Source organism: Streptomyces sp. NPDC056224 (genome assembly GCF_042267665.1).
GTDB lineage: Bacteria > Actinomycetota > Actinomycetes > Streptomycetales > Streptomycetaceae > Streptomyces.
Genome location: NZ_JBHJTK010000033.1, coordinates 1 through 55,961 on the forward strand (window position 1 = coordinate 1; position 55,961 = coordinate 55,961).

Consider the following 55,961-nt stretch of genomic DNA (forward strand, 5'->3'; position numbering starts at 1 on the left):
CATCCCCGACGGAGGCAGGCGCAGCGGCCTGAGCAACCTTGAGGAACGGGCTCACCGCATGGGCGGCACGCTGACGATCGAGCGCCCCGACGCGGTTGTGCAGCTGGAGTTTGCCCAGGGTGTTCTGCACGTGGTTCTGCACGGTGCGGTGGGAGATGACCAGCCGTTCCGCGATCTGCTTGTACGAGAGCCCCTTGGCCACCAGGCGCAGCACCTCGGTCTCCCGGTCGGTCAGCTGGGGCGCCTTCGGCTCGTCGGAGGCGGCCGGCGCCGGGTCGGTGGCGAGCCGCCGGTACTCGCCGAGCACCAGCCCGGCCAGGCCCGGGGTGAACACCGGGTCGCCGGCCGCCGTGCGGCGGACGGCGTCGATCAGTTCCTGGGCCCCCGCGGACTTGAGCAGGTAGCCGGTCGCGCCGGACTTCACGGCCTCCAGGACGTCCGCGTGCTCGCCGCTGGCCGACAGGACCAGGACCCGCAGCGACGGGTGGGCGCCGACGAGTTCCTTGCAGACCTGCACGCCCGGCATGCCGGGCAGGTTGAGGTCGAGGACCAGGACGTGAGGGGTGACCGCGCGGGCCCGGCGGACCGCCTCGGGGCCGTCGCCGGCGGTGGCCACCACGTCGAAGCCCGCCGCGGCCAGGTCGCGGGCGACCGCGTCCCGCCACATCGGATGGTCGTCGACGACCATGACCTTGATCTCGTGCGGCTCGCTCACTGGGTCCTCCCCCTCGGTACTTTCAGTTCCACTTCGGTGCCCTGCCCGGGGACGGACACCAGCTCGGCGCTGCCGCCGAGATCACGCAGCCGGCCGCGGATGGACAGGGCCACCCCCATCCGGCCCTCGCCCTCCGCCTGGTCGAGCCGGCCCGCGGGAATGCCCGGGCCGTCGTCCCGGACGGTGACGATCACCTCGTCGCCCCAGTCCTCGACCAGGATCCAGGCGCTGGCCGCCTCCCCGGCGTGCTTGCGCACGTTGTCCAGGGCGGCGCCGACCGCGGCGGCCAGCTCCCTCGCCGCGGGCACCGGCAGCGGCACCGGGGTGCCCGGCTCGGCGAAACTCACCCTGCTCCCGGCGTGCGGGGCGAGGAGCGTCCGGAGATCCAGCTCGCCGTCGTCCTCCGCGTCCTCGTCCACCTCGTACGCGTCCACCAGCGCGCCGCGCGACCCGTCGCGGGAGACACGGGAGGGGTGCACCAGCCCGCTGGAGACCAGCGTGCGCAGCGCCACCTCCTGCTCGCCCGCCATCCGGCCCAGCTCGGCGGCCTCGCCGCCCAGCTCGGTGCCGCGCCGCTGGACCATGGCGAGGACCTGGAGGACCCCGTCGTGGATGTCGCGGGCAAGGCGCTCGCGCTCGCGGGTGGCGGCCTCGATCTCCAGCGCGCGGGCGAGGGTGGCCTCACTGGCCCGGGCGACCTCGACGACGTAGCCGATGGCGATGGAGGCGACCCAGACCAGCAGGACGTTGTGCAGGGTGTCCCGCGTGGGGCTGCCGCCGTGGACGGCGATGTTGGCCGCCGCCACGAAGGTGGAGGCGAATCCGGCCCAGCGCCAGCCGCCCTTGAGGGCGAAGGCGAGGACCGATCCGCCGGTCCAGATGCTGGGGAGGGTGGGGCCGCCGCCGGCGATCCGCTCGGCGGTGTCGGCGACCGGCGTGAGCAGGATCCCGACGAGGGCGACGGTGAGGTCGGCGCAGAGGAACCGCTTGGTGCAGCTGGCCGCGTTCGCCACCTTGTGGTGGGTGGCGAACGTCCAGACCGCCAGGACGGCGAGGTAGCCGGCCGCGATCCAGGGGCGGTCGAACCTCTTGTACGCGGAGACGAACAGCCCGACCGCGTAGAGCGTGGTCAGCAGCCGGTAGCCGGTCAGGGCGCGCCACAGCGGCTGCTCGACCGACATGCGCACGACGCGTTCGCGCTTCGCCATCTTCCCCACCCCCGCGGGCGCTGCGCCCGTCGCTACTCCGCCTTGCCCTCGGCCTTCTCGGCCTTCTCCGCCGCGGCCTTCTCCGCCTTTTCGGCCTTCTCGGCGTCGGCGATCTGGCGCTTGGCGGCCGTCGCGTAGATGTCGACGTACTCCTGGCCGGACAGCTTCATGATCTCGTACATGACCTCGTCGGTCACCGAGCGGAGGATGAAGCGGTCGCCGTCCATGCCGTGGTAGCGGCTGAAGTCGAGCGGCTTGCCGATCCGGATGCCCGGGCGCATCAGCTTGGGGACCACCTTGCCGGGCGGCTGGATCTTCTCCGTGTCGATCATGGCCACGGGGATCACGGGCGCGCCGGTGGCCAGCGCCACGCGGGCCAGGCCGCCGGGCTTGCCGCGGTAGAGGCGCCCGTCGGGCGACCGCGTGCCCTCGGGGTAGATGCCGAACAGTTCCCCGCGCTCGATGACCTCGATACCGCTCTTGATCGCGGCCTCACCGGCCCCGCGCGCGCCGGAACGGTCCACCGGGAGCTGGCCGACGCCCTTGAAGAAGGCGGCCGTCAGCTTGCCCTTGACCCCGGGGGAGGTGAAGTACTCGGCCTTCGCGATGAAGGTGACCTTGCGGTCCAGCACCGCGGGAAGGAAGAAGGAGTCGGAGAAGGACAGGTGGTTGCTCGCGAGGATCGCCGGCCCCTCCGCGGGAATGTTCTCGAGGCCCTCCACCCACGGCCTGAAGGCGAGCTTCAGCGAACCGCCGATGGAGAACTTCATTGCGCCGTAGATCAACTCGAAAGCCTTCCTGTGTCTGTCGAACAGACCTTAACGCCTGGCCGCACCGGTAGCGGCCCGACGACCCTGGTCGGTGTCACCCCGGTCGCGTACGGTGAAGTCACACAGAGCAACGCCCCCACCCGACGTACATCATGACCAAGGAGACCCTGGTGCCCGTCCTCCCTGGAGCCGAGCCGTTCCGCCACGAGGGTGGAGAGGTCGGCGTCCTCCTCTGCCACGGCTTCACCGGTTCCCCGCAGTCGCTGCGCCCCTGGGCCGAGTACCTGGCCGCGCGGGGGCTCACGGTGTCGCTCCCGCTGCTGCCCGGACACGGCACGCGCTGGCAGGACATGCAGCTCACGGGCTGGCAGGACTGGTACGCCGAGGTGGACCGCGCGCTGCGCGAGCTGCTGGACCGCTGCGAGCAGGTGTTCGTCTTCGGTCTGTCGATGGGTGGCGCGCTGACCCTGCGGCTGGCGGCCAAGCACGGGGACGCCATCAGCGGCATCGTCCTCGTCAACCCGGCCAACAAGGTGCACGACCCGCTCGCCGTGGCCCTGCCGGTGGCCAAGCACTTCATCCGGTCGACGCCCGGCATCGCCAGCGACATCGCCAAGAAGGGCTCGGAGGAGGTCGGCTACGACCGGGTCCCGACCCGGGCCGCGCATTCGCTGCGCAAGTTCCTGCAGCTCGTGGACGCGGAGCTGCCGCAGGTGACGCAGCCCGTGCTGCTGCTGCACAGCCCGCAGGACCACGTCGTCCCGCCGGCCGACTCGGCCCGGGTGCTGGCGCGGATCTCGTCGACCGATGTCACCGAGACCCTGCTGGAACAGAGCTACCACGTCGCGACGTTGGACCATGACGCGGAGCGGATCTTCGCGGACAGCCATGCGTTCATCGGCCGGCTGGTGGAGAGCGTGGGCAGGGAGGGGGCGCAGGCGAGTGGCTGAGCACGAGGAGCAGTCGGGCGGGGTTCCGCCGCTGGACGAGGAGGCGGCCTGGGCGGCGATCGTCGCCGGGTACGGGCAGGAGCCGCCGGACCCGCCGGGGTCGCGGCCGTTCAAGCCGATCGAAGACCTCCTGCTTCCCGAGGAGGACGTCAAGTCGCTGCCCCCGGAGCCCGAGCCGGAATCGGAACCCGGGCCGGAGCCTCCCGCCGCGCTGGGCAGCTCGGTGGTCTTCGCCCCGGGCGTGGGCCTCTCGGGCCCGCGCGACCACTCGCTCGCGGAGCCCGAGGACGACGACCTGACCGCGGCCGACCGGGCCGACGAGGGCCATTTCGTCCCGCCGGAGCCGGAACTCCCGCCGGCGGACACCACGGCGAAGTTCGCGTGGCTCGCGGTGGTCGGGGGGCCGGTGCTGTTGCTGCTGGCGGTGCTCCTGCAGTGGGAGATGACGTGGTGGCTGACGACGCTGGGCATCGGCGGCTTCCTGGGCGGGTTCGCGACGCTCGTGGCGCGGATGTCGCACGACGACGACGATGACGACGACTACCCGGGCCGCGGGGCCGTGGTCTGACCGGGGCCCCGCGCGGGGCCCCGTCGGGCTCCGCCCGAACCCGCGCCTCTGACCCCCGGGCCGGATCCGGCCCCGGCCGCGTGTGAGGCGCGGGGGCCGGGACGGAGCCCCCGGCAGCGGCGCCTCGGCCGGACCGGCGGGCTACGCCGCGGCCGGGAGGTGGAGGGCCGCCAGGACCGGGAGGTGGTCGGTGGCGGACCGGAGGTCGGTGGGCGAGACGCCCGCCAGACCCGCCGGGACACCGCAGCCCAGCACGCGCACGCCCCCGGTCGCGAACACCGCGTCGATCCGCCGGTCCGGCGCCCCTGCCGGAAACGTCGGCCCCTCCCCCCACGGCGCCACCGCCCGGCAGTCCTGAAGCTCGGCGGCCAGCCGGCCGAAGGCCGGGCCCTGCGGTCCCTCGTTCACATCGAGCGCCGCGATCCCGTGCGGCGCGTCCAGGCCGGCGAGGTGCTCCAGCAGCATCCCGGCCTGCGCCCGGCGCTCCTCCGGCTGGAGCGACAGGTGCGCGCAGACCAGGCCCGCGCGCACACCTCCGATCCGGACCACGGCGGTGGCGAAGCCCCGCTGGTGCAGGCCGGGCGTGCGCGGCAGCAGCACGTCCTGCGTCCGCTCCACGAAGACCCGTAGCGAGCACATCAGCAGCGGACCGGCCGCCGTCGCGCCCCCGCCCAGCACCACCAGGTCGGATTTCGCGGCCAGTCTCGCCGCGTGCTTGCGCCACCGGAAGAACCGCGGCGCCTCCTGCACGAAGACGAGGTCCGGCGCGCACGCCCGGATGACCCGGGCCAGCGCCTCCTCGTCGTCGCGCATCGAGCGGATGTTGTAGCTGAGCACCCGGATCACGGCCGAACCGTCGGGCTCCGTACGAGACTTCGGCAGCGAGGGCAGCAACTGGTCCATGCCCGCAACATACGCAGCTGCCCGCCGCTCCCCCAAGGGGCGCGGCGGGCAGTCACGTACGAAGGGGTACGGAGCAGGGGCGGTCAGCCCTGACGGGCCAGGTCCGCCGCACCCACGAGTCCGGCCTTCCCGCCCAGCTGGGCGGCGAGGACCTGCGCGTGCGGACGCCACGCGCCGCCGATCAGCCAACGCTTGAAGGACTTGCGGATCGGGTCGAGGACCAGGTCGCCCTCGTCCGAGACCCCGCCGCCGACGATGAACGCCGACGGGTCGAACAGCGAGGCCAGGTCGGCCAGGCCCGCGCCGGCCCAGCGGGCCAGCTCGCGGAAGGAGTCGATGGCCACCAGGTCACCGGCCCGGGCCGCCTCGCTGATGTGCTTGCCCTCGATGCCGTCGGCGGTGCCGTCGCCGAGGGACAGCAGGATCGCCGCGTTCTCGGGGGTGGCGTTGGCACGCTGCTTCGCGTACCGGACGAGCGCGCGCCCGGAGGCGTACTGCTCCCAGCAGCCCTGGCTGCCGCAGCCGCACAGCAGGCCGTCCGGAACGACCCGGATGTGGCCGAATTCGGCGGCGACGCCGAAGCGTCCCCGGCGCAGCTTGTTGCCGATGATGATGCCGCCGCCCAGGCCGGTGCCGAGCGTGATGCAGATGACGTCCTCGTGGCCCTGCCCGGCGCCGAAGCGGTACTCGCCCCAGGCCGCGCAGTTCGCGTCGTTCTCGACGACGACGGGCAGCCCGATGCGCTGCTCGACCTTGTCCTTCAGCGGCTCGTGGCGCCAGTTGATGTTCGGCGCGAAGAGCACGGTGGCGCGCTTGTCGTCCACGTAGCCGGCGGCGCCGATGCCGACGGCCTCGATGGTGTGGTTGCTGCTGACTGCGGAGACGGCGGTGCAGATCGCCTCCGTCACTCCGTCCGCGGTCGGCGGGGTGGGCACCTTGTACGTCTCAAGGATGGTGCCCTCTTCGTCGACCACGCCGGCCGCGATCTTCGTGCCGCCGATGTCGACGCCGATGGTGAGTCCCATTAGTCCCTCGGTTTCCGGTCAAACCCCGCCACGGCCAACGGTACCCGAGGGTGGGCGGGGTTCAGTCGAGATCGATCCGCTCGGTGGGGCCTTCCCCGGGGCCGTCGTCGCGGGGGTCGCGCTCCTGGGCCCGGCGGGGAGCCGGGGGCTCGTCGCGCGTCCAGCGGCGCTCGTGGCCCTCGACGGCCGAGCGGTAGGCGGCGAGCAGCTCGGAGCCCGCGGCCGCGAGGTGGTCGAAGACCTCCGGGTTGCGCTCGATGACGGGCTTGGCGGCGGTCTTCGCCTGGTTGACGAACTGGCGTACGGCGCCCTGGGCGGCGCCGCCGATGAGCGGGTTGTTCATCCCGGCGACCTTGTCGGCGACGGCCTCGAAGAGCCTGAACAGCTCCTCGGCGGCGGTCCCGGTGGCCGCGCCGCCGCTCGCGCCCTGCCCGCGCAGGCGCTCCTTCTCGGCGGCGAGGTCCTCCGCGCAGGCCTTGGCCCAGGCGTCGTCGTCGGTGGGGCGGTCGGTGGCCTCGCTCATGGCGGACTCTCCTGCGGCGGCTGCTGTGCGTGCGGTACGGGCTACCTTCGACGGTACCCGAACGGGGGTACGTCGATCGGGGCGCGCGGGTCGGGGCGCGCGGGTTCCGGCCGCGCGGGTGTTCAGGACGTGCGGGTGTTCAGGACGTGCGGGCGCCGAACGCACGGGGCCACAGGCCCGGGTCCGGGGTGAAGCGGATGCGGAGCACGTCCTCGGCCAGGGCGGCGCCGGAGACGGCGCAGCGGCGCAGTGCCGACGGCAGCGGCGCGATCCTGCGGTACGGGCCCGCGGTGAGCAGGAGCTCGTCCCCCCGGCGGATCAGGTCGAGGTCCCGCTTGCGGGCGCCGGGCAGCGGTACCACCCAGACGAGCACGCCGTCCTCGGCGAGCCGGTCCTCGACCGCCCAGGCCCGGCGGGGCGCCGGCGGCTGTGGGACGAGCCCGTCGGCGGCGGCGAGCAGCTCCAGGTCCCGCGGGCCGCGCGGGTCCCGGCCGAGGTGGGCGAGCCGGGTCACCGGGAGCTCCCCGGCCCATCCGGCGGTGCACTTCTCCTGCTGGGCGGCGAGGCCGGCGAGCCAGGGGTCGGCGGAGCCCTGCGGGAGGAGCCGGTTGGCGACGACGGCGGAGAGGGGCAGCTGCTGGAGGGCGAGCCCGAGCCGCCCCAGCCGGATCGCCTCGGCGGCGGCCGGTCCCGGCTCGGCGACCAGCCGCACCTCGGTGGTGTCGGCCTCGATGACGGCCTGGACCGCTGCGAGCTCCTCGTCCCAGCGGGCGGCGGCCTCGTAGAGCCACTGCGCGGGCATGGGCACACCGGCCAGCTGGGCCAGTACGGGCCGCAGGGCACGGGCGGCCTGCCGCTCGGCGGGGAGCAGCCGGGCGAGGTAGCGGCGCAGCTGGGCGGGAAGGGCGAGGGCGGCCAGGGCCTGGTGGAGCGGGGGCATGTCGACGACGACGAGGTCGGACCCCGGCGCCGCGGCGGCCCGCCGCAGGGCGCGCAGCAGCGCGAACTGCTCGGCGCCGGGCAGCTCGGTGAGCTCCTCGGCCCCCAGCGGCCGGGCCCCGACCATGCCGAGGAGGGTGGACCCGCGCTCCTGGAGGGCGACGAGTTCGTCGCGGAACTCCTCGCCGGAGTCCACCCGGGCCACCCGGACCCCGCCGGCCGTGGTGGCGGCCCGCAGGCCGGGGACGACCTCGGCGGACTCCCCCGCCGGTTCCCCGGTCAGGGCGGCGAGCGGGTCCGCGACGTCTCCGGACAGCAGCAGCACGCGTCGCCCCTGCCGGGCCGCCGCGAGGGCGGTGGCCGCGGCCACCGTGGTCCGTCCGGCGCCGCCGGGGCCGGTGATCAACAGGGTGTGCACAGGGTTCAGCCGGTCGATTCCACGCGCTTCTTCAGGCCCGCGAGCGCGCGGTCGATGATGACCTTCTCGGCCTTGCGCTTGATCATGCCGAGCATGGGGATCTTGACGTCGACGGTCAGCTGGTAGGTGACCTCGGTGCGCTTGCCGCCGTCCACCGGGGCCAGCCGGTACGAGCCGTCCAGCTGGCGCAGCATCTGCGACTTGTCCAGGGTCCAGCTGACCTCGTCCGCGCCCTTCCAGGTGTAGGCGAGGGTGTGGTCGTCCTTGATCGCGCCCGCGTCGAGCAGCAGCCGGACCTTTTCGGCCCGCCCTTCGGCGTCGGCGGCCAGCACCTCGGCCTCCTTCACCTCGCCGGTCCACTCGGGGTAACGGGAGAAGTCGGCGATCACGGCCATCACGTCGGCCGGTGAGGCGTCGATCGTGATGCTTGAGCTGGTGTGTTCCGCCATCGCGGTCGCTCCTCCGGTCGGGGGCACCCCCAGCGGCAGCTGGGGGAATTCGAGGAAGTGTGCGGCCTCCGGCCGCCGCTCGAAGGCTACCGTGCGTGCGGAGCTCACCACTCCAGGGCCCAGGGCCTTCCGGTCGCGGCGAAGTGCCCGACGTTCACGCACTCCGTGCTCCCGACGCGCATCCGCCGCGCGAGCGGCTGGTGGACGTGCCCGAAGAGGGCGTACCGGGGGCGGGTGCGCCTGATGGCGGCGAGCAGGGCCTCGCTGCCCCGTTCGAACCGCCGGGCGACCGTGTCGTAGCAGAGCTCCGGCACCTCCGGCGGGATGTGGGAGCACAGTACGTCCACCTCGCCCAGCGCCTCCACCTTGGCGGCGTACTCCTCGACGTCGACCTCGTACGGGGTCCTCATCGGCGAGGGCAGTCCGCCCCCCACGAAGCCGAAGACCCTGCCGCCGATCTCCACGCGCTGCCCGTCGAGCACGGTGATGCCGGGGCGGTCGGCGTACTCCGGCCACAGGGCGGGCATGTCGACGTTGCCGTAGGTGGCGTACGTAGGGGCGGGGAAGGCGGCGAACATCTGCTCGTACTGGCGGCGTACCGCACCCTCGATGAGCCGTTCCCGGTCCAGCCCGGCCCACAGCTCCCGTCCGAAGGCGCGGGCCTCGGCGAAGCGGCGCGCGGTGCGCAGCTCCACGATCCGGTCGGCGTTCTCGACGCCGAACAGGTCGGGGAAGATCCCGCGCGAGTGGTCGGCGTAGTCGAGGAAGAGGACGAGGTCACCGAGGCAGATCAGCGCGTCGGCGCCGTCTCCCGCCCGGGCGAGGGCCTCGGCGTTGCCGTGCACATCGCTCACGACGTGAACCCGGGTACGGCTCGATCCGCTCGTGCCGTTCTTCCCGCCCCGCATGCTGCCACCCATGCGGCCACCCTAGGGCGGCCCGCCGACGGCGGGTAGACAGGGGTGGCAGAGGCGGCCGGACCTGCGGTTACTTCCGGGTCTCGGACGGGGTCGACTAGTGTCGCCGTGTTAGTGCCGCGTTTTGTGACGCACGGAACATCTGGCCGGTTCCCTCTATCGGGAACCCACTACCGGTGGGTAACGTCCGGTCGGTCCACACGGTGGCGATGGCGCCCAGAGGAGCAGCAGTCTTGCGCGAGTTCAGCCTTCCGGCCCTGTACGAGGTCCCGTCGGACGGGAACCTGACGGATCTCATCCGCCGCAACGCCGCTCAGCATCCCGACACGGCCGTCATGGGCCGCAAGGTCGACGGCCAGTGGCAGGACGTGACCGCGACCGAGTTCCTGGCCGAGGTCCGTGCCGCGGCCAAGGGTCTGATCGCGGCGGGTGTCCGTCCGGGCGACCGCGTCGCCCTGATCTCCCGTACCCGCTACGAGTGGGTGCTGATCGACTTCGCGATCTGGACGGCGGGCGGCGTGACCGTCCCCGTGTACGAGACCAGCTCCCCCGAGCAGATCCAGTGGATCCTCGGCGACTCCGGCGCGGTCGCCGCGGTCGTCGAGAGCCCCGGGCACGCTGCGGCCGTGGCCTCGCTGCGCGACCGGCTGCCGGAACTGCGCGAGGTCTGGGAGATCGAGCAGGGCGCCCTCGAAGCGCTGAAGAGCGCGGGCGCCGCGATCACCGACGAAGAGGTCGACGAGCGCAGCAGCCTGGCGGGCGCCGACGACCCGGCGACCATCGTCTACACCTCGGGCACCACCGGCCGCCCCAAGGGCTGCGTGCTGAGCCACCGCAACTTCTTCGCGGAGTGCGGGAACGCGGTGGAGCGCCTGAAGCCGCTCTTCAAGACCGGCGAGTGCTCGGTCCTGCTGTTCCTCCCGGCGGCCCACGTCTTCGGCCGCCTGGTCGAGGTGGCCGCGGTGCTGGCGCCGATCCGGCTGGGCTGCGTGCCGGACATCAAGAACCTCACCGACGAGCTGCAGTCCTTCCGCCCCACCCTGATCCTCGGTGTGCCGCGCGTCTTCGAGAAGGTCTACAACTCGGCGCGCGCCAAGGCGCAGGCCGAGGGCAAGGGCAAGATCTTCGACGCGGCGGCCGAGACGGCGATCGCGTACAGCCGGGCGCTGGACACCCCGCGGGGCCCGTCCTTCGGGCTGAAGCTCAAGCACAAGGTCTTCACCAAGCTGGTCTACAGCAAGCTGCACGCGGTCCTCGGCGGGCGCGGCGAGTACGCGATCTCCGGCGGCGCGCCGCTCGGCGAGCGGCTCGGGCACTTCTTCCGCGGCATCGGCTTCACGGTGCTGGAGGGCTACGGCCTGACCGAGTCCTGCGCGGCCACGACCTTCAACCCGTGGGACAAGCAGAAGATCGGTACGGTCGGCCAGCCCATGCCGGGCTCCGTGGTGCGCATCGCGGACGACGGCGAGGTGCTGCTGCACGGCGAGCAGATCTTCACCGGGTACTGGAAGAACGAGACGGCGACCGCCGAGGCGCTCACGGACGGCTGGTTCCACACCGGTGACGTCGGCACCCTCGACGAGGACGGCTACCTCACGATCACCGGGCGCAAGAAGGAACTCATCGTCACCGCCGGCGGCAAGAACGTCGCCCCGGCCGTGATCGAGGACCGGATCCGCGCGCACGCGCTGGTCGCGGAGTGCATGGTCGTGGGCGACGGGCGGCCGTTCGTGGCCGCGCTGGTCACCATCGACGAGGAGTTCCTCGGCCGCTGGGCCGCCGAGCACGGCAAGCCGGCCGGTGTGACGGCGGCGGAACTGCGCGAGGACGCGGAGCTCATCGCCGCCGTCCAGAAGGCCGTCGACGACGGCAACGCGGCGGTTTCCAAGGCGGAATCGGTGCGGAAATTCCGCATTCTGCCCTCCCAGTTCACGGAGGAGTCGGGCCACATCACGCCGTCGCTGAAGCTGAAGCGCAACGTGGTGGCGAAGGACTTCGCGGACGAGATCGAGGCCCTGTACCGGGGTTAGCCGGGAGCCGGCCGGGATCGGCCGGGGTGGGGCGCGGCTTTCACACCACGCCCGGGCGCGGGTCCTCGGCGAGGATCCGCGCCATGTTCCGCTCGGCGAGGGCCGTGATCGTCACGAACGGGTTCACGCCGAGCGAGCCGGGGACCAGGGAGCCGTCGACCACGTACAGACCCTGGTAGCCCTTGGCCCGTCCGTAGAGGTCGGTCGCGTCGCCGAGCACGCAGCCGCCGAGCGGGTGGTAGGTGAAGTCGTCGGCGAAGGCCTTGTTGTCGCCGAAGAGGTCGTACCGGTAGATGGTGACGTTCCGCCGGTTGATGCGGTCGAAGAGGTTCTTCGCCGCGTTGACCGAGGGGGTGTTCTGGTCCCGCCGCCAGATGAGCCGGGCCGAGTCGGTGGCCGCGTCGTAGGCGAAGCGGCCGCGCTCGGGGTTCTTGGTGATGGCCAGGTACATCGAGATCCAGTGCTCGAACCCCATCGGGAGCGGGGCGATCTCGGCGAAGACCGGGTTCGGGGCGTTGTCCCAGTCGTCGATGCCCAGGGCGGGCATGGTGGCCTGGTTGCAGCCGACGGTGTCCCACAGGTGGTTGGCGCGGGCGGTCATGACGTTGCCGTTGTGGCCCCAGCCGAGCCCGACCCGGTCGCTGAGCGCGGGCAGCGTGCCGGTCTCGCGGGCCCGCAGCAGGATCTCGGTGGTCCCGAGGCTCCCCGCCCCCAGGAACAGCTGCCGGCAGCCGAGCTCGCGGGTCCGGGTGACCCGCCCGGTGAGGTCGCTGGTCCGCACGGTCAGCACGTACCCCCCGGCGGGATCCTGGCGTACGCCGACCACGCGCTGCATGGTCTCGATGGTGACGTTGCCGGTCCCGAGGGCGGCGGCGAGGTAGGTCTTGTCGAGGCTCTTCTTCCCGTGGTTGTTGCCGTAGATGACCTCGCCCGCGAGCGCTGACCTGGTGGCGGTGCCGGCCGCTTCGCGCTGCATGTGGCCGAAGTCGTAGACGTTGGGGACGAAGACGGTCTTCAGGCCGGTGTTCTGGGCGTGCTTGCGGGAGATCCGGGCGAAGCGGTACCACTCGGTGGACTCGAACCAGCCCGGGTCGATGTCGTTCACGCCGAGCATGGCGCGGGCGCGGGGGAAGTACGTGCCGTACATCTCGTCGGCGTTCACCCCGGGCAGCACCTCGGTGAAGTACGAGCGCCGGGGCGTGGGCGCCATCCCGCCGTTCACCAGGGATCCGCCGCCCACCCCCCGGCCCACGTACACGGACATGTCGCCGTAGTTCACGCGGTCCAGGACACCGGGGTACGGGCTGATGTCGCGGTTGACCACGTCGAGCCAGAGGAACTGGGCGAGCGGGGCCTCGGTGCGGGTGCGGAACCACATGGACCGGTGGTCGGGGGCGGATGTGGAGGGGAAGACCTTGCCGTCGGGGCCCGGGGTGTCCCAGAGCCGGCCCATTTCGAGGACGACGGTGCGTACGCCGGCCTGCCCGAGGCGCAGCGCGGCGACGGCGGAGCCGTAGCCGGAGCCGACGACGACGGCGGGTGCGTACTGCGCGGCCTGCGGCTCGGCCGCGGCCGCGGAGGACGGCCCGATCCGCGTGAAGCCGAGCGCGGAGGCGGTCTGGAGAGCGGCCAGTCCGAGGACGTGACGGCGTGTCAGATGTGGTGTCATGGCCGCATGATGGGCGGAATCCGGCGATCCGGCCATACGCCGTCTTGACAGGCATCTGAGAGACAGTCAGGCGTGGCTGCGGGACCCGGACCCGCGGGCCCCGGACACCGGCGGGCGGTACGGGCCCTCCGGCCCGGATCCGGCCCCGTCGGCGTCCGGGGCGCGCGGGTCGGGGCCGCGGCCCCCGCGCGGCCCGGCGCTACAGCAGCTCGCGGAGGCGGTCCGCCAGGAGGTCCCAGCGCCACTTCTCCTCGACCCAGGCACGGCCGGCCCCGCCCATGCGCGCCCGCAGGGCCGGGTCCTGCAGCAGGGTGACGACCCGGTCCGCCGCCTCGTCCGGCTCGCCGCCCCGGACGACCCAGCCCGTCTCCCCGTCCAGCACCGCGTCGGGGGCTCCGCCGGAGTCGCCCGCGACCACCGGCAGGCCCGTCGCCGAAGCCTCCAGGTAGACGATCCCGAGCCCCTCCACGTCCAGCCCGCCCCGCCGGGTCCGGCACGGCATGGCGAAGACGTCCCCGGCCCCGAAGTGCGCGGGCAGTTCGCCCCACGGGACCGCTCCGGTGAAGACCACCGAGTCCGTGACGCCCACGGACTGCGCCAGTTCCCGCAGGTCCGCCTCGTACGGCCCGCCGCCCACGATCAGCAGTACCGCGTCCGGCACCGCCGCCAGGATCCGCGGCATCGCCTCGATCATCGTGTCCTGGCCCTTGCGGGGGACCAGCCGGGAGACGCACACCACGACCGGGCGGTCGGTCAGCCCCAGCCGGTCGCGGACCTCGGCGCCACCCGACTCCGGGTGGAAGGTCTTCTCGTCCACCCCCGGCGGGAGTTGCACCATGCGGGCCGCCGCCCGGTCCGTCACCGCCGAGGCGATCCGCGAGCGCGTGTACTCCCCCAGGTAGGTCAGCGTGTCCGTGCCCTCGCCGATCCGCCGCAGCAGCTGCCGCGCGGCCGGCAGCTGGGCCCAGCCCGCCTCGTGCCCGTGCGTGGTCGCCACGATCCGCCGGGCCCCGGCCCGCCGCAGCGCCGGGCCCATCAGGCCGAGCGGGGCAGCCGCCCCGAACCACACCGACTCGCAGCCGTGTTCGCGCAGCAGGCCCACGGCCCGCCGCGTCACGCGCGGCGTCGGCAGCAGCATCGTCGTGCGGTCGCGCACGACCTGGAAGGGCTGCTCGGCGTCGAAGGCCGCGGTGGCCTCGCGGCCCTCCGCGCCGTGCTTCCACGTGGAGGCGTACACGACGACCCGGTCGGGATCCAGCCGTAGCGCCATGTTGTGCAGGAAGGCCTGGATACCGCCCGGTCGCGGCGGGAAGTCATTGGTCACGATCAGCGTCTTGTGCATCGTCTGCCAACGTACCGGACGTCGTCAGCGGAGCTCCTCCCGCAGTGCCTGCTGCCAGGCCCGCGTCAGCTCGGGCAGGTCCACGCCCAGCGCCTCGTCCAGCGCCACCGCGAGCGGCTCGCGCCCCGCCCGCTCGTAGAGACCCGTGAGGGCCGCCTCGCCCCACCGGTCCGCGATCAGCCGGCAGGCCAGCCACGCGCCCTCGTAGGCCCGGGCCACCGCTTCCGGGTCGCCGCCGAAGGCGAAGGCCTCCGCCGGGGGCAGCGCGCCGGGCACCTCGCCCCGCCGCACCGCCCGGCCGAGCGCGGGGGCGCCCTGCCGGGGCGTGACGGTGCCGCCCCGGTACGCCGCCCAGTCCGCGAAGCCCTCGGAGAGCCACAGCGGGGTGGAGGCGGTGGTCGCCGCCCGGGTGGCCACGTGGGTGACCTCGTGGGTCAGCACGATCCGCCGGCCCGACTCGCCCAGCTCCGCCCACCCCTGCGGGTTGACCACGACGCGGTCCGCCGGAGCGGGTCCCGCGCCCACCCGGCCGGTGGTGACGGCGCCCAGCCCCCGGTAGGCGTCGGCCGTCCCGCCCAGCAGCTCCGCCATCCGGTCCAGGGAGCCGGGGACCAGCACCACCACCCGCCCCGCCCACGGCCCGGGCCACGCGGAGCTCGCCGCGGGCACCGCCCGGTCGGCCTCGGCGGCGATGCCCGCCGGGTCGGGGGCGCCCGGGCCGGCCAGGACCAGGGAGCGCTCGCCGCGGACCACCGACACCGGGCCCTGGTCCCACAGCTGCGGCAGCGCGCCGGGGGCGGGCCGGTCCCCGCGGATCCGCCAGCTCCCGCCGTCCACGGCCAGGTCGAGTTCGCGCGCCGAGGCCGCCGGAGCCGCGTCGTAGCCGGCCAGCCGGTAGCGCAGCTCCGCCCGTACGAGGGCCCGCACCCCGTCGCGCCGCACCGAGGTGACCTCGTACGCCCAGTCCTCGACGGGGATCCCGGCCGGCCGCCCGGGCGCGGACCGCGACCAGTCGGCGACGGCCCGGCGGACGTCCCGCTCGGCCGTGCCGGCCGGCCGCGTCGCGCACCCGGCCAGCAGGAGGCACAGCAGGAGCGGCAGTACGCGTACGAGACGACGACCCGGAAACATCAGCCGATCGTACGCACGGCCCGGATCAGGGGCGCGTCACCGCGGACACCGGCATCATCCCGACCGGGTCGTAGCGGACCCTGGCACCGGGGTAGGGGGCGTGCACCACCTGGCCGTTGCCGACGTACATGCCCACGTGGCTGGCGTCCGAGCGGTACGTCACCAGATCGCCGGGGCGCGCCTGCGAGAGCGGGACCCGGCGGCCCGCGTACCGCTGGGCCTGCGAGGTGCGCGGCAGCGAGACGCCCGCCTGGCGGTACGACCAGACCATCAGCCCGGAGCAGTCGAAGGCGGAGGGGCCGGTGGAACCCCACACGTACGGGCGGCCGACCGCCGACCGGGCCGCCATCACGGCGGCCCCGGCGCGGCCGGAGGAGGGACCGAAGGAGGACGGGTCGGGCTGACCGTCGGGGCGGCCGCCCGTGCGCGAGGCGCGCTCGAAGTCGGCCCGTTCCGCTGAGGGCATGGCGCCCAGCAGCCGCCGGGCGGCCGCGAGCTTCGCCGTGACGGAGCGCTTGTGCCGGGCCACGTCGGCGCGCAGTGCGTCGAGTTCGGCGAGTTTGGCGGAGGCCTCCCGGCGCTCCTGGCCGAGCCGGCGCTGCTCCTCGCGCAGTTCGTCGAGCTGGCGGGCCTGCCGGCCGCTGAGCCGGTCCAGGGCGGCGGCCTGCTCCAGGTACGCGTCGGGGTCCTCGGAGAAGATCAGGGCGACGGTGGGGTCGATGCCGCCGCTGCGGTACTGGGCCCCGGCGAAGCTGCCGAGGATGCCCCGCATCGTGTTGATGCGGTCCTGGCCGCGGGCGACGGCGTCTTGGGCCCGGTCGACCTCGGCGCGCAGCCGCTCGGCCTTCTCGCCCGCCTCGTTGAAGCGCTCGGTGGCCTGTTCGGCCTCCTCGAAGAGGCGCTCGACCTGGGTGCGGACACCGCCCGGGGGCTCCTGGGGCAGGCTCGGGGCCGCGCCCGCGGGTGCGCCCGCCATGACGGCCGCGGCGCCGGCCGCGGCGGCGGCGGTGAGGACGGCGGCCCTCGCGTTCCGGTCGGGGCCGCCGAGCCCGGGCCGGCGATGGGATGCCACGTGAAACCGCTCCCTTCCGCTGTGCGGGGCCCGGGTCCGCCCTCCGTGGACGGTCGTGTGCCGGGTTCCGCGCTGGCAGACAGTAGCGGCGCGATCGGACCCCGGCGAACGACCGCCGGGGGGCGCGGACGCCGACGCCCCGCCGGAGACGCAGGTCACCGGCGGGGCGTGTGGTCAGAGCGGGTCCGCGCAATTCGCCCGGATGGGCGGTGTACGGCGCGTCAGCCGATGCGGACGCCGAACTGGAAGGGCATGTTGTCCATCGACTCGTACTTGATGCCGCTGCGCGGGTTGGAGGCGTGCAGCGTCATGTTGTTGCCGGCGTAGAGGCCGACGTGGTGCAGGTCGTCGTAGAAGAAGACCAGGTCACCGGGCTGGAGCTGGCTGCGGCTGATGCGCGTGCCGTCGTTGGCCTGGGTGTAGGTGACGCGGCTGATGTTGACGCCGGCCTGCTTGTAGGCCCACTGGGTCAGGCCCGAGCAGTCGTAGACGTTGGGGCCGGTGCCGCCGGACTGGTAGGTGAAGCCCAGCTTGGTCTTGGCGGCGGCGAGGGCGGCGCCGGCTCGGCCGGAGGCGCTCACGTTGCCGAGGTCGACCCGCTGGCTGTCGCTGCGGCTGGCGCGGGCCTCGTCGTCCTTGAGCGCCGCGCGCTCCTGCGCGGTCAGGGTGTTGAGCAGGGCCTGGGCCTCGGCGAGCTTCTCCTGCGAGACCTTCTTCTTCTCGCCGAGCTCCTTGCGGGTGGCGTCGAGGTCGGCGAGCTTGCCGGCGGCCTCCTGGCGCTGCTGCGCGAGGGTGCGCTGCTTGGCCTGGATCTTCTGGACCGCCTCGACCTGCTTGCCGCTCAGGTGCTCCAGCGTGGAGGCCTTGTCGAGGTAGCTGTCGGGGTCCTCGGAGAGGAGGAGGGCGAGCGAGGGGTCGATGCCGCCGTTGCGGTACTGGGCGCTGGCCATCGAACCGAGCGTGCTGCGCAGCTCGTTGAGGTCGGCCTGGCCGCGCGCGACCTGGTCCTGGAGCTGCCCGATCTCCTTTTCGAGCTGCTCCTGGCGCTCCTTGGCCCCGTTGAACTTCTCGGTGGCCTGCTCCGCCTCTTCGTAGAGCGCGTCGACCTGGGACTTGACCTCGTCCTTGCCCGGCTTCGCCGGAGCGGCGGAGGCGCTCTGGGAGGTGAGGGCGACGACTGCGGCCGCAGCGGCGCCAAGTACGGTCACACGGGCGCGGTTCGGCTGCTTGGGTCGACGGTGGGACGCCACGGAGGCGAGCTCCTTCTTCCTAGAGCCGCCGAAGAACGCAACTCGGCAGCACCTCCGCCGTCACCCCGAATGAGTGATCCACCGCACGAAGGTTTGAGCAGACCCTAGTGACCCATCTGTGATCAGTTCAAATCCTGCCGGAAAAAAACTTGCTCCCCGACCAGCTTCTTTACCTACAGCGCACGCTGTGTGCCGGGCACTTGACGGTGTGTCCCCCGAACACCCTGCCAATTCCGGCATTAGGGCGAGGAGTTACGAAACGCGCGAAAGCCGCTTCAGCAACAAAGCGGACGTTACGGGCCGCGCACCCGCGGCGGCCACACCGTCGGCGACCTCCCGGTCCGTGGAGACCACGACCACCGGGCGGCCGGGCGGCTCCGCGCGCACCAGCTGGCGGATCAGCTCGTCCGCCGTCACCCCGGCCTTGGAGAACAGCACCCGCACACCGCGCGGCGGCGCGAGCAGCACCGGGGCCGCCAGCTCCGCCCCGTCGAAGACACAGGTCATCTCCGCGCCCGTCTGCGCGGCCAGCATCGACAGCCCGCCCAGCAGCCGCAGCCGCTGCTTCTCCAGCGGCATCGTCGGATAGCCCGTCTTGGTCACGTTGTAGCCGTCGACGACCAGATGGGCCTGGGGCAGCGCCAACAGCTGGTCCAGCAGCGCCGGATCGGTCTCCGACAGGGCGCGCGCCGCGATGTCCTTGGGGGTCATCCGGCCCGGCTCCACCGCCTCCACCGTGTCCGCCGGGCGGGTGGACACCGGCGGCAGCGCCAGCTCTCGGCGCAGTCCCGCCGCCGCGTCCAGCACGGTGTCCAGCAGCAGCCGCAGCCGCATGTCCTCGATGCTGCGTCCCTCCCGGGTGGCCCGGCGCGAGGTCTCCAGCGCCGACTCGACCTCCGTCAGCCGGGACTTGAGCCGACGGCTCTCGCTCTCGGCGGCGGCCACCCGCGCGGCCGCCTCGCCGCGGATCCCGTCGATCTCGGCGATCAGCTTGCGCAGGGCCGCGTCACCGCGCTTGACGTCGCTGAGGGCGCTGCGCAGCTTGCGGTGAAGCGATTCCGCTTCCTTCCGCGAGGCCTCCAGCTCGATCCGCACCTGCTCACCGCCGGTGCGCTGCAGTTCCCGCACCTGGGCCAGCTCCTCGCGGAGCCGGTCCAGCTCGCGCCGGGTCTCCTCGCCGACCCGCTCGGCGTCGGCGCGCTGCGCCTCCTCGCCCGCGGCGGCCACCAGCTTGACCCAGCCGACCGGCCGCAGGACGTACGCGGCGGCCGCCACGTCCAGCGGATCGGCGGCGGCGGGCGGGGCACCGGACTCCAGGGCGCCGGTCAGCTCCGACTGTGCCTCGCGCAGCTTCTCGGCCACCCGGCCGCGGAACACCGGGTCGGTCTCGACCGCCGCGGCCATGGCGTTGCCCGCGAACTTGGCGCGCCGGCTCGGGGTGAACCGGGCGTACTGACGCAATTGCGCGGGAAGGTCCGCGACCGTCAGTCCGCCGAAGGCGTCCGAGACGAGCGCGACGACCCGGCGCCGCACGCCTTCCGGCAGCGGGCGGTCGAGCACCTCGGCGGCGTCGCCGGCCGCGTCGGCCGGCTCAGCGCCGCTTGCTGGCTCCACAATCCGTCACCCCTACCGTGATCTACCTGTGGGCTCGGCTCCCTCAGGAGTCCGTGCCCGGCCTGTCCACGAGCTCGATCTGGTCCACCGCGTTGCACCAGCGGCAGCGGACCGACTCGATGGTCTCATTGACCACCTCGCGCTCCTCGACCTTCGGCTCCCCGGCGAGGTCCAGGTGGACGTACTCCACGACCTTCGACGAACGGGTGACATCGAAACGCGTGAGGTTGCCGCACAGGGTGCAGCGCCACCGGGTGGTGTCGGTCGGCAGGGGAACCGTCATCAGGCCGCTCTCTCCTTCGTCGTGTTCGTAGCTGATTCAATTAAAGCGGTCTGCTGAGCCGTCCGCGCCGTTTGGGCGGACCGCGGCTCGTAACCCTACGGCCTGCCACCGCTTCAGGTGGGCGTGGTTGCGTCATGCTCTGTCACATGATCGTAAGGTGGCAGGCCGTTCGCGAGGCCGCCCGGGGACCGGTGGTCACCCACGCGCTGATCGCGGGCTGCGCGGTGGTGTTCGTACTGGGTCCGGCCTCGGGGCTGAACCCGGCCTACGGGACGGGCGACGGGCTGCTCACCGCCGGGACCGACTACTTCCGGCGCTGGGGCGTGGTCCCGGACGTGCTCTTCACCGGCACCCCGCGGGCCTGGCTCACTCCCCTGACCGCGCTGTTCGTACACGGCAGTTGGCTCCACCTGCTCGGGAACATGCTCTTCCTGTACGTCTTCGGCGCGATGGCGGAGGAGCGGATGGGCCGCCCGGCGTTCCTCGTCTTCTACGTCTGTACGGGCTACCTGGCCCTGGCGGCGTACGCGGCGGCCAACGCGGGCTCCTCACAGACCCTGGTCGGGGCGTCCGGGGCCATCTCGGCGGTGCTGGGCGCCTTCCTGTACCTGCTGCCGCGGGCCAGGGTGACGAGCCTGTTCCCCTTCCTGTTCTTCCTGCCGCTGCGCTTCCCGGCGTGGATGGTGCTGCTGTTCTGGTTCGCCCTCCAGGGGGTGGCCGCGCACCGGGCGGGGAGCGGGCCGGGGGTCGCCTATCTGGCCCACCTCGTGGGCTTCTCGGTCGGCTTCCTGTACGCGTGGGCGCGCTATCGGCGTGCGACTAGAGTGGAGCGACCAGCGACGGCCACCGAGGGAGACAGTCAGCCGTGATCACCGCGATCGTGCTCATCAAGACCAGTGTGGACCGCATCCCCGAGATCGCCGAGTCCATCGCCGCGCTGGACAGCGTCAGCGAGGTCTACTCCGTCACGGGGACGTACGACCTGATCGCGCTGGTCCGCGTGGCCCGCCACGAGAACCTGGCGGACATCATCCCGGGCCGCATCAGCAAGATCCCGGGCGTCGAGGCGACGGACACCCACGTGGCGTTCCGTACGTACTCCCAGCACGACCTGGAAGCCGCCTTCGCCATCGGCCTGGACGCCTAGGTCCCGTCGTCTGCGGCCCGGGCCCGGCCGACCCGGGCGGACGCGGCCCGGACGGACCCCGGCACCCGGCAGGGGCGTCAGAGCCCCGGCGGACCCTCACCGGCCACGGGCGGGCGGTCTTCGGCGAGCCGGAACGGGCACCCGCGCGGGTGGTCGCCGGGGCCGTGGTCGCCGGGGCCGCGCAGCCGGGTGCCGCAGCCTCGCACTCGCCTCCCGCTTCGACACCGACCGGGTGAGGCCGGGCGCAACGGCCCGCCCCCGTACGCGGCCCCGCCCCCGCCACCGCTCCCGGACCCTCCCGGGTCCGGTGCGCGTCACCGTCGCGGAGCACGTCGGCCGTCCCGTCCGGCGGGGTCCGTCCCGGCGCCGCGGAACGGTCCGGGCACATTGCGCCAGTTGAGCCGCTCCCACCGGTCGGGGCGGCGTGTCCTCCACCCGCCGTACCGCAGAGCGTCAGACGGCGGGGACGCAGCGGCCCTCTTCCGTGCGGTACCGCCACTTCGCGCCGTCCGCGACGAGTTCCCTCACCGCGCGGACGAAGCGCTCCACGTGCTCGTCGGGGGTGCCGGCGCCGAAACTGACGCGGATCGCGTTGAGGGACCGCTCCCCCGGGGCCGCCTCCGGGGCGCCGCATTCGCCCTGGGCCTGCGGCTCGCTGCCCAGCAGGGTGCGGACCAGCGGGTGGGCGCAGAAGAGGCCGTCGCGGACGCCGATGCCGTACTCGGCGGACAGCGCCGCCGCGAAGTGGGAGCTGTTCCAGCCGTCCACCACGAAGGAGATGACGCCGACGCGCGGCGCATCGTCCCCGAAGAGGGACAGGACGCGGACCGCCGGGACGCCGGCCAGGCCCTCCCGGACCTTCGCGATGAGGTGGCGCTCGCGGGCGACGAGGCTCTCGAAGCCCGCCTCGGTCAGGGCCTTGCAGGCGGATGCGATGGAGTAGACGCCGATGACGTTCGGGGAGCCGGCCTCGTGACGGGCGGCGGTGGTGTGCCACTCGACGTCCACGCCGCCGTCCTCGCGCCGGGAGACCTTGCGGGAGGCGCCGCCGCCTGCGAGGTACGGCTCTGCCTCCTGGAGCCAGTCCGCGCGGCCGGCCAGCACGCCCGAGCCGAAGGGGGCGTAGAGCTTGTGCCCCGAGAAGGCGACCCAGTCCACGTCGAGGTCCTGCACGGAGACGGGGTGGTGCGGGGCGAGCTGGGCGGCGTCCAGGACGATCCGCGCGCCGTGGGCGTGCGCGGCGGCGGCGAGCTCCTTCACCGGCCACAGCTCGCCGGTGACGTTGGAGGCGCCGGTGACGCAGACCAGGGCCGGACCGTAGCCCTCTTCACCTGTTGCCGTGCGGTCGGCCAGGGCGCGCTCCAGGGTGGCGACGGCCTCGTCCGGGGTGCGGGGGGCGTTGAGGTAGGTGACCTGCGCGTCCGACCACGGCAGCAGCGAGGCGTGGTGCTCGGTCTCGAAGACGAAGACCTGGCAGCCGGCCGGGAGCGCGGCGGCGAGCAGGTTCAGGGAGTCGGTGGTGGACCGGGTGAAGACCACCTGGTCCGAGGGGCGGCAGTCGAGGAACCGCGCGACCGTGACGCGGCTCTGCTCGAAGAGGTCGGTGGAGAGCTGCGAGAGGTAGCCGGCGCCGCGGTGCACGCTGCCGTAGTACGGGGCGTACGCGGCCACGTCGTCCCAGACCCGCTGGAGCGCCGGGGCGCTGGCCGCGTAGTCGAGGGCCGCGTAGGTGACCTCGCCGCCGGTGACGAGCGGGACGGTGACGTCCCGGCCGAGGACCGGCAGCGGCTCGGCACAGGCGGGGTTGACGGCGGGGGCGGCGGAGGCGGGGGCGGGGGCGACGGCGGGGGCGGCGTTCACGGAAACGGACATGACGGAATCTCCCGGCAGGCAGGGGTGAATGGCTTCGGTGTGCCCGTACGCGGGTACGGCTCGGCGGCCGACCTGGGGGTCCCCCGGACGGAGTCCGGGGAAGGTACGGGAAGTCCCCGGATCGAAGGCGGGTACGCGGAAGTGACCCTGATCCCGGGGTGAAGAAGGGGCGGAGTCGCCCTATCGCATTCGCTTGCTCACGGAAAAACGCTCCTCGAGAGACCAGGACCCCTGGTGTCGAGGGATCCGCGCTTGCCGTAGACCTCGCTGCCTACGGCCTGGTCATCACCCGGGGCACCCCGCCACGGAAGGAGGGTTGCCGGACAGCAAGCCGGGGCCTAAACGCTGTCACTCGTGACCTGTCCAGCATCCTGCCACATGATCCCCCGTGCGCAAGGCCCCGGTCCGAATGGCGGACCGGGGCCTTGACCGAAAGCGATCAATCGGAGTCAGGCGTTGCTGGCCGCCACCCAGCGCTGCAGCGCCGCCCGGGCCGCACCCGAGTCGATCGACTCCGCCGCCCGGGTGATGCCGGCCGCGAGCTGCTCCTCCAGCGGGCCCGTGCCCGGGTCCAGGGCCACCAGGGCCGCGGCCGAGTTCAGCAGGACGGCGTCGCGGACCGGGCCCGTCTCGCCGGAGAACAGGCGGCGGGCGACGTCCGCGTTGTACGAGGCGTCCGCGCCGCGCAGCTCCGACACGTCGACGAGGGTGATGCCGACGTCCCGCGGGTCGAAGGGCTGCTCCGCGACCTTGCCGTCCCGCACCCACCACACCCGCGAGGTCGCGGTCGTGGTCAGCTCGTCCAGGCCGTCGTCGCCCCGGAAGACCAGCGCGGAGGAGCCCCGCTCGGCGAGCACGCCCGCCACGATCGGGGCCATCCGGGCGTCGGCCACGCCCGTCGCCTGGGCCCGTACCTTCGCCGGATTGGTCAGCGGGCCGAGGAAGTTGAAGGTGGTCCGGATGCCCAGCTCCTTGCGGGCCGCGGCCACGTGCCGCAGCGCGGGGTGGAACTTCACCGCGAAGCAGAAGGTGATCCCGGCCTCCTCCGCGACCTCGGCGACGCGCGCCGGGGTGAGGTCGAGGTTGACGCCGAGCTTCTCCAGGACGTCCGAGGCCCCGCTCGCGGAGGACGCGGCCCGGTTGCCGTGCTTGACCACCTTGGCGCCCGTACCGGCCACCACGACCGCCGACATCGTCGAGATGTTGACCGTCTTCGCGCCGTCGCCGCCCGTGCCGACGATGTCCACCGTCCGGCCGGGCACCTCGATCAGGTTGGCGTGCTCGTACATGGTCCGCACGAGGCCGTTGATCTCCGCGACCGTCTCCCCCTTGGCCCGCAGCGCGACCACGAAGCCGGCGATCTGGGCGTCCGTGGCCTCCCCGCGCATGATCTTGTCCATGGCCCAGGCGGTGTCGTCGGCACGCAGGTCCCGGCCGGTCAGCAGCGCGTCGAGAACGCCCGGCCAGGTGGGGGCCGCCACGCTGTCGCCGCCTGCCGGGGTCACAACGTTCATGGTCCACTCCTGCTGCTCGTAGAGGATTCCACAATGGATGGGAAGGCCTTCAGCCTATCCAGCCGGGGAGACGGCAAAGAGCCCCGTCCAGACACTGGACGGGGCTCTCGCCGTGGCGACACCAGGACTGACCGAAATCAGTCCCTCATGCGGTCAAGCGGTCGTACGGGAGGTCAGTGGTGGCCGTGGCCGCTCTGGATCTCCTTGTACTCCTCCACCGTGGGCTTCGGAATCTGGTTGCCCTCGGCGTAGAAGCCCTTGCTGAGCTTCGCGCGCAGCTTCTCGCCGCGCTTCACCTTGCGCTCGACACCGTTCTCGTCGACCGTCGGGCCGATCTCGATCGGCTCGTACGTGGTGTACGAGGTGAGCGTGTGCAGCTTGTCCTGCGAGAGCGGCTCGTGGACCTCGACGAACTCACCGTGCGGCAGGCGCTTGATGATGCCGGTCTCGCGACCGTGCAGCACCTTGTCCCGGTCCCGGCGCTGGAGGCCGAGGCAGATCCGCTTGGTGACGATGAAGGCGAGGACCGGGACGACGAAGAAGCCGATCCGGACGAACCAGGTGATCGCGTTGATCGAGAGGTGGAAGTACTGGGCGAACATGTCGTTGCCACCGCCGATCAGGAGCACGATGTACTCCGCGATCCAGGCGACACCGAAGCCCGTACGGGTCGGGACGTTGCGCGGGCGGTCCAGGATGTGGTGCTCGCGCTTGTCCCCGGTGACCCAGGACTCGATGAAGGGCCAGGCGGCGATCGAGCCCAGCACCAGCGGGAAGAGCAGCAGCGGGATGAACACGCCCAGGACGAGCGTGTGGCCCCACAGGTTGATCTCCCAGCCGGGCATGGCCCGGATCAGGCCTTCCGGCATACCCATGTACCAGTCGGGCTGCGCACCGGTGGACACGTGGTCCGGGCGGTACGGGCCGAGCGCCCAGATCGGGTTGATCGAGGCGATGGCCGCGATGGCCGCGATGACACCGAAGACCAGGAAGAAGAAGCCTCCGGCCTTGGCCATGTAGACCGGCAGCAGCGGCATGCCGACGACGTTGTTGTTCGTCTTGCCGGGACCCGCGAACTGGGTGTGCTTGTGGTAGAAGACCAGGATCAGGTGGGCCACCAGCAGGCCCATCATGATGCCGGGCAGCAGCAGGATGTGGATCGAGTAGAACCGCGCGACGAAGTCGCCGCCCGGGAACTCCCCGCCGAAGAGGAAGAACGACAGGTACGTGCCGATGACCGGCACGGACAGGATCGCGCCCTCCATGAAGCGGACACCGGTGCCCGACAGCAGGTCGTCCGGCAGCGAGTAACCGGTGAAACCGGTGAACATGCCGAGGACCAGCAGCAGGAAGCCGAAGATCCAGTTGACCTCACGCGGCTTGCGGAACGCGCCGGTGAAGAAGACGCGCATCATGTGCACGACCATGCCCGCGACGAAGATCAGCGCGGCCCAGTGGTGGATCTGCCGGATCAGCAGACCACCGCGGACGTCGAAGCTGATGTCCAGCGTCGAGGCGAAGGCCTCGGACATCAGGACGCCCTGCATCGGCACGTACGAGCCGTGGTACACGACCTCGTTCATGCTCGGGTGGAAGAACAGCGTCAGGTACACACCCGTGAGGATGATGATGATGAAGCTGTAGAGGCAGATCTCACCCAGCATGAAGGACCAGTGGTCCGGGAAGATCTTGCGCATGTTGGACTTGGCCAGGCTGTAGATGCCCAGGCGGCCGTCCGCCCAGTCCGCTACACGCTCGCCGGCAGGCGCTTTGCGCGCCGTCTTGGATTCAGTGGCAGTGCTCATCCGCGCTCCCAGAAGGCAGGACCGACGGGCTCTTCGAAGTCGCCGAGCGCTTCGAGGAAGCCTTCGTCATTCACACCGATCCGCAGCTGCGGAAGCGCGTGACCGGCCGGGCCGAAGATGACTCGGGCGCCGTCGGAGAGGTCGAAGGTGGACTGGTGGCACGGGCAGAGCACGTGGTGCGTCTGCTGCTCGTACAGGCTGATCGGGCAGCCGACGTGGGTGCAGATCTTGGAGTAGGCCACGATGCCCTCGTGGGACCACTCCAGCTCCTGCTTGTCCTTGATGTCCTCCGGCTTGATGCGGACGATCATCAGGGCGGCCTTGGCGATCTGGACCTGGAAGTCGTGCTGCTCCTCCTCCAGGCCTTCCGGCATGGCGAAGGTCAGCGAACCGACGACCACGTCCTCGGGACGCAGCGGCTCCATCGTGTTCTGGTTGATGAGCAGCTTGCCCTTGGCCCACAGCGTCTTGCGCAGCTTGTCCTCGGGCAGCGGACCGGTGTCACGCATGAGCATCACGGCGGACAGCGGCAGCAGGGCCAGCGCGCCCAGCAGCGTGTTGCGGATCAGCGGACGCCGGCCGATGCCGGACTCGTTCGCGCCGTCCGCGAAGTCCTGCATGACCTTCGCCTTGACGTCCGGCGAAGCGGCGATCGGGTGGCGCTCGTCGGCGACCTCGACGTCGGACATCAGGGTGCGGGCCCAGTGGACCGCGCCCGCGCCGATGCAGAAGAGGGCCGTGCCCAGGGTCATGCCCAGGGCGAAGTTGAGCGCGCTCACCTTCCCGATGGGGAAGATGTACACGATCTTGCTGACCGGGATGGCCACGTAGGCGACGATGAACGCGACCGTCGCCAGCATCGACACCGTGAAGAGCATCGCGACGGTGCGCTCGGAGCGCCTCGCCGCCCGCTCGTCGATGTCCTGGATGCGCGGCTTGTGGACCGGAAGGCCCGGGTCGGCGAACGGATCGTCCGCGACCGCTACGGCACCGTGGTGCGCGTCGCCCTGCTCGCTCGGCAGGTGCTTCTCTTCGGGAATCTCTTGGCTACTCATGACTTCTTGGCCTTAGCGGTGTGGGCCGCGACCCAGACGGCGACAGCGATCAGCGCACCCAGACCGAAGATCCAGCCGAACAGACCCTCGGAGACGGGGCCGAGGCCACCGAGCTTCAGGCCGCCGGGGCTGACCGACTTCTCGCCGTTCACGTTCTGGATGTACGCGATGATGTCCTTCTTCTGCTTCTCCGGCATGGTGCTGTCCGGGAAGGAGGGCATGTTCTGCGGGCCGGTGATCATGGCCTCGTAGACGTGCTTCGGCTCGACGCCCTCGAGGTTGGGGGCGTACTTGCCGTTCGTCAGCGCGCCGCCCTCGCCGGTGAAGTTGTGACACTGCGCGCAGTTGTTGCGGAACAGCTCACCACCGTTGGCGATGTCGGCGCCCGCCGGGTCGTACTGCTTCTCGGTCGGCACGATCGGGCCGGCGCCGAGGGACGCGATGTACGCGGCCAGCTGGTCGATCTGCGCCTGGTTGTAGACGACCGGCTTCTTCGGCACCTGGGCGCCGGGCTGCTGGGCGGGCATGCGGCCCGTGCTCACCTGGAAGTCGACGGCTGCGGAGCCGACGCCGACCAGGCTGGGGCCGTCAGTGGAACCCTGACCGCCGGTTCCGTGGCAGCTTGCGCAACCCACGGCGTAGAGCTTGGCGCCCTCCTCGATGGCGAGGGACTGGGCGGTTTCGTCGGCCTGCGCCTTGCCCGCGGGGGCGAAGGCGGCGTACAGCCCCCCAGTGGCCGCCAGCGCGAGGAGTAGAACGACGACCGCCGCCAGCGGATGGCGTCGTCGTGCGGAGAGCTTTTTCACGGATTACCCCGGTGTCAGGATCTTCTGCGTCGGTGTTTCTGGATGGAGTGCCGGGTCGGGCCCGGTGACGTGTTCGCTACTTGATCAGGTAGATCGTCGCGAAGAGGCCGATCCAGACGACATCGACGAAGTGCCAGTAGTAGGACACGACGATGGCCGACGTGGCCTGTTCGTGGGTGAACCTCTTGGCCGCGTACGTCCGGCCGAGGACCAGCAGGAAGGCGATGAGACCGCCCGTCACGTGCAGACCGTGGAAGCCGGTGGTCAGGTAGAACACCGAGCCGTACGGTCCGGACGAGAGGCTCAGGCCCTCGTGCTTGACCAGCTCGGTGTACTCGAACACCTGGCCGCCAATGAAGATCGCACCCATGACGAACGTGATGATGAACCACGTCCTGAGCTTCTTCACGTCACCGCGCTCGGCGGCGAATACGCCGAGCTGGCAGGTGAGCGAGGAGAGCACCAGGATCGTCGTGTTCGTCGCCGAGAAGGGCAGATTCAGGAAGTCAGCCTGTTCTGTCCAGTACTCGGTTCCTGTCACGGATCGCAGGGTGAAGTACATCGCGAAGAGGGCCGCGAAGAACATCAGCTCGGAACTCAACCAGATGATGGTTCCGACGCTGACGAGGTTCGGCCGGTTGACCGTCGGGTGCGCGTGCCCGGTATCTACTGTCGTTGCTGTCGCCACGACCGACATTATGTCGGTCGCTTATCCCGCCCTCACCCCGGGGGGTGCCGTTCGGAGTGTCCGGGGCGTGTGCAAGGCCCGAACGGCCCATCAGATGTCCCCATGAGCGTCTCGTACGAGGCTGCGCGAACCGATGTTGACAGCGCATCGGGAGGAGTAGCATCCCGCGCAACATCAACGTGATTCACGTGACACGTGGAGGAACGAAATGCGGGCGACTGCGCGGGTTCTGGTCTACAGCGACGACGCGGGCACCCGGGAGCAGGTGCGGCTGGCGGCCGGGCGCAGGCCGGCCGCGGACCTGCCGCCGGTGGAGTTCCTGGAGTGCGCGACGCTGCCGGCGGTGCTGACGGAGCTGGGCGCGGGCGGGATCGACGTGTGCGTGCTCGACGGCGAGGCGGTTCCGGCCGGCGGCATGGGTGTGTGCCGGCAGATCAAGGACGAGATCTTCCGGTGTCCCCCGGTGCTGCTGCTGATGGGGCGCCCGCAGGACGCCTGGCTGGCGACCTGGAGCCGCGCGGACGCCGCCGTGACCCTTCCGGTGGACCCGGTGGAGTTCGCGGACGCCCTGGCGGCCCTCCTGCGCTCCCGGCTGGCGTCCTCGGCCGCCTGAGAGCGCCTGAGAGCCGTCTGCGGCCGCTCCGGCCCGCCACCGGCCGCCTGACGGCCGCCTGGCAGCCGTCTGACGGGGCGTTCGCGGGCCCGTGGGGTTCCCGTGGGCCCGCGCGGGGCCCCGGGCCTCAGACGGTGGGCCGCAGACGGGTCTGGTCGACGGTGCTGCGGCCTTCCTGGGTGCCCTTGAGGAGGGCGCTGCCCTCGCGCCATTCCTTCCAGTCCATGTTCCAGTCGCCGAAGCCGTTGCCGAAGGTGTCCATGTCGTCGCCGATGCTGTTGATCACCTTGACGATGTCGCCCTCGGTGATGTTCTCGTAGAACCAGGCGGCGTTGCCCGTGCTCATGCCGGTGCAGCCGTGGCTCACGTTCTCGTAGCCCTGGGAGCCGACGGACCACGGCGCGGCGTGGACGTATTCACCACTCCAGGTGACGCGAGTGGCGTAGTAGACGGGCAGGTTGTAGTACTCGCTGCCGCCGATGCCGACGGTGTCGCCGCGCATCTGGACGAAGTACTGCTTGCCGAGCACCACCTTGACCCCGTTGCGGGTGGAGAAGCCGGGCTTCCCGGTGGTCACCGGAATGGTGTTGATCACTTCTCCGTTGCGCCTGAACGTGAGGTAGTGCGAGGAGGCGTCGGTGGTGACCTCGACGCGGTCGCCGATCTCCAGCTTCAGCGGCTTGGCCGCGGCCCCGTAGAGGTGGTCGGAGATCTTGACGCCCTCCAGGTTGCTCCGTACGGAGACCTCGCTGTGGGCGGGCCAGTACTCCTTGGGCCGGTAGTGGAGCTTCTTGTCGTCGACCCAGTACCAGGCGCCCTCGACGCCCGCGGGTGCGCTGACGAGCAGGCCCCGCTCGACGATCGCGCGGGCGGCCTTGTCCTTGACGGGTTCGCTGAGTTCGGCCGTGAGGGGCTGTCCGACGCCGTACTTGCCCGCGTCCGGGCCGAATTCGACCTGCAGGACGCCTTTGGCCGGAGTGGTGTCGAAGGAGATCGTGCGCTGTCCCGGGGCGCCCTTCGCGTTCTCGGTGCTGACGGTGACCGTGTAGCGGACGCCGGCGGACATCGGGACCGTGTTGTGCCACCGGTCTCCCTTGGCGGAGAGTTCGCCCGCCAGCCGGCGGCCGTGGGTGTCCACGACCGTGACGTCGGTGATGCGTGCCTCACCCCCCTTCGTCGTGACTTCGAGGGGCTTGTCAGGGTCCACGGGGCGACCGCCGGCGGCCTGGTTGAAGGCGACTTGATCGCCCGCGTCGTACGGGCGGGCTGACAGCGGGTTGTCGCCGGACCCGCATGCGGTGGCGCCGGCCCCGAGGGACGCGACCAGCAGGGAGCAGCTGAGTACCGTCCAAAGACGCGGTGAGTGGTTCATGGGACCAACGCTATGAAGATATGACAATTACGGCGCGCGGGGTGACTGCAAACGAGGGGCCCGGACTCCTCCGAAGAGGTGTCCGGGCCCCGGGTTCACGCTGATACCGGTCGTGCGACCGGCGCTTTCGGTCCTACTGGTTCTGGTTCTCACCGCGGTAGTACTCGTACACCCAGCCCCACAGGCCGATCACGATGATCGGGGCCGAGAAGTACATGAGCCACCAGCCGAAGATGACGCCCATGAACGCGAGCGCACCGCCGATGCCCAGCGAGAGCGGCTGCCAGCTGTGCGGGGCGAAGAACCCCAGCTCGCCCGCCTCGTCGGCGACGTCGGCCTCCAGGTTGTCCTGGGCCATCTCGTCCACGCGCTTGGCCGTGAAGGCCAGGTAGTAGCCGATCATGACGCTCAGGCCGAAGCCCAGGAAGAGCGCGGTGGTTCCGACGGGCTCCTTCGACCACACGCCGTACACGACGGCCATGATCAGGATGAAGACGGAGAGCCAAAGGAACAGCTTGCCCTGGATCTTCACTTGCCGGCCTCCTTGCCACCGGTGACGGCCTGGGTGGCCGCGCTGTGGTCCTCGAGGTGGTCGAGGGCCGCGATCTCCGGGTGGTGCAGGTCGAACGCCGGAGACTCGGAGCGGATCCGCGGCAGGGTGAGGAAGTTGTGCCGCGGCGGCGGGCAGGACGTCGCCCACTCGAGCGAACGGCCGTAGCCCCACGGGTCGTCGACCTCGATCTTCTTGCCGTACTTCGCCGTCTTCCAGACGTTGTACATGAACGGCAGGATCGACAGGCCCAGCAGGAACGAGCTGATCGTCGAGATCGTGTTCAGGGTGGTGAAGCCGTCGGCGGCGAGGTAGTCCGCGTAACGACGCGGCATGCCCTCGGCACCCAGCCAGTGCTGCACCAGGAACGTGCCGTGGAAGCCGATGAACAGCGTCCAGAAGGTGACCTTGCCGAGGCGCTCGTCCAGCATCTTGCCCGTGAACTTCGGCCACCAGAAGTGGAAGCCGGCGAACATCGCGAACACCACGGTGCCGAAGACGACGTAGTGGAAGTGCGCGACGACGAAGTACGAGTCGGAGACGTGGAAGTCCATCGGGGGCGAGGCCAGGATGACGCCGGTCAGACCACCGAAGGTGAAGGTGACCAGGAAGCCGATCGTCCAGAGCATCGGGGTCTCGAAGGACAGCGAGCCCTTCCACATGGTGCCGATCCAGTTGAAGAACTTCACACCGGTCGGTACCGCGATGAGGAAGGTCATGAAGGAGAAGAACGGCAGCAGCACACCGCCCGTGACGTACATGTGGTGGGCCCACACGGTCACGGAGAGACCGGCGATCGCGATCGTCGCGGCGATCAGGCCGATGTAACCGAACATCGGCTTGCGCGAGAAGACCGGGATGATCTCGGAAACGATTCCGAAGAACGGCAGCGCGATGATGTACACCTCTGGGTGTCCGAAGAACCAGAAGAGGTGTTGCCACAGCAGTGCCCCGCCGTTCGAGGCGTCGAACACGTGCGCACCGAACTTGCGGTCGGCCTCCAGCGCGAAGAGCGCGGCGGCCAGCACCGGGAAGGCGAGCAGGACCAGCACACCGGTCAGCAGCACGTTCCAGGTGAAGATCGGCATGCGGAACATCGTCATGCCGGGCGCGCGCATGCAGATGATCGTGGTGATGAAGTTGACCGAGCCGAGGATCGTGCCGAAGCCCGAGAAGGCCAGACCCATGATCCACATGTCGGCGCCGATGCCGGGCGAGCGAACCGCGTCCGACAGCGGGGAGTAGGCGAACCAGCCGAAGTCGGCGGCGCCGTTCGGCGTGATGAAGCCGGCCACCGCGATGGTCGAGCCGAAGAGGTACATCCAGTACGCGAACATGTTCAGCCGCGGGAACGCCACGTCGGGCGCGCCGATCTGCAGCGGCATGATCCAGTTCGCGAATCCGGCGAACAGCGGCGTCGCGAACATCAGCAGCATGATCGTGCCGTGCATCGTGAACGCCTGGTTGAACTGTTCGTTCGACATGATCTGCGTACCCGGACGGGCCAGCTCGGCGCGCATGAAGAGCGCGAGGAGGCCGCCGACGAGGAAGAACACGAACGAAGTGACCAGGTACATCGTGCCGATGGTCTTGTGGTCGGTAGTGGTCAGCCACTTCACGACGACATTGCCCGGCTGCTTGCGCCGTACCGGCAGCTCGTTCTCATACGAGTCGGCGGCGGCACCCTGAGATTCGTTGAGGATGCTCACAGTTTGTTCGTCTCCGCATTCCGGGCCGGGTCAGTCTGCTTGATGCCGGCCGGGAGGAAGCCGGTCTGCCCCTTCTCGGCCAGTTCCTTGAGGTGCGCCCGGTATTCCTCGGGCGAGACGACCTTGACGTTGAAGAGCATCCGGGAGTGGTCGACACCGCAGAGCTCGGCGCACTTGCCCATGAAGACACCCTCTTGCGAAGGAATGACCTCGAAGACGTTGGTGTGGCCCGGGATGACGTCCTGCTTGAAGAGGAACGGGACCACCCAGAAGGAGTGGATGACGTCGTTCGACGACAGGACGAAGCGGACCTTCTCGCCCTTGGGCAGCCACAGGGTCGGCCCCGGGTTGCCCGTCTGCGGGTTCCGGTCGCCCGGGACGCCCTTCTCGTAGACGCCTTCGGCGCCGAGGGGGAAGTCCTTGGTGTAGCGGTCCGGGATGTTGGCGAGCTCCTTCGGAACCTCGCCCGCCTTCGGGGTCGCGCCGTCGCCGTCGACGTTCTCGACGTAGTTGAAGCCCCAGCTCCACTGGAAGCCGACCACGTTGATCGTGTGCGCCGGCTTGGAGAGCGCGAGCAGCTTCGACTCGTCACGCGCGGTGAAGTAGAACAGCACCGAGACGATGATGAGCGGGACCACGGTGTACAGCGCCTCGATGGGCATGTTGTACCGGGTCTGCGGGGGGACCTCCACCTTCGTCCGGCTGCGCCGGTGGAAGATGATGCTCCAGATGATCAGGCCCCAGACCAGGATGCCCGTGATGAGAGCAGCTGCCCACGACCCCTGCCACAGGGACAGGATGCGAGGCGCCTCCTCCGTGACCGGATAGGGCATTCCGAGGCGGGGGAAGTCTTGCCAGTTGTACGAGCAACCAGTGGCGGTCGCCAGGACCGCGCCCGCAGTCAGCGCCTGGAGCAGCTTCCGCCGCATCGGGCGCCGCGGCGAGCGGTCGGAGCCGTAGGGACTCACGTAGCGCCTTCCCGAGAGTCTCGGCCCGCGCGGCCGGCCGCGGCCGTGTTCGGGTCGGTCGCCGGCCCTGACGCAGGCAGGGGTTTGGATGTTTATGCGGACCAAACCCTACTGGACGCTATTTGGGGTCGCGCGGGGAGGGTGCCCAACGCGCCGCTACTGCCCCCGAAGGGATGGATCCGCCGTACGGGGGACGGCGCGAATGGCCCTGAACGGTGGGCTCCGGGGCACATCTGACGCCCCCTGACCTCGGACGCGTCCGGCTCCGTCCCGCCCTCTCCCCGACCGCCGCCCCTCGACGACTCTCCCCCGGACTGCGGCCGGGGGACCCCCGGTACGGCCCCTGCCTTACGGTGACCGGATGCCGTACTTCGACAGCGCGTCCGCCGCTCCCCTGCACCCCGTGGCCCGGCAGGCGTTGCTGGCCTCCCTGGACGAGGGCTGGGCCGATCCGGCCCGGCTGTACCGGGAGGGGCGCAGGGCCCGGCTGCTGCTGGACGCGGCGCGGGAGGCGGCCGCGGAGGCGGTGGGATGCCGCCCCGACGAGCTGGTGTTCACTCCTTCGGGGACGCACGCGGTTCACACGGGGGTGGCGGGGGTCCTCGCGGGCCGCCGGCGGGTCGGCGGGCATCTGGTCGTGTCGGCGGTCGAACACAGTTCTGTACTCCACGCGGCCCAGGCGCACGAGGCGCTCGGCGGGACGGTGACCGAGGTTCCGGTGGACCGCACGGGCGCGGTGACGGCGGCGGGTTACCGCGAGGCGGTGGGGGCGTCCACCGCGCTGGCCTGCCTCCAGTCCGCCAACCACGAGGTGGGCACGGTCCAGCCGGTGGCGGAGGTCGCCGGCGTCTGCGCGGAGGCGGGGGTGCCGCTCCTGGTGGACGCGGCGCAGTCGCTGGGCTGGGGGCCGGTGGAGGGCGCCTGGTCGGTCCTAACCGCGAGCGCGCACAAATGGGGCGGCCCGCCGGGGGTCGGCCTGCTGGCGGTGCGCAAGGGGGTCCGCTTCTCCCCCCAAGGCCCCGCGGACGAACGGGAGTCGGGCCGCTCCCCCGGCTTCGCGAACCTCCCCGCGATCGTGGCGGCCGCGGCGTCCCTGCGGGCCGTACGGGCCGAGGCCGACGCGGAAGCGGCGCGGCTGCGGATCCTGGTGGACCGGATCCGGCGCCGGGTGGTCCGGCTGGTCCCGGACGTGGAAGTGGCCGGCGACCCGGACCGCCGGCTTCCGCACCTGGTCACCTTCTCCTGCCTGTACGTCGACGGGGAGGCGCTGCTGCACGAACTGGACCGGGCGGGCTTCTCGGTCAATTCGGGCTCGTCCTGCACCAGCTCCACCCTGACCCCGAGTCATGTGCTCCGGGCGATGGGGGTGCTGTCGGAGGGGAACGTACGGGTCTCGCTGCCGCCGGGTACGTCCGCGGAGGAGGTGAACGCGTTCCTGGAGGTGCTGCCGGGGGCGGTCTCCGGCGTACGGGAACGCCTCGGCGTGGTCGATCCGGGCCCGGCCGGGCCGCCGGTGGCGGACTCGCTGGAGCTCGACGCGCTGGGGCTGCGCTGTCCCCAGCCGGTGATCGAGCTGGCCCGGGCCATCGGCCGGGTCCCGGTGGGCGGCACGGTCACGGTCGTCTCCGACGACGAGGTGGCCCGCCTGGACATCCCGGCGTGGTGCGCGATGCGGGGGCACACGTACCTGGGCGAGGCCCCCCGCCCGGAGGGCGTGGCGTACCGGGTCCGCAGAGCCGTCTGACGCTGCCGGGCCGGCGCCGCGCACCGGTGCGCGAGCCCGGTGCGCGAGCCCGGGGCCCCGCCGCGATCCGGGCGGCGGGGCCGGGGCGGCGGTGTTACGCCGCGAGGTGGGCGCGGACCTCGGCCGCGGCCTCGTCCCCGTAGGCCTTCGTGAAGCGCTCCATGAAGTGGGCCCGGGCCAGGGTGTACTCCTGGGTGCCGAGCGTCTCGATGACCAGCGTCGCGAGCATGCAGCCCAGCTGCGCGGCGCGCTCCAGGCCGACGCCCCAGCTCAGTCCGGTCAGGAACCCGGCGCGGAACGCGTCGCCGACACCCGTCGGGTCGATCTTCGCGGTCTCCTCGGGGCAGCCGACCACGATCGGCTCCTCGCCGACGCGCTCGATCCGCACGCCCTGCGAGCCCAGGGTGGTCACCCGCGTGCCGACCTTCGCGAGGATCTCCGCGTCCGTCCAGCCCGACTTCGACTCGATGAGACCCTTCTCGTACTCGTTCGAGAAGAGGTACGTCGCGCCCTCCATCAGGGTGCGGATGTTGTCGCCGTCCATCCGGGCGATCTGCTGCGAGAAGTCGGCGGCGAAGGGGATGCCCCGCGTCCGGCACTCCTCCGTGTGGCGCAGCATCGCCTCGGGGTCGTCCGCGCCGATCAGGACCAGGTCCAGCCCGCCCACCCGGTCGGCGACGGACTTCAGCTCGATCAGGCGGGCCTCGCTCATCGCGCCCGTGTAGAAGGAGCCGATCTGGTTGTGGTCGGAGTCCGTGGTGCACACGAAGCGCGCGGTGTGCAGGACCTCGGAGATCCGGACGGAGTCCGTGTCGACGCCGTGCCGGTCCAGCCAGGCGCGGTACTCGTCGAAGTCGGAGCCGGCGGCTCCGACCAGGACCGGGCGGCTGCCGAGCTGCCCCATGCCGAAGCAGATGTTCGGGCCGACACCGCCCCGCCGGACGTCGAGGTTGTCGACGAGGAAGGAGAGGGAGACCGTGTGCAGCTGGTCCGCGACCAGCTGGTCGGCGAAACGGCCGGGGAAGGTCATGAGGTGGTCGGTGGCGATGGAGCCGGTGACTGCGATGCGCACGGCGTGGACGCTCCTGCGGAGGACGGCAAGGGGGACAGTCAAAACTACCCGCTCGCGGGCCCCAGGCCGAACGGCTGAAACTACCCCGTAGTAGCTCTTTCTTCACGAGAGACACGGTGCCTACGGTGCCCTCATGACCTATACCGACGGCTTCGGCTACTCCGAGTACAGCTCCGACGCGCGCGTCGGGGAAGGATCGCGGCGACCCGGCTTCGCCCGTCTGCTGGGTGACTGCGCCCGGATGGCCCCGCACTGGGCGGTCCCGGCGGGTCCGCGCCCGGTCCGGGTGGCGCCCTCGCAGATCCACGGGATCAGCGTCCCGCCGGCCTCGGCACGGCTGATCGCGTCCACCGCCGCGTACGGGGACCACTAAGGGCCGGCGATTACGGGAACCGGTTGCGCGTCTGTTCCGTCACACCCGCATCAGGCAGGACGGAACAGGTGAAGGAGCGATGCGGTGACCAGCGAAGAACCCGACACATCACGCGGTACACGACGGCGGCCGTCGTGGGCCATCGGCTCGATCGCGGCCGCCGTCCTGCTGACCGGCGGCGGTACCGCCTACTGGGCGTCCACCGCGTATGGGGACGGCGCGCCGGGCGGTCGTACGGAGGGCAGCGCGGCCTCGGCGCCCCGTGACGCGGGCAGTCCCACGGGGCCCACGGGGCCGGGCATCGCGCCCGGGGAGCCCGACCCGTCCGGTGGCGGCGTGGTCTACCGGGCCGACGTCCCGCTTCCGGAGGCGCCGGCGTCCGCGCCCGGCTACACCGCGTCGGGCGAGGTCACCTCGGACGAGGTGGCCCGCCTGGCGGCGGCCCTCGGGATCCCGGGCGCGCCGCGGCTGAACGGGGACGTCTGGGTGGCCGGGGAGGCCGCCGACGGCTCCGGGCCGCGGCTCACGGTGGCCCGTACGGCCCCGGGGACCTGGAACTTCAGCCGCTTCCAGGTGCAGGGCAACGGCGCCGGGGACAACTGTGCGCGCGGCAAGGACACCTGCGGCCCCGCCACCTTGCCCCGGGACGCGGGGAACGCCGGTTCCGGCAAGCCGGTGTCCGAGGAGGCCGCCAAGGCCGCCGCGCGCCCGGTGCTGGCCGCGGTCGGCCAGGAGGGGGCGAAGCTCGACGCGCGGCTCACCCAGGACGCGGTGCGGGTGGTGGCCGCGGACCCGGTGATCGGCGGGCTCCCCACCCAGGGCTGGTCCACCAAGGTGAGCGTGGCCGGCGACGCATCGGTGGTAGCGGGCAGCGGCGAGCTGAAGGCCCCGGTACGGGCGGCCGACCAGCAGGTGGTCGGCGCCGTGGAGGCGCTGGCCCGGCTGAACGCTAAGTCGGGCGGTTCGGACGGTACCGGCACCGGTCCCAGCGGCTGCGCGACCTCGGTGCCGCTGGATCCGGACAACCCGTTGGGGCCCACGGACACGCCGCCGTGCAATCCGGAGCCGCGGCCGATGAAGCCGCCGCGCACGGAGACGGTCAAGGGCGCCGTGCTCGGCCTGGTCCCCGGGACGGTGGACGGGACGCGCGGTCTGGTCCCGGCCTGGCTCTTCGAGGTGGCGGGCCAGGGCGGCGCCCCCGCCCACACGGTGGCCCAGCCCGCCGCCGCGGCGCAGGAGACCACTCCCGGCCCGAAGGGCGGCCGTACGGTGCCCGGATTCTCGTACGCGCAGGACGACCGGAAGCTGACGGTGAACTTCTGGGGCAGTGCGTGCAGCACCTACGCGCTGGAAGCCCGTGAGGAGCCCGCGTCCGTCCTGGTGAAGATCACGGACACCCCGAACCAGCCCGGCCGGGCCTGCATCATGCTGGCCCAGGAGATGTCGGTGACGGCGACGCTCCAGCAGCCGCTGGGCGACCGGAAGGTGGTAGACGCCACCAACGGCAAGCCGCTTCCCCGGCAGTAGTTCCCCGCGGACGCGACGAGGGCCCGCCACCGGTCGGATGTGACCGGTGGCGGGCCCTCGTCGTGCGGCGTGAGCCGGCTTAGCTGAACGAGTCGCCGCAGGCGCAGGAGCCCGTGGCGTTCGGGTTGTCGATCGTGAAGCCCTGCTTCTCGATGGTGTCGACGAAGTCGATCGAGGCGCCGTGCAGGTACGGGGAGCTCATCCGGTCGGTGACGACCTTCACACCGTCGAAGTCCTTCACGACGTCGCCGTCGAGCGAACGCTCGTCGAAGAAGAGCTGGTAGCGCAGGCCGGAGCAGCCACCGGGCTGGACGGCGACGCGCAGCGCCAGGTCATCGCGGCCCTCCTGCTCCAGCAGGGTCCTGACCTTCTCGGCGGCGGCGTCGGACAGGAGGATGCCGTCGCTCACAGTGGTCTTGTCGTCCTGTACGGACATCTGCATTCACTCCCGAAGTGGGCGGCTCCCCACCGGAGGCGGGGAAACGTCGGACTCTTGCCGTCGGTGGCAACGAGCGGGACCGCGGATTCATTCCGGGACCCGACGCTTGTTTCAGACATTCATGCTCGCACACCGCGGGACGGGCGGGCCGGTGGATCGACGGGCTGATGCGTCACATTGACACTATCGGCATCGTCAAAGTGACGTGAAGAGGTTATGATAGATAACGTCAAATAGACGAGAAGTCGTAGCGATACCTCCAGAAGTCCCCCTTGTCGCAGAACAGAAAGGGTGCGTGTCGTGACCACCGCCCAGCCTTTGGACGTCCAGCCGACGCCCCTTGCCCTGCTGCTGCTCGGCCGCGAGGCCGACCCCAAGAGCGAGCGCGGGGTGGAGTGCCCCGGCGACCTTCCCTCGCCGTCGGACCCGGACCTCGTGGCACGGGCCCGCGCGGCCAAGGAGAAGCTCGGGGACAAGGTCTTCATCCTGGGCCACCACTACCAGCGTGACGAGGTCATCGAGTTCGCCGACGTCACCGGCGACTCCTTCAAGCTGGCCAAGGACGCGGCCGCCAAGCCGGAGGCCGAGTACATCGTCTTCTGCGGCGTGCACTTCATGGCCGAGTCCGCGGACATCCTGACCTCGGACGACCAGAAGGTGGTCCTGCCGGACCTGGCCGCCGGCTGCTCGATGGCCGACATGGCCACCGCCGAGCAGGTCGCGGAGTGCTGGGACGTGCTGACCGAGGCCGGTGTCGCCGGTGCGACGGTCCCCGTCTCGTACATGAACTCCTCCGCCGACATCAAGGCCTTCACCGGCAAGCACGGCGGCACGATCTGTACGTCGTCCAACGCGAAGAAGGCCCTGGAGTGGGCGTTCGAGCAGGGCGAGAAGGTGCTCTTCCTCCCGGACCAGCACCTGGGCCGCAACACCGCCGTCCGCGACATGGGCATGTCCCTGGACGACTGCGTGCTCTACAACCCGCACAAGCCGAACGGCGGCCTGACCGCCGAGCAGCTGCGGAACGCCAAGATGATCCTGTGGCGCGGGCACTGCTCGGTCCACGGCCGGTTCTCGGTCGACTCGGTCAACGACGTGCGCGCCCGCATCCCCGGCGTGAACGTCCTGGTGCACCCCGAGTGCAAGCACGAGGTCGTCGCGGCCGCGGACTACGTCGGCTCGACGGAGTACATCATCAAGGCGCTGGAGGCGGCCCCGGCCGGCTCCAAGTGGGCCATCGGCACGGAGCTGAACCTGGTCCGCCGCCTGGCGAACCGTTTTGCCGCGCAGGACAAGGAGGTCGTCTTCCTCGACAAGACGGTCTGCTTCTGCTCGACGATGAACCGCATCGACCTCCCCCACCTGGTGTGGACCCTGGAGTCCCTGGCCGAGGGCACCCTCGTCAACCAGATCCAGGTGGACAAGGAGACGGAGAGCTTCGCGAAGCTCGCCCTGGAGCGGATGCTCGCGCTTCCGTAGCCCGGAACCGACCGGCGGAAGGGGCACCCCTCGGGGTGCCCCTTCCGTTTGGGCTCCCCCCGGTACGGAGGGCGGCGCCGACAAGGCGGTGCCGGAGGGCGTGGCGGCCACCGGTCACGGCCGCCCCCCGCCGACCGGAGCGGTACCCGTACGGAAAGGGGCGCCCCCGCGGCGGGAGCGCCCCTTTCCGGGCCGGGCCGGGCTGGGCCGTCAGTCAGTCCGTCCGTCCGTCCGTCAGACCTTGGCCGGGCTCTCGTCCGCCGGGGACTGCTGCGGGGCCGGGACCACCGTCAGGCGGGCCTCCCGCTTGGCCGTCCGCTTCGCGCGGCGGCGCTCCTTGCGGAGTTCCACCATCGTGTAGAGGGTCGGCACCAGCAGGAGGGTCAGCAGGGTCGAGCTGACCAGGCCGCCGATCACCACCACCGCGAGCGGCTGGGAGATGAAGCCGCCCTCCCCGGTGACGCCCAGCGCCATCGGGAGCAGCGCGAAGATCGTCGCCAGGGCCGTCATCAGGATCGGGCGCAGGCGGTGCCGGCCGCCCTCGATGACCGCCTCGACGACGCCCAGGCCCTGGGCGCGGTACTGGTTGACCAGGTCGATCAGGACGATCGCGTTGGTCACGACGATGCCGATGAGCATCAGCATGCCGATCATCGCCGGAACGCCCATCGGGGTGCCGGTGGCGATCAGCAGGCCGAGCGCGCCGGTCGCCGCGAAGGGGATGGAGACCAGCAGGATCAGCGGCTGGACCAGCGAGCGGAACGTCGCGACCAGCAGCATGAACACGATCGCGATGGCCGCGAGCATGGCCAGGCCGAGCGAGCCGAAGGCCTCGTCCTGGTCCTCCGAGACGCCGCCGATGGAGGCCGTGGCGCCCTCCGGCAGGTCCAGGGCCTTGAGCTTCGTCTGGAGCTCGGCACTGACCGCGCCCGTGTTGTCGCCGACCGGCTTCGCGGTGACGGTGGCCGCGCGGGCGCCGTCGATCCGGGTCATGGCGACCGGGCCGGGGACCACCTTGACCTCGGCGACGTCGCCGAGCGTGAGCGGGCCGACGGGGATGGCCTGCAGCTGCGCCAGGGTGGTGGCCGGCTGCGCGGACTTGATGACGATGTCCCGCTCGGTGTTGTCCAGTACGGCCTTGCCCGCCGGGTTGCCCCGTACGGCCTGCGCGACGAGTCCGCCGAGCGCGGCCTGGTTCAGGCCCGCGTCCGCAGCCTTGGGGGTGGCGGTCACCGAGATCCGGGGCACGGACTGGGACAGGTCGCTCTGGACGTCGGAGACGTTCTTCAGCGTGGCCACCTCGGCCCGCACCTGCTCGGCGGCCTTGGCGAGGACCTCGGCGTCACCGGCCTTGACCACGACGCTGAGGTTCTGGTTGCCGAAGCCGTCGCCCGCCGCGATGCGGGTCTCGCCGATGCCGTCGAGGGCGGCCAGCTTGCCCTCGATCTGCTTCTTGACGCCGTCCGCCGTGCCGGAATCCTTCAGGGTGACCTGGTACGAGGCCTGGTTGGAGCCCGTGCCGCCGCCGAAGGCCGCGAGGAAGCCGGAGGAGCCGACGGTGACCTGGTAGCTCTTGACGCCGTCGACCTGGGCCAGCGCTCCCTCGATCTTGCGGCTCGCCTCGTCGGACGCGGCCAGCGAGGTGCCGGGGGCCAGCTCCTGCTTGATCGTCAGGACTTCCTGCTCGCCCTGGTCGAAGAAGTTGGTCTTCAGCAGCGGGGTCATCCCGAAGGTGGCGACGAGGACGACGACCGCGATCGCCACGCTGGTCAGGCGACGCCGGGTGGCGAAGCCCAGGACGCGGACGTACAGCTTCTGCAGGCGGCTGCGCGCCTCCTTCTCCTCCGCCTCGCGCCGCGCCCGGGCGGCGCTCTCGGCGTCCCCGGCGCTCACGCCCTTCGGGGTGCTCATGAACCAGTACGAGAGCACCGGCACGACGGTGAGCGAGACGAGCAGCGAGGCCAGCAGCGAGGCGGTGACGGTGAGCGAGAACGAGCCGAAGAGCTCGCCGATCATGCCGCCGGTGAGGCCGATCGGCAGGAAGACGGCGACGGTGGTGAGCGTGGAGGAGGTGACCGCGCCCGCCACCTCCTTGACGGCGGTGAGGATGGCCTGTTCGCGCTCCTCGCCGTAGCCGAGGTGGCGCTTGATGTTCTCCAGGACCACGATCGAGTCGTCCACGACACGGCCGATGGCGATGGTGAGCGCGCCCAGCGTCAGCATGTTGAGCGACAGGTCGCGGGTCCAGAGCACGATGAGCGCGAGGACGACGGACAGCGGGATGGAGACCGCGGTGACCAGCGTCGAGCGCAGCGAGCCCAGGAAGACCAGGATCACGATCACCGCGAAGAGCAGGCCGAGCATGCCCTCGGTGGTGAGGCTGGAGATGGACTTGGCGACGGCCGGGCCCTGGTCGCTGACGACGGTCAGGTCGGCGCCGGAGCCGAGCGTGGAACGCAGCTCGGGGAGCTTGTCCTTGACGGCGTCCGAGATGGCGACGGCGCTGCCGTCCTTGTCCATGGTGAGGACGAGGGCGAGGCTGGGCTTGCCGTTGGTCCGGGTGATGGAGACGACCTTGGCGGCCTCCTGCTTCACGGTGGCGACGTCGCCGAGCCGGACCGCCGGCTTGCCGGGCGCGGGGCTCAGGCGCAGGTCCTCCACCTGGGCGAGGGAGGTGTAGCCGGCGCCGACGCGGACGGTCCGGTTCTTGCCCTCCTCGTCGAAGGAGCCGGCGGGCACGGTCGCGCCGCCCGCCTGGAGGCCCTGCGCGAGGGCGGCGCCGTCGAGGCCCGCGGCCGCGAGCCTGGCGTTGTCGGGGGTGACGGTGACCTGGAGGTCCTGGACGCCGTCGACGGTGACCTGGCCGACGCCCTCGATGTCCGACAGGACGGGGACGACGGAGCGCTCCAGCTGGTCGGCGAGGGCCTGCTGGTCCTTGCCGGAGGTGACGGCGAGGATGACGGTCGGGATGTCGTCGGTGGAACCGGCCACCACCTGCGGGTCCACCTCGGCGGGCAGCCGGACCCGGGCCCGGTTGACCGCCTGCTGGACGTCGGCGACGAGCTGCTTGGTGCCGCTGTCGCCGTAGTCGAAGGTGGCCATGATGAGGGCGTTGCCCTCGCTGGCGGTGGAGGTGATGCCGGTGATGCCGTCGACGCCCTTGAGCATGGCCTCGATCGGTTCGACGACCTGCTTCTCCACCACGTCGGGCGAGGCGCCCTGATACGGCGCGAGCACGGACACCATCGGGAGTTCGATGGAGGGCAGCAGCTGCTGCTTGAGCTGCGGGATGGCTATGGCACCGAAGAGGAGCGCGACGATCGACACGAGGCCGATCAACGCCCTTTGGGCCAGGCTGAAGCGGGACAGCCAGGACATGGGTATGAGATCTCTCTGCAGTGGCGAACGCGAGGGCTGTTTTAGCCTTTCGTACGCCGCGGCGCGATCGCGTCGCTCGCAGGTCCCGTCCTTATCTGCGGCATACCGCGTCCGCAGTACGCCGCACGTACTGCGGACCACCGCATACCGCTCCGTAGCACTGCCGGCTCACTCCGCGCGCGGCCGGACCAGCCCCGATTCGTAGGCGATGACGACCAGTTGGGCCCGGTCGCGGGCGCCGAGCTTGGCCATGGCCCGGTTCACGTGGGTCTTGACGGTGAGGGGGCTGACCTCCAGCCGTCCGGCGATCCCGTCGTTGGACAGCCCCGCGGCGACGTGTACGAGGACCTCGCGCTCCCGGACGGTCAGCGCGGCGAGCCGCTGCGCGTGCGATCCGGCGGCAGCCGCGGCGGCGGCCGGGTCGGCGCCGCCGCCCTGGGCGAGGAAGGTGGCGATGAGCCCCTTGGTGGCGGCCGGGGAGAGCAGGGCCTCGCCGGCGTGCGCGACCCGGATGGCGTTGAGGAGGTCCTCGGGCTCGGCGCCCTTGCCGAGGAAGCCGGAGGCGCCGGCCCGCAGGGCGGCGGCGACGTACTCGTCGACCTCGAAGGTCGTCAGCATCACCACGCGCACGGCGGCGAGTTCCGGATCGCGGCTGATCATGCGGGTGGCGGCGAGGCCGTCGGTGCCGGGCATCCGGATGTCCATGAGCACGACGTCGGCGCGCGTCCGCCGGGCGAGCTCGTAGGCCTGCGCCCCGTCGGCGGCCTCCCCGACGACCTCCATGTCGGGCTCGGAGTCCACGAGCACCTTGAAGGCGCTGCGCAGCAGGGCCTGGTCGTCGGCGAGCAGGACCTTGATCGGCGCGCCGGGCGGGGCGGGTGTCTGGTCCGTCGGAGTGTGGTCCACGGGGTGAGGGTACGCGGGCCGGTGCGGCCGGGCGGGTCAGCCCAGGGCGAGGACGATCAGGGCGGTGGTCGCGGAGACCTCGGCCAGGGCGCCGAAGACGTCGCCGGTGACCCCGCCGAAGCGCCGGACGCAGTGGCGCAGCAGCAGTTCCGCGGCGAGCAGGGCGGCCAGGACGGCGGCCGCGTGCCGGCCGGCGGCCGGGAGGCCCGTCGGGAGGGCGGCCGCGGCGGCCAGCGCCACGGTCAGTGCCGCGATCGCGGCGGCCGCGGCGCGCGGGACCACCCCGGCGACCGCCGCGCCCAGTCCCTCGGGGCGGGCGGGCGGGACCCCTTCGCGGGAGGCGAGGGTCAGGGCGAGGCGGGCGGTCACGGCGGCGGTCACGGTGGCGAGGGCTCCGCGGATCCAGCTGTCGGCGTACACCTCCGACAGGGCGGCCGCCTGCACCAGCATCGTGATCACCAGGGTCACGACGCCGAAGGGGCCGATGTCGGACTGCTTCATGATGCGCAGCGCGTCCGCGGCCGGTCTGGCGCTGCCCAGGCCGTCCGCCGTGTCGGCGAGTCCGTCCAGGTGCAGGCCCCGGGTCAGCGCCGCCGGCACGGCGACGGTGACGGCCGCGGCGAGCAGCGGGCCCCCGCCGAGTACGAGCAGGAGCACTCCGGGCACGGCGGCCAGCAGGCCGACGGCCAGCCCGGCGAGCGGGGCGCAGGCCATGCCGGTGCGGGCGGCGGGGCGGTCCCACCGGGTGATGCGGGCGGGCAGCACGGTCAGCGTGCCGAACGCGAAGCGGACGCCGTCGGGGAACGAGGCGCGTTCCGGAGGCGGCGTCAGGATCGGATCATCGAACGAATCTGTCATCGGCGCGAACGCTACCCGCTCACCCCGGGCGGTAAATTACCGAATACGTTCCAAATAGGGAGTCAGTGGGATGGGTCACTGGTGGTATCGGAACATCGTCGAACCGGGGAAGCTGCCACTGGTGCTCGCCCTGCTCTCGTTCGTCACGTCGTTCCTGGTCACCCGGGTGATCACCCGCCTGATCCGGGCCGGGCGGGGGCCCTTCAAGAACATCACCCCCGGCGGCATGCACATCCACCACGTGGTGCCCGGGGTGATCCTGGTGATCATCGGTGGTTTCGGGGCGGTCGGCAGCGGCCGGTACGGCTTCGGCGCGATGGTCTCCGCCGTGATCTTCGGGCTGGGGGCGGGCCTGGTGCTGGACGAGTTCGCGCTGATCCTGCACCTCGACGACGTCTACTGGAGCGAGCAGGGCCGCAAGAGCGTGGAGGTCGTGGTGCTGACGGCCGCGCTGGTGGCCCTGGTCCTGGGCGGGTTCCTGCCCTTCGGGGTGAACGAGCTGACGCCCGACGAGAGGCAGAGCCGCGGGCTGGTCGTCATGAACACCGCCACCAACTTCTTCCTCGCCCTGATCGCCCTGTGGAAGGGCAAGGCCCGGACCGCGATCTTCGGCACGGTGGTGCCCCTCGTGGCGCTGGTCGGTGCGATCCGGCTGGCCCGGCCAGGGTCCCCGTACGCGAAGAGGTTCTACGCGAACCGCCCGCACGCCCGGGCCAAGGCCGGTCTGCGCGCCTTCCACCACGACCGGCGCTGGGCGGGGCCGCGCCGCAGGTTCGAGAACTTCATCGGCGGGACCCCCGACCCGGAGCGGGCACCGGCCGTGGAGAAACCGCCCGGCCGGTGAAGACGACGACGGGCCCGCCCCGGGAAGGGGGCGGGCCCGTCGTCGTACCGCGCTCGGCCGGTCGGCCGGGCAGCCGCTCAGTCCCGTCAGCCGCTCAGTCCGTCAGCCCGGGATCAGGCCCTTGCCGCTGAGCATCTCCTTGACCTCGTCCAGAGTCGCGTCCGGGGCGGGCAGGATCAGCTCGGACGGCTCCAGCGCGTCGTCGGGCAGCGGCTCGCCGAGCCGCCGTACGGCTTCGAGCAGTGCGTCCAGCGTGCGCCGGAAGCTCTCCCCGTCGCCGCTCTCCATCTCCGCGAGCAGGTCGTCGTCCAGCTTGTTGAGCTCGGCGAAGTGGCTGTCGGCCAGCTTCACCTGGCCTTCCCCCATGATGCGGACAATCATGACGGACCCCGTCCTACTGCTTGTCGAAGCGGTGCTGGGTCTGGGGCTGCTGGCCGGCGCCCTGGGCGCCGCCCTCGATGGCCTGCTGCTGCGCGGACGGGCCGCCCGCCAGCTCGGCCTTCATCCGCTGGAGCTCCAGCTCCACGTCAGTCCCGCCCGACAGGCGGTCCAGCTCGGTCTGGATGTCGTCCCTCGCCAGACCGGACTGGTCGTCCAGGGCCCCGGAGGCCAGCAGCTCGTCGATCGCGCCGGCGCGGGCCTGGAGCTGGGCGGTCTTGTCCTCGGCCCGCTGGATGGCCAGGCCGACGTCGCTCATCTCCTCGGAGATGCCGGAGAAGGACTCCGCGATGCGGGTCTGCGCCTGCGCCGCGGTGTAGGTGGCCTTGATGGTCTCCTTCTTTGTCCGGAAAGCATCCACCTTGGCCTGCAGCCGCTGCGCGGCGAGGGTGAGCTTCTCCTCCTCGCCCTGCAGCGTCTGGTGCTGCACCTCCAGGTCGCTGACCTGCTGCTGGAGCGAGGCGCGACGGGACAGGGCCTCGCGGGCCAGGTCCTCGCGGCCCAGGGCGAGGGCCTTGCGGCCCTGGTCCTCCAGCTTGGCGGACTGCCCCTGGAGCTGGTTCAGCTGCAGTTCCAGACGCTTGCGGGAGGTCGCCACGTCGGCGACTCCGCGGCGCACCTTCTGCAGCAGTTCGAGCTGCTTCTGGTACGAGTAGTCGAGGGTTTCGCGCGGGTCCTCGGCCCGGTCCAGGGCCTTGTTCGCCTTCGCGCGGAAGATCATCCCCATACGCTTCATGACACCGCTCATGGGCTTCGCGCGCCCCCTTCTAGACGGACTGTGCTCCAGGTCACCAACAGAACCCACAGTACGGGCCCTGTCTCCATTACCGCACTGTTCGAGTACGGATGCGCTCCTCCTCCAGGACGACTGCGTCCCCGCCGTATCAGGCGTGAGGAGGAGGTGAGCCCCCGACCGGTACGGCCCGGCCCGGCACCGGAAGCGCGCCCCCGGCACGAACCTTACGGAGGGGAAGACGCCCGCCGTTGCCGGATCGTTCCCCGCCGGGGTGGGGCCCATGCCCGCAACCACGTAGGCTTGGGTTTTGTGTTTGGTAGCCGCTCCTCCAAGGAAGAGAAGGCCGCCGCCACCGACAAGGTGAGCGCCGACCTCTCGCAGCCCCGTGACCCGCAGGCCCCGAAGGGCCGCCCTACGCCGAAGCGTGCTGTGGCCCAGTCGCAGCGCAAGGCCGTGGTGGCCTCGACCGGCAACCGCAAGGAGGATGCCAAGCGAGCCCGTGAGCGCCGTCGCGTAGAGATGACCAAGCAGCGCGAAGCGCTGGCCAACGGCGACGAGCGTTACCTGCCCGCGCGCGACAAGGGCCCCGTCCGCAAGTTCGTCCGCGACTACGTGGACTCCCGCTTCTCGGTCGCCGAGATGTTCCTGCCGCTGGCAGTGATCATCCTGGTGCTGAGCATGGTGCGGGTGCCCTCGATCCAGAACATCGCACTGATGATGTGGCTCGGCGTGATCGCACTGATCATCCTCGACTCCATCGGCCTGGTCTTCCGCCTCCGCAAGGCGCTCAATGAGCGCTTCGCGGACGAGCCCCGCCGCGGCGCCGTCGCGTACGGCCTGATGCGCACCCTCCAGATGCGCCGGCTGCGCCTGCCGAAGCCGCAGGTCAAGCGCGGGGAACGGCCCTGAGCGGAGGGACGCCCGGAGCATCGGGGGCATCGGGGGAAGGTTTCTCCTGGGGAGGCCCGGGGGGAGCCCGCCTGTGGCTGGAGGGCCTGGGCGGACTGCGCAACGCCGTCCGCCAGGAACTCGTGGGCCGGCAGGTCGACGAGCAGATCGCGCAGCGCTTCCCGGTGGGACAGCGGCTGCGCGTGCTCGACGTCGGCATGGGCCAGGGCACCCAGGCGCTGCGCCTCGCCCGCGCCGGGCACAAGGTGACGGGTCTGGAGAAGGACCCGGGGATGCTCGCCGTCGCCCGTGAGGCGCTGGACGCGGAACCCGCCGGGATCCGCGACCGGGTCAGTCTCATGGAGGGCGACGGCCGCGAGACCGGCGCCCACTTCCTGCCGGGCAGCTTCGACGTCGTGCTGTGCCACGGGGTACTGATGTACGTGCCCGAGCCGGACGCCATGCTCGCCGGGCTCGCCCGGATGCTGGCGCCCGGCGGACTGCTGTCCCTGCTCGTGCGCAACGGCGACGCCCTCGCCATGCGGCCCGGGCTGAGCGGTGACTGGGACGGCACGCTGGCCGCCTTCGACAGCGTCGACTACACGAACCGGCTGGGCCTGGAGGTACGGGCCGACCGGCTGGCCGGGCTGACGGCCACGCTGAACGGCATCGGCGCACCGCTGGGCGCCTGGTACGGCGTACGCGTCTTCACGGACGGCACCGAGGCCGGCGAGAGCCTCCCGCCCGAGGACGAGCTGGAGAGGCTCCTGGCCGCCGAGGAGCGCGCCGGACGCACCGACCCCTACCGGGGCGTGGCCGCGCTGCTGCACCTGTGCGGCGTCCGGGGCTGACCCCGCGACGGGCCGCCGGGGCGCACCCGGCGGCCCGGCCCGCGGCTCAGGCCTCCAGGGCCGCGCGCAGGCTCATCGTGTAGAGCTCGGTCCCGGCGTCGTCGGACAGCTTGACCTGCTCGACGCCGCCTTCCAGCAGGTCCTTCCAGTACTCACCGATCCAGGACTCCGCGTCGCCCTGGGTGGTGAACTCCTCCGGTACCACCGAGGGGCTCGTCTCGGTGCCTTCGGCCGTCTCGAACCGCCACGTCCACGCCATGTCCGCCTCCGTTGCTCGTCCGCTGCTCTCACGCTTCTCACCTGAGTCTGCCCGCAGAGTAACCGGGCGCGCAGCAGTCCCGGCGACGCGGGAGGATCATCCTGTGGAACTCACTCTGCTCGGCACCGGCACACCCGAGGGCCTGCCCCGCCCCGGCTGCCCCTGCGCGGCCTGCGCGGCCTCCGTCGGCACGCGGGCGCGCGCCGCCACGGCCGTCCTCGTCGACGGGGCCCTGCTGCTCGACCTGACCCCCGGGGCGGTTCTGGCCGGCGCGCGGGCCGGGCATTCGCTGGCGGGCGTACGGCAGGTCCTGCTGACCCACCCGCACGACGGGCCCGCCGTGGAGCTGCCGCCGGGGCTGCCGGACGCAGGCCGGGTGCCGGACGGACAGGAGCTGTCGGTGATCTCCGGCCACCGGGTGCGGGCCGTGCCCATGGACGCGCCGGGCACCGGGTACGAGGTGACGGGCCCGGACGGCGGCCGGCTGCTGTACCTGCCGCCCCACGGGGCCCCCTCGGGAACGGACCGGACCACGGTGCCGCGTCCGTACGACGTGGTCCTCGCCGACGTGCTGGGACGGCCGCAGGCCCTCGCCCGGCTACGGGCGAGCGGTGCGGTGGGCCCGGCCACGGACGTGATCGCCGTCCACGTCGACCACGACACCCCGCCGGGCCGGGAGCTGGAGCGCCGGTGCACGGCCGCAGGGGCCCGGGCGGTGCCGGACGGCACCACCGTGATCGCCGGGGAGTACCGGGCGGCGGCGGACCCGCCGCGCCGGACGCTGGTGCTGGGCGGGGCCCGCTCCGGCAAGTCCTTCGAGGCGGAACGGCGGCTGGAGTCCTTCCCCGAGGTGGTCTACGTGGCCACCGGTGGCACCCGTGACGGTGACACGGAGTGGGCCCAGCGGGTGGGCCTGCACCGGGAGCGCCGGCCGGCGAGCTGGCGGACGCTGGAGACCTGCGAACTGGTCCCGCTGCTCGCGGAGGAGGGACCGCCGCTGCTGGTCGACTGTCTCGCGCTGTGGCTGACGGACGCGATGGACCGGGCCGGGGCCTGGGACGACGCGGAGTGGGCCAGGCACGGGCAGCACCAGCTGCGCGACCGGGTCGCCGAACTCGTGGCGGCGGTGCGCGCGACGCGTCGCCGGGTGGTGCTGGTCAGCAACGAGGTGGGCGCGGGCGTCGTCCCGGCGACGGCCTCGGGCCGCCGCTTCCGCGACGAGCTGGGCCGCCTGAACAACGCGGTGGCCGGGGAGTGCGAGCACGTGCTCCTCGTGGTCGCGGGGCAGCCGCTCGTGCTCAAGGAACAGCGGGGGTGATCCCGTGCGGCCCTCAGGTCCCACCGGAGAGCGAACCGGCCTCGCCGCCTTCGCCGGGTGCTGCCTGCTGGGCGGCGGCAACGCGGTGGGGGTGAGGTTCAGCAACCGCGAACTCGACCCGCTGTGGGGCGCGTCGGTGCGGTTCGGGGCGGCCGCGCTCCTGCTGCTCGCGGTCATGGCCGCCATGCGCCTCGCGCTGCCGCGCGGGAGGGCGCTGGCCGGCGCCGTGCTGTACGGGGTCCTCAACTTCGGGGTGACCTTCGCGCTGGCCTACTACGCGCTGGTCCACGTCCACGCGGGCCTGGGGCAGACGCTGCTGGCCCTGGTTCCGCTGGCGGCGCTGCTGCTGGCGGTGGCGCAGCGTCAGGAACCCTTCCGGAAGTCCGCCCTGCTGGGCACGCTCGTCGCGGCCGCCGGGGTGGCGGTGGCCTCGCGGGCTCCGCTGCAGGGCGGCGTGCCGCTGCTGTCCCTGCTGGCGCTCCTGGGCGCCGTCCTGTCCTTCGCCGAGGCGACCGTGCTCGTGCACCGTCTGCCGCCGGTCCACCCGGTGACGATGAACGCGGTGGGCATGGGCGCCGCGACGGCCCTGCTGCTCGCCGGTTCCCTCGCCGCGGGTGACACCTGGCGGCTGCCGGAGCGGGCGGTCACCTGGGGGGCTCTGGCGTACATGGTGGTGGCGGGCTCGGTGCTGACGTTCGTCTTCTATCTGGTGGTGGTGCGTCACTGGGGCGCGTCCCGCGCGGCCTACGTCTTCGTCGTCATCCCGGTGATCACCATCGTGCTGTCGGCCTGGCTCGACGACGAGGAGCTGACGGCCGGTCTGCTGCTGGGCGCGCCCCTGGTCATGGCGGGCGTCCACCTCGGTGCCCTGAGGCCCGGCCGGCGCCGGGACACCCCCTGAGGGGAGGGCCTCACCGGCTGTACTCTCTGGCAGATGAGCACGCTGAATCTCGACGACTTCTCCGATCTGATCGAGCGCCCCGACGGGGGCGTCCGGCGTGATGCCGAGGAACGCCGTGAGCGGCTGGCCGTACCGCCCGGCGCTCTGGGCCGGCTCGACGAACTCGCCGAGTGGCTCGCCGCCGCGCAGGGGCAGGTGCCGGTCAAGCCGATCGAGCGCCCCCGCGTGGTGCTGTTCGCGGCCGACCACGGCATCGCCGCCGAGGGCGTCTCCGCCCGGGCCGCCGGCGCCGCGCACGAGCTGGTGCGGGCCGTGCTCGACGGGGTCAGCCCCGTCGCGATCCTGGCCGGGCGGCTCGGCGCCACCGTGAGGATCGTCGACGCGGGGCTCGACTGCGACCCCGAGCTGCTGCCCGAGGACGTGGTCAGGCACCGCGTCCGGCGCGGCAGCGGCCGGATCGACGTGGAGGACGCGCTCACCGTCGAGGAGGCGCGGGCCGCCCTGGAGCTCGGGATCCGCATCGCCGACGAGGAGGCCGACTCCGGTACGGACCTGGTCGTGCTCGGCGATCTCAGCGTCGGCGGCACCACGGTGGCCGCCACCCTCGTCGCCGCCCTGTGCGGAACCGACGCCTCCGTGGTCACCGGCCGCGGCGGCCTGCCCGTCGACGACCTGGCGTGGATGCGCAAGTGCGCGGCGATCCGCGACGCGCTGCGCCGGGCCCGGCCGGTCCTCGGCGACCAGGTCGCGCTGCTGGCCGCGGTCGGCGGCGCCGACCTGGCCGCCATCACCGGCTTCCTGCTCCAGTGCGCGGTGCGCCGCACGCCGGTCATCCTGGACGGCGTCGTCTCGGCGGCCTGCGGTCTGGTGGCCCAGCGCGCCGCGTTCCGTGCTCCCGACTGGTGGCTGGCCGGTCAGGCGAGCGGCGAGCCCGGCCAGGCGAAGGCCCTGGACCGGATGGCACTCAACCCTGTGCTCGACCACGGCGTCACAGTGGGCGAAGGTACCGGGGCGTTGCTGGCACTCCCCCTGGTCCAGGCGGCCGCCGCACTCGCGGCGGAACTCCCGGAACGGGAAGCGCAGGAGCCGACGGAGTGAGCCACCGGGGCCCGCGGTCCTGACCAGTCCGTGAACCCCGGCCAGCCCACTATGGACAGCGACGCCCCATATGATCGCTTTTTATGGGAGAGGTCCGTTTGACCAGCGCAGAAACCGACCGCGGCACCGTACCGGCGCCCGGACCGGCATCCGGCAGGAAAGGGACCGGCGGCGACCCCGCCGGCAAGGCGGCGGGGGGTGGCCGGGAGACCGGCCGGGGAAGCACCCGCTCGCGGCGCGGGGCCGCGTTCGCGGTCTGGTACCTGCGCGCCGTCACCTTCGTCAACTTCCTCAGCGCGGTGTGGGTTTCACTCGGGCAGGACCTGCGCCGGCACAACACCGAGGACTTCTACACCCCGTACCTGCTCACGGCCGGCTTCGCCTCCGGGCTGTTCTGCCTGCTGCTGGCGGTCACCATGGGCCGCCGCAAGCGGGCCGCCTGGATCCTGAACCTGGTCCTGGGCGGGATGATGCTGCTCGACTTCGCCCGCGCGGCCTTCGTCCCGTGCGCGGGCTGGTCCCCCGGCGACTGCTACCCGGAGTTCCGCGAGCACGCGCAGAACTGGGTCTCGCTGGGTCTGACGGCCGCCTTCGTCGCCGCCCTGCTGCTGGGGCGCCGTGAGTTCTACGCCAAGGGCGACCGCTCCAACCCCGCGCTCGCCACCGTCGTCGCGGCCGTCGGCCTGCTGTTCACCTCGCTGGTCGCGGCGCTGCTCGTCGGCGCCACCAACACCTCCCCCGACGCCGCCGAGGCCACCTTCCTGACCCGCTGGCGGTACGGCGCGATGCGGCTCATCACCCTGGACCCGGACGCCAGGACCTACGGCGACATCACCACGCCCGGCTGGGTGGACGTGTTCATCAACGTGGTGTCGATGCTGCTGCTGCTCGCGGTGCTGTTCGCGGCGTTCCGTTCGCGCCGCGCCGTCGACCCCCTCTCCGAGGAGGACGAGGAGCGGCTGCGGGCGCTGCTCGCCAGGCAGGGCGACCGCGACTCGCTCGGCTACTTCGCGCTGCGCCGCGAGAAGTCCGTCATCTGGTCCCCCACCGGCAAGGCCGCGGTCACCTATCGCGTCGTCGGCGGGGTCTCGCTGGCCTCCGGCGACCCGATCGGCGACCCCGAGGCCTGGCCCGGCGCCATCGAGCCGTGGCTGGCCGAGGCGCGTGAACACGGCTGGGTGCCGGCCGTGATGGGCGCGAGCGAGGAGGCCGGGCAGATCTACGCCCGGCACGGCCTGGACGCGCTGGAGCTCGGTGACGAGGCGATCGTGGAGACCGCCGAGTTCACGCTGGAGGGCCGCGCCATGCGGACCGTCCGGCAGGCGTACAACCGCGTCAAGCGGGCCGGGTACACCGTTCGCATCCGGCGCCACGCCGACATCCCGGCCGGGGAGATGGACGAGCTGCTGCGGCGCGCCGACGACTGGCGCGACGGCGCGACCGAGCGCGGCTTCTCGATGGCACTGGGCCGGCTGGGCGACCCCGGCGACGGCCAGTGCGTGATGCTGGAGTGCACCGACGGCAACGGCGTTCTGCGGGCCGTGCTGTCCTTCGTACCGTGGGGGCCGGCGGGCCTGTCGCTGGACCTGATGCGCCGTGACCGGGACTCCGAGAACGGCCTGATGGAGTTCATGGTCATCGAACTCCTGGAACGCTCCAAGGAGATCGGGGTCACCCAGGTCTCGCTCAACTTCGCGATGTTCCGGTCCGTCTTCGAACGCGGGTCCCGGCTCGGCGCGGGTCCGGTGCTGCGGATGTGGCGCTCGCTGCTGAGCTTCTTCTCCCGCTGGTGGCAGATCGAGTCCCTCTACCGGGCCAACGCCAAATACCGGCCGATCTGGGAACCGCGGTTCATGCTCTTCGAGAAGAGTTCGGACCTGCTGCGGATCGGAATCGCGGCGGGCCGGGCCGAGGGCTTCCTGGAAGCCCCCGGTCTGCCGAAGTGGCTGCACCGCAGACACCTGGAGACCCGCCGTTGACAGCGTGGACCACCTCCCCACTGCGGCGGTTCGCGCGCCGTGAGTGGGGGCCCCTGTTCCGGACCGTCCGGGACGCGCTCGTCCACGAGAGATGGCGCGCGATCCCGATGACCCTCGGCGCGGTCTGCCTGACCTCGGTCTTCCAGATCGTGCAGAACACCTCCTGGGGCTTCCAGCCGGTCCAGAACCTCGGATCGGTCAAAGCCGTCGACCCGCTGTGGCTGGCCCTGCTGCGGACCCCCCTGTCGCTGTTCGTCCCCGCCCTGGACCTGCCGGTCTGGGGTGCGCTCGCGCAGGTCCTGCTCGTCTTCGGCATCTCGGAGATCTGCATCGGCTGGTGGCGCACGCTGGTGATCGGCTACGTCGCCACGCTCGCCGGGACCACCTACGCGCGGATCGGGCTCTCGCTGGGTGCCGACCATCCCTTCGGCCTGCCCCTGTCCGACCGGGTCGTCAACGACACCGGGCCCTCGGCGGCGGTGGTCGGCCTCGCCGTCTACGTCTGCTGGCGCTACCGGGCGTACGTGACCGGCGCCGCGGTGGTCCTGGTGATGATCGGCGAGGTGCTCGTCAAGGACAACCTGGCCGGCAAGGAACACCTCGCGGCCATCGCCGCCGTGATGGCCGTGTGCGTGGTCCGGACGAAATGGGGGCCCGAGCGCTCCCGGCTGCCGCTGGGCGGCCGCCCGCCGCCGCTGGACACCCGGCCGGGGCGGCACGGCCGGAGCGGGGCGTCCTGAGCCGGGTGGCGCGAGCCGGGCGTGCTGAGCCGGGTGGCGCGAGCCGGATGGCCCGTGCCCGGTGGCCCGAACGGTCCGGCCGGCGCAGGCCGTACGGTATCGGGGTGACGACAGACCTCGGGCCGTTCGCGCCCACCCGGCAGTGGATGCGGGCCCACCCGCTCGCCACCGATGCCGTGCTCGCGTTCGGGGCGTTCGTCTCCATGGTCGTCGGGTCCTTCGCCGATCCGCACGGGCCGCACGGGCCCACCTTCGGGA

53 protein-coding genes and 1 riboswitch (1 of these 54 running past the window's edge) are annotated in these 55,961 nt (G+C 71.9%); of the genes, 19 read left to right on the forward strand and 34 right to left on the reverse strand.

Annotation, left to right across the window (positions count from 1 at the left end; all coding sequences use genetic code 11):
- The 3 genes from ACFCZ1_RS28535 to ACFCZ1_RS28545 all read right to left on the reverse strand — a co-directional run.
- The coding region (locus ACFCZ1_RS28535; protein ID WP_376681199.1) for a response regulator at positions 1-688 on the reverse strand (688 nt) is incomplete at its 3' end.
- Positions 689-711: 23 nt separating this feature from the next.
- The gene (gene macS, locus ACFCZ1_RS28540) at positions 712-1,923 is read right to left on the reverse strand and encodes a MacS family sensor histidine kinase (protein ID WP_376681141.1); all 1,212 of its coding nucleotides are present in this window, start codon (positions 1,921-1,923) and stop codon (positions 712-714) included.
- Positions 1,924-1,955: 32 nt separating this feature from the next.
- Positions 1,956-2,693, reverse strand: coding sequence for a lysophospholipid acyltransferase family protein (locus ACFCZ1_RS28545; protein WP_376681200.1), 738 nt, complete (start codon positions 2,691-2,693; stop codon positions 1,956-1,958).
- Positions 2,694-2,863: 170 nt separating this feature from the next.
- Here ACFCZ1_RS28545 and ACFCZ1_RS28550 point away from each other — a divergent pair, with 170 nt between their 5' ends.
- Positions 2,864-3,643 carry an alpha/beta hydrolase gene (locus ACFCZ1_RS28550; RefSeq protein WP_376681142.1) on the forward strand — a complete coding sequence of 260 codons (780 nt, stop codon included), beginning with the start codon at positions 2,864-2,866 and terminating at the stop codon, positions 3,641-3,643.
- A complete protein-coding gene (locus ACFCZ1_RS28555; RefSeq protein WP_376681143.1) occupies positions 3,636-4,211 on the forward strand; it encodes a hypothetical protein in 576 nt (191 codons plus the stop codon). The genes ACFCZ1_RS28550 and ACFCZ1_RS28555 overlap by 8 nt, the downstream gene beginning before the upstream one ends.
- Positions 4,212-4,352: 141 nt before the next feature.
- On the opposite strand, the gene ACFCZ1_RS28560 is transcribed toward ACFCZ1_RS28555, so the two are convergent.
- The 6 genes from ACFCZ1_RS28560 to ACFCZ1_RS28585 form a co-directional block, all read right to left on the reverse strand.
- Positions 4,353-5,114 carry an endonuclease/exonuclease/phosphatase family protein gene (locus ACFCZ1_RS28560; RefSeq protein WP_376681144.1) on the reverse strand — a complete coding sequence of 254 codons (762 nt, stop codon included), beginning with the start codon at positions 5,112-5,114 and terminating at the stop codon, positions 4,353-4,355.
- 83 nt (positions 5,115-5,197) lie between these two features.
- A complete protein-coding gene (locus ACFCZ1_RS28565; protein WP_376681145.1) occupies positions 5,198-6,139 on the reverse strand; it encodes an ROK family glucokinase in 942 nt (313 codons plus the stop codon).
- A gap of 61 nt (positions 6,140-6,200) precedes the next feature.
- Entirely contained in the window at positions 6,201-6,662 is a 462-nt protein-coding gene (locus ACFCZ1_RS28570) for a DUF5304 domain-containing protein (protein ID WP_376681146.1), read from the reverse strand.
- Between the two features lie 139 nt (positions 6,663-6,801).
- Positions 6,802-8,019 (reverse strand): ArsA-related P-loop ATPase, encoded by a 1,218-nt coding sequence (locus ACFCZ1_RS28575; protein ID WP_376681147.1) that lies wholly within the window; start codon positions 8,017-8,019, stop codon positions 6,802-6,804.
- Between the two features lie 5 nt (positions 8,020-8,024).
- Positions 8,025-8,468 carry an SRPBCC family protein gene (locus ACFCZ1_RS28580; protein WP_376681201.1) on the reverse strand — a complete coding sequence of 148 codons (444 nt, stop codon included), beginning with the start codon at positions 8,466-8,468 and terminating at the stop codon, positions 8,025-8,027.
- 104 nt (positions 8,469-8,572) lie between these two features.
- A complete protein-coding gene (locus ACFCZ1_RS28585) occupies positions 8,573-9,388 on the reverse strand; it encodes a metallophosphoesterase (RefSeq protein ID WP_376681148.1) in 816 nt (271 codons plus the stop codon).
- 230 nt (positions 9,389-9,618) lie between these two features.
- Here ACFCZ1_RS28585 and ACFCZ1_RS28590 point away from each other — a divergent pair, with 230 nt between their 5' ends.
- Complete coding sequence (locus ACFCZ1_RS28590; protein WP_376681149.1) at positions 9,619-11,415, forward strand: AMP-dependent synthetase/ligase; 1,797 nt, start codon at positions 9,619-9,621, stop codon at positions 11,413-11,415.
- Between the two features lie 40 nt (positions 11,416-11,455).
- Here the strand turns inward: ACFCZ1_RS28590 and ACFCZ1_RS28595 are convergent, their stop codons facing one another.
- From ACFCZ1_RS28595 to ACFCZ1_RS28625, 7 genes are all read right to left on the reverse strand, one after another.
- Positions 11,456-13,084 carry a GMC oxidoreductase gene (locus ACFCZ1_RS28595; protein ID WP_376681150.1) on the reverse strand — a complete coding sequence of 543 codons (1,629 nt, stop codon included), beginning with the start codon at positions 13,082-13,084 and terminating at the stop codon, positions 11,456-11,458.
- 199 nt (positions 13,085-13,283) lie between these two features.
- On the reverse strand, positions 13,284-14,426 hold the full coding sequence (locus tag ACFCZ1_RS28600; protein WP_376681151.1) for a glycosyltransferase family 4 protein: 1,143 nt from the start codon (positions 14,424-14,426) through the stop codon (positions 13,284-13,286).
- Positions 14,427-14,450: 24 nt separating this feature from the next.
- Positions 14,451-15,557, reverse strand: coding sequence for a hypothetical protein (locus ACFCZ1_RS28605; RefSeq protein ID WP_376681152.1), 1,107 nt, complete (start codon positions 15,555-15,557; stop codon positions 14,451-14,453).
- A 25-nt stretch (positions 15,558-15,582) separates the two neighbouring features.
- Positions 15,583-16,629, reverse strand: a complete 1,047-nt coding sequence (locus tag ACFCZ1_RS28610; RefSeq protein ID WP_376681153.1) for an NlpC/P60 family protein — start codon at positions 16,627-16,629, stop codon at positions 15,583-15,585.
- 221 nt (positions 16,630-16,850) lie between these two features.
- Positions 16,851-17,879, reverse strand: a complete 1,029-nt coding sequence (locus tag ACFCZ1_RS28615) for an NlpC/P60 family protein (RefSeq protein ID WP_376681154.1) — start codon at positions 17,877-17,879, stop codon at positions 16,851-16,853.
- 252 nt (positions 17,880-18,131) lie between these two features.
- Positions 18,132-19,496 carry an NYN domain-containing protein gene (locus tag ACFCZ1_RS28620; protein ID WP_376681202.1) on the reverse strand — a complete coding sequence of 455 codons (1,365 nt, stop codon included), beginning with the start codon at positions 19,494-19,496 and terminating at the stop codon, positions 18,132-18,134.
- A 40-nt stretch (positions 19,497-19,536) separates the two neighbouring features.
- Positions 19,537-19,776, reverse strand: coding sequence for a hypothetical protein (locus ACFCZ1_RS28625; protein WP_030291802.1), 240 nt, complete (start codon positions 19,774-19,776; stop codon positions 19,537-19,539).
- Between the two features lie 134 nt (positions 19,777-19,910).
- On the opposite strand from ACFCZ1_RS28625, the gene ACFCZ1_RS28630 reads away from it, so the two are divergent.
- Together ACFCZ1_RS28630 and ACFCZ1_RS28635 are read left to right on the forward strand one after the other, a co-directional pair.
- A complete protein-coding gene (locus tag ACFCZ1_RS28630; RefSeq protein WP_376681155.1) occupies positions 19,911-20,645 on the forward strand; it encodes a rhomboid family intramembrane serine protease in 735 nt (244 codons plus the stop codon).
- The gene (locus ACFCZ1_RS28635; protein ID WP_008738815.1) at positions 20,642-20,923 is read left to right on the forward strand and encodes an Lrp/AsnC family transcriptional regulator; all 282 of its coding nucleotides are present in this window, start codon (positions 20,642-20,644) and stop codon (positions 20,921-20,923) included. Before ACFCZ1_RS28630 ends, ACFCZ1_RS28635 begins: the two co-directional genes overlap by 4 nt.
- Positions 20,924-21,376: 453 nt before the next feature.
- Here the strand turns inward: ACFCZ1_RS28635 and ACFCZ1_RS28640 are convergent, their stop codons facing one another.
- The 6 genes from ACFCZ1_RS28640 to ACFCZ1_RS28665 all read right to left on the reverse strand — a co-directional run bounded on the left by ACFCZ1_RS28640 (position 21,377) and on the right by ACFCZ1_RS28665 (position 28,672).
- Positions 21,377-22,795 carry an aminotransferase class V-fold PLP-dependent enzyme gene (locus ACFCZ1_RS28640; RefSeq protein ID WP_376681156.1) on the reverse strand — a complete coding sequence of 473 codons (1,419 nt, stop codon included), beginning with the start codon at positions 22,793-22,795 and terminating at the stop codon, positions 21,377-21,379.
- A gap of 243 nt (positions 22,796-23,038) precedes the next feature.
- Positions 23,039-23,155: riboswitch (SAM riboswitch) on the reverse strand.
- An 89-nt stretch (positions 23,156-23,244) separates the two neighbouring features.
- A complete protein-coding gene (gene trpD / locus ACFCZ1_RS28645) occupies positions 23,245-24,309 on the reverse strand; it encodes an anthranilate phosphoribosyltransferase (protein WP_376681157.1) in 1,065 nt (354 codons plus the stop codon).
- A 173-nt stretch (positions 24,310-24,482) separates the two neighbouring features.
- Entirely contained in the window at positions 24,483-26,114 is a 1,632-nt protein-coding gene (locus ACFCZ1_RS28650) for a cytochrome bc complex cytochrome b subunit (RefSeq protein ID WP_376681158.1), read from the reverse strand.
- Complete coding sequence (locus ACFCZ1_RS28655) at positions 26,111-27,169, reverse strand: Rieske 2Fe-2S domain-containing protein (RefSeq protein WP_376681159.1); 1,059 nt, start codon at positions 27,167-27,169, stop codon at positions 26,111-26,113. The genes ACFCZ1_RS28650 and ACFCZ1_RS28655 overlap by 4 nt, the downstream gene beginning before the upstream one ends.
- Entirely contained in the window at positions 27,166-27,975 is an 810-nt protein-coding gene (locus tag ACFCZ1_RS28660; protein WP_376681160.1) for a c-type cytochrome, read from the reverse strand. The genes ACFCZ1_RS28655 and ACFCZ1_RS28660 overlap by 4 nt, the downstream gene beginning before the upstream one ends.
- A 76-nt stretch (positions 27,976-28,051) precedes the next feature.
- A complete protein-coding gene (locus ACFCZ1_RS28665; protein WP_376681161.1) occupies positions 28,052-28,672 on the reverse strand; it encodes a heme-copper oxidase subunit III in 621 nt (206 codons plus the stop codon).
- Positions 28,673-28,871: 199 nt separating this feature from the next.
- On the opposite strand from ACFCZ1_RS28665, the gene ACFCZ1_RS28670 reads away from it, so the two are divergent.
- Entirely contained in the window at positions 28,872-29,276 is a 405-nt protein-coding gene (locus tag ACFCZ1_RS28670; RefSeq protein WP_376681162.1) for a hypothetical protein, read from the forward strand.
- 127 nt (positions 29,277-29,403) lie between these two features.
- On the opposite strand, the gene ACFCZ1_RS28675 is transcribed toward ACFCZ1_RS28670, so the two are convergent.
- The 4 genes from ACFCZ1_RS28675 to coxB all read right to left on the reverse strand — a co-directional run bounded on the left by ACFCZ1_RS28675 (position 29,404) and on the right by coxB (position 33,875).
- Positions 29,404-30,648 carry an Ig-like domain-containing protein gene (locus ACFCZ1_RS28675; protein WP_376681163.1) on the reverse strand — a complete coding sequence of 415 codons (1,245 nt, stop codon included), beginning with the start codon at positions 30,646-30,648 and terminating at the stop codon, positions 29,404-29,406.
- Positions 30,649-30,781: 133 nt separating this feature from the next.
- Positions 30,782-31,180 (reverse strand): cytochrome c oxidase subunit 4, encoded by a 399-nt coding sequence (locus ACFCZ1_RS28680; RefSeq protein ID WP_376681164.1) that lies wholly within the window; start codon positions 31,178-31,180, stop codon positions 30,782-30,784.
- Positions 31,177-32,907, reverse strand: a complete 1,731-nt coding sequence (gene ctaD / locus ACFCZ1_RS28685) for a cytochrome c oxidase subunit I (RefSeq protein ID WP_376681165.1) — start codon at positions 32,905-32,907, stop codon at positions 31,177-31,179. Before ctaD ends, ACFCZ1_RS28680 begins: the two co-directional genes overlap by 4 nt.
- The gene (gene coxB, locus ACFCZ1_RS28690) at positions 32,904-33,875 is read right to left on the reverse strand and encodes a cytochrome c oxidase subunit II (protein WP_376681166.1); all 972 of its coding nucleotides are present in this window, start codon (positions 33,873-33,875) and stop codon (positions 32,904-32,906) included. The genes ctaD and coxB overlap by 4 nt, the downstream gene beginning before the upstream one ends.
- Positions 33,876-34,236: 361 nt before the next feature.
- Here coxB and ACFCZ1_RS28695 point away from each other — a divergent pair, with 361 nt between their 5' ends.
- On the forward strand, positions 34,237-35,619 hold the full coding sequence (locus ACFCZ1_RS28695) for a cysteine desulfurase/sulfurtransferase TusA family protein (RefSeq protein WP_376681167.1): 1,383 nt from the start codon (positions 34,237-34,239) through the stop codon (positions 35,617-35,619).
- Between the two features lie 94 nt (positions 35,620-35,713).
- Here the strand turns inward: ACFCZ1_RS28695 and ACFCZ1_RS28700 are convergent, their stop codons facing one another.
- On the reverse strand, positions 35,714-36,691 hold the full coding sequence (locus ACFCZ1_RS28700) for a carbohydrate kinase family protein (protein WP_376681168.1): 978 nt from the start codon (positions 36,689-36,691) through the stop codon (positions 35,714-35,716).
- A 133-nt stretch (positions 36,692-36,824) separates the two neighbouring features.
- On the opposite strand from ACFCZ1_RS28700, the gene ACFCZ1_RS28705 reads away from it, so the two are divergent.
- Positions 36,825-37,064, forward strand: a complete 240-nt coding sequence (locus ACFCZ1_RS28705) for a hypothetical protein (protein ID WP_376681169.1) — start codon at positions 36,825-36,827, stop codon at positions 37,062-37,064.
- A gap of 84 nt (positions 37,065-37,148) precedes the next feature.
- Positions 37,149-38,591 carry a hypothetical protein gene (locus ACFCZ1_RS28710; RefSeq protein WP_376681170.1) on the forward strand — a complete coding sequence of 481 codons (1,443 nt, stop codon included), beginning with the start codon at positions 37,149-37,151 and terminating at the stop codon, positions 38,589-38,591.
- A 79-nt stretch (positions 38,592-38,670) separates the two neighbouring features.
- Here the strand turns inward: ACFCZ1_RS28710 and erpA are convergent, their stop codons facing one another.
- Entirely contained in the window at positions 38,671-39,027 is a 357-nt protein-coding gene (gene erpA, locus ACFCZ1_RS28715) for an iron-sulfur cluster insertion protein ErpA (RefSeq protein WP_030010511.1), read from the reverse strand.
- Between the two features lie 294 nt (positions 39,028-39,321).
- Here erpA and nadA point away from each other — a divergent pair, with 294 nt between their 5' ends.
- A complete protein-coding gene (gene nadA, locus ACFCZ1_RS28720; protein ID WP_376681171.1) occupies positions 39,322-40,509 on the forward strand; it encodes a quinolinate synthase NadA in 1,188 nt (395 codons plus the stop codon).
- Positions 40,510-40,743: 234 nt separating this feature from the next.
- Here nadA and ACFCZ1_RS28725 read toward each other — a convergent pair whose 3' ends face one another.
- The 3 genes from ACFCZ1_RS28725 to ACFCZ1_RS28735 form a co-directional block, all read right to left on the reverse strand.
- Positions 40,744-43,887 (reverse strand): efflux RND transporter permease subunit, encoded by a 3,144-nt coding sequence (locus ACFCZ1_RS28725; protein ID WP_376681172.1) that lies wholly within the window; start codon positions 43,885-43,887, stop codon positions 40,744-40,746.
- 168 nt (positions 43,888-44,055) lie between these two features.
- On the reverse strand, positions 44,056-44,793 hold the full coding sequence (locus ACFCZ1_RS28730) for a response regulator (protein ID WP_376681173.1): 738 nt from the start codon (positions 44,791-44,793) through the stop codon (positions 44,056-44,058).
- Between the two features lie 36 nt (positions 44,794-44,829).
- Positions 44,830-45,651 carry an adenosylcobinamide-GDP ribazoletransferase gene (locus ACFCZ1_RS28735; RefSeq protein ID WP_376681174.1) on the reverse strand — a complete coding sequence of 274 codons (822 nt, stop codon included), beginning with the start codon at positions 45,649-45,651 and terminating at the stop codon, positions 44,830-44,832.
- A gap of 70 nt (positions 45,652-45,721) precedes the next feature.
- On the opposite strand from ACFCZ1_RS28735, the gene ACFCZ1_RS28740 reads away from it, so the two are divergent.
- The gene (locus tag ACFCZ1_RS28740) at positions 45,722-46,495 is read left to right on the forward strand and encodes a hypothetical protein (RefSeq protein ID WP_376681175.1); all 774 of its coding nucleotides are present in this window, start codon (positions 45,722-45,724) and stop codon (positions 46,493-46,495) included.
- Positions 46,496-46,597: 102 nt separating this feature from the next.
- Here ACFCZ1_RS28740 and ACFCZ1_RS28745 read toward each other — a convergent pair whose 3' ends face one another.
- A complete protein-coding gene (locus ACFCZ1_RS28745; protein ID WP_376681176.1) occupies positions 46,598-46,876 on the reverse strand; it encodes a hypothetical protein in 279 nt (92 codons plus the stop codon).
- Positions 46,877-46,889: 13 nt separating this feature from the next.
- Positions 46,890-47,681, reverse strand: a complete 792-nt coding sequence (locus ACFCZ1_RS28750) for a PspA/IM30 family protein (RefSeq protein WP_328925305.1) — start codon at positions 47,679-47,681, stop codon at positions 46,890-46,892.
- A gap of 288 nt (positions 47,682-47,969) precedes the next feature.
- Between ACFCZ1_RS28750 and ACFCZ1_RS28755 the strand changes: the two genes are divergently transcribed.
- A complete protein-coding gene (locus tag ACFCZ1_RS28755) occupies positions 47,970-48,578 on the forward strand; it encodes a DUF3043 domain-containing protein (protein ID WP_376681177.1) in 609 nt (202 codons plus the stop codon).
- 122 nt (positions 48,579-48,700) lie between these two features.
- The gene (locus ACFCZ1_RS28760) at positions 48,701-49,408 is read left to right on the forward strand and encodes a class I SAM-dependent methyltransferase (protein ID WP_376681178.1); all 708 of its coding nucleotides are present in this window, start codon (positions 48,701-48,703) and stop codon (positions 49,406-49,408) included.
- Positions 49,409-49,454: 46 nt separating this feature from the next.
- On the opposite strand, the gene ACFCZ1_RS28765 is transcribed toward ACFCZ1_RS28760, so the two are convergent.
- A complete protein-coding gene (locus ACFCZ1_RS28765; RefSeq protein WP_328925307.1) occupies positions 49,455-49,667 on the reverse strand; it encodes a hypothetical protein in 213 nt (70 codons plus the stop codon).
- A gap of 103 nt (positions 49,668-49,770) precedes the next feature.
- On the opposite strand from ACFCZ1_RS28765, the gene ACFCZ1_RS28770 reads away from it, so the two are divergent.
- The 6 genes from ACFCZ1_RS28770 to ACFCZ1_RS28795 form a co-directional block, all read left to right on the forward strand.
- On the forward strand, positions 49,771-50,985 hold the full coding sequence (locus ACFCZ1_RS28770) for a bifunctional adenosylcobinamide kinase/adenosylcobinamide-phosphate guanylyltransferase (RefSeq protein WP_376681179.1): 1,215 nt from the start codon (positions 49,771-49,773) through the stop codon (positions 50,983-50,985).
- A gap of 4 nt (positions 50,986-50,989) precedes the next feature.
- Positions 50,990-51,886, forward strand: a complete 897-nt coding sequence (locus ACFCZ1_RS28775; RefSeq protein WP_376681180.1) for a DMT family transporter — start codon at positions 50,990-50,992, stop codon at positions 51,884-51,886.
- A gap of 33 nt (positions 51,887-51,919) precedes the next feature.
- Positions 51,920-52,984, forward strand: a complete 1,065-nt coding sequence (gene cobT / locus ACFCZ1_RS28780) for a nicotinate-nucleotide--dimethylbenzimidazole phosphoribosyltransferase (protein ID WP_376681181.1) — start codon at positions 51,920-51,922, stop codon at positions 52,982-52,984.
- Between the two features lie 83 nt (positions 52,985-53,067).
- On the forward strand, positions 53,068-54,963 hold the full coding sequence (locus tag ACFCZ1_RS28785; RefSeq protein ID WP_376681182.1) for a phosphatidylglycerol lysyltransferase domain-containing protein: 1,896 nt from the start codon (positions 53,068-53,070) through the stop codon (positions 54,961-54,963).
- On the forward strand, positions 54,960-55,703 hold the full coding sequence (locus tag ACFCZ1_RS28790) for a hypothetical protein (RefSeq protein WP_376681183.1): 744 nt from the start codon (positions 54,960-54,962) through the stop codon (positions 55,701-55,703). The genes ACFCZ1_RS28785 and ACFCZ1_RS28790 overlap by 4 nt, the downstream gene beginning before the upstream one ends.
- A gap of 104 nt (positions 55,704-55,807) precedes the next feature.
- Positions 55,808-55,961, forward strand: the 5' end (the start) of a protein-coding gene (locus ACFCZ1_RS28795; protein WP_376681184.1) for a sensor histidine kinase. 1,088 nt of this gene lie beyond the right edge of the window; 154 of the gene's 1,242 nt are visible here — the first part of the coding sequence; the start codon lies at positions 55,808-55,810; its stop codon lies beyond the right edge, outside the window.

What these genes read in the sequence shown, in the direction of transcription:
- trpD (WP_376681157.1), bottom strand. Translation starts at nt 24,309, where the DNA reads ATGAACGTTGTGACCCCGGCAGGCGGCGACAGCGTGGCGGCCCCCACC.
- ACFCZ1_RS28735 (WP_376681174.1), bottom strand. Translation starts at nt 45,651, where the DNA reads ATGACAGATTCGTTCGATGATCCGATCCTGACGCCGCCTCCGGAACGC.
- ACFCZ1_RS28750 (WP_328925305.1), bottom strand. Translation starts at nt 47,681, where the DNA reads ATGAGCGGTGTCATGAAGCGTATGGGGATGATCTTCCGCGCGAAGGCG.
- ACFCZ1_RS28595 (WP_376681150.1), bottom strand. Translation starts at nt 13,084, where the DNA reads ATGACACCACATCTGACACGCCGTCACGTCCTCGGACTGGCCGCTCTC.
- ACFCZ1_RS28585 (WP_376681148.1), bottom strand. Translation starts at nt 9,388, where the DNA reads ATGGGTGGCAGCATGCGGGGCGGGAAGAACGGCACGAGCGGATCGAGC.
- ACFCZ1_RS28725 (WP_376681172.1), bottom strand. Translation starts at nt 43,887, where the DNA reads ATGTCCTGGCTGTCCCGCTTCAGCCTGGCCCAAAGGGCGTTGATCGGC.
- ACFCZ1_RS28655 (WP_376681159.1), bottom strand. Translation starts at nt 27,169, where the DNA reads ATGAGTAGCCAAGAGATTCCCGAAGAGAAGCACCTGCCGAGCGAGCAG.
- ACFCZ1_RS28765 (WP_328925307.1), bottom strand. Translation starts at nt 49,667, where the DNA reads ATGGCGTGGACGTGGCGGTTCGAGACGGCCGAAGGCACCGAGACGAGC.
- ACFCZ1_RS28565 (WP_376681145.1), bottom strand. Translation starts at nt 6,139, where the DNA reads ATGGGACTCACCATCGGCGTCGACATCGGCGGCACGAAGATCGCGGCC.
- ACFCZ1_RS28580 (WP_376681201.1), bottom strand. Translation starts at nt 8,468, where the DNA reads ATGGCGGAACACACCAGCTCAAGCATCACGATCGACGCCTCACCGGCC.
- ACFCZ1_RS28625 (WP_030291802.1), bottom strand. Translation starts at nt 19,776, where the DNA reads ATGACGGTTCCCCTGCCGACCGACACCACCCGGTGGCGCTGCACCCTG.
- ACFCZ1_RS28670 (WP_376681162.1), top strand. Translation starts at nt 28,872, where the DNA reads ATGCGGGCGACTGCGCGGGTTCTGGTCTACAGCGACGACGCGGGCACC.
- ACFCZ1_RS28695 (WP_376681167.1), top strand. Translation starts at nt 34,237, where the DNA reads ATGCCGTACTTCGACAGCGCGTCCGCCGCTCCCCTGCACCCCGTGGCC.
- ACFCZ1_RS28745 (WP_376681176.1), bottom strand. Translation starts at nt 46,876, where the DNA reads ATGATTGTCCGCATCATGGGGGAAGGCCAGGTGAAGCTGGCCGACAGC.
- ACFCZ1_RS28675 (WP_376681163.1), bottom strand. Translation starts at nt 30,648, where the DNA reads ATGAACCACTCACCGCGTCTTTGGACGGTACTCAGCTGCTCCCTGCTG.
- ACFCZ1_RS28650 (WP_376681158.1), bottom strand. Translation starts at nt 26,114, where the DNA reads ATGAGCACTGCCACTGAATCCAAGACGGCGCGCAAAGCGCCTGCCGGC.
- macS (WP_376681141.1), bottom strand. Translation starts at nt 1,923, where the DNA reads ATGGCGAAGCGCGAACGCGTCGTGCGCATGTCGGTCGAGCAGCCGCTG.
- ACFCZ1_RS28705 (WP_376681169.1), top strand. Translation starts at nt 36,825, where the DNA reads ATGACCTATACCGACGGCTTCGGCTACTCCGAGTACAGCTCCGACGCG.
- ACFCZ1_RS28640 (WP_376681156.1), bottom strand. Translation starts at nt 22,795, where the DNA reads ATGTCCGTTTCCGTGAACGCCGCCCCCGCCGTCGCCCCCGCCCCCGCC.
- ACFCZ1_RS28665 (WP_376681161.1), bottom strand. Translation starts at nt 28,672, where the DNA reads ATGTCGGTCGTGGCGACAGCAACGACAGTAGATACCGGGCACGCGCAC.
- ACFCZ1_RS28740 (WP_376681175.1), top strand. Translation starts at nt 45,722, where the DNA reads ATGGGTCACTGGTGGTATCGGAACATCGTCGAACCGGGGAAGCTGCCA.
- ACFCZ1_RS28630 (WP_376681155.1), top strand. Translation starts at nt 19,911, where the DNA reads ATGCTCTGTCACATGATCGTAAGGTGGCAGGCCGTTCGCGAGGCCGCC.
- ACFCZ1_RS28545 (WP_376681200.1), bottom strand. Translation starts at nt 2,693, where the DNA reads ATGAAGTTCTCCATCGGCGGTTCGCTGAAGCTCGCCTTCAGGCCGTGG.
- ACFCZ1_RS28600 (WP_376681151.1), bottom strand. Translation starts at nt 14,426, where the DNA reads ATGCACAAGACGCTGATCGTGACCAATGACTTCCCGCCGCGACCGGGC.
- cobT (WP_376681181.1), top strand. Translation starts at nt 51,920, where the DNA reads ATGAGCACGCTGAATCTCGACGACTTCTCCGATCTGATCGAGCGCCCC.
- ACFCZ1_RS28605 (WP_376681152.1), bottom strand. Translation starts at nt 15,557, where the DNA reads ATGTTTCCGGGTCGTCGTCTCGTACGCGTACTGCCGCTCCTGCTGTGC.
- erpA (WP_030010511.1), bottom strand. Translation starts at nt 39,027, where the DNA reads ATGTCCGTACAGGACGACAAGACCACTGTGAGCGACGGCATCCTCCTG.
- ACFCZ1_RS28560 (WP_376681144.1), bottom strand. Translation starts at nt 5,114, where the DNA reads ATGGACCAGTTGCTGCCCTCGCTGCCGAAGTCTCGTACGGAGCCCGAC.
- ACFCZ1_RS28785 (WP_376681182.1), top strand. Translation starts at nt 53,068, where the DNA reads ATGGGAGAGGTCCGTTTGACCAGCGCAGAAACCGACCGCGGCACCGTA.
- ACFCZ1_RS28570 (WP_376681146.1), bottom strand. Translation starts at nt 6,662, where the DNA reads ATGAGCGAGGCCACCGACCGCCCCACCGACGACGACGCCTGGGCCAAG.